The sequence below is a fragment of the Nannocystis sp. genome, from assembly GCF_016714285.1.
Lineage (GTDB): Bacteria > Myxococcota_A > Polyangia > Nannocystales > Nannocystaceae > Nannocystis.
The window spans coordinates 287,044-344,714 of the sequence record NZ_JADJNN010000004.1; the positions used below are offsets into that span (position 1 = coordinate 287,044).

The 57,671-nt window shown below is 70.7% G+C and carries 45 protein-coding genes (1 of these 45 running past the window's edge); 30 read left to right on the plus strand and 15 right to left on the minus strand.

Translation table 11 applies throughout. The features are described from left to right. Positions 1-95, minus strand: the start of a protein-coding gene (locus IPJ59_RS12165; protein ID WP_293255730.1) for a hypothetical protein. It extends 547 nt beyond the left edge of the window; the window shows 95 of its 642 coding nt (coding positions 1-95); its start codon is at positions 93-95; its stop codon lies off the left edge, out of view. Further along, entirely contained in the window at positions 85-1,650 is a 1,566-nt protein-coding gene (locus IPJ59_RS12170; RefSeq protein WP_293271699.1) for a protein kinase domain-containing protein, read from the minus strand. The genes IPJ59_RS12165 and IPJ59_RS12170 overlap by 11 nt, the downstream gene beginning before the upstream one ends. Positions 1,651-1,811: 161 nt before the next feature. On the opposite strand from IPJ59_RS12170, the gene IPJ59_RS12175 reads away from it, so the two are divergent. The 3 genes from IPJ59_RS12175 (at position 1,812) to IPJ59_RS12185 (ending at position 4,857) form a co-directional block, all read left to right on the plus strand. Then, on the plus strand, positions 1,812-2,588 hold the full coding sequence (locus tag IPJ59_RS12175; RefSeq protein ID WP_293255724.1) for an NADH dehydrogenase [ubiquinone] iron-sulfur protein 5: 777 nt from the start codon (positions 1,812-1,814) through the stop codon (positions 2,586-2,588). A 344-nt stretch (positions 2,589-2,932) separates the two neighbouring features. Continuing rightward, positions 2,933-3,304 carry a histidine kinase dimerization/phospho-acceptor domain-containing protein gene (locus IPJ59_RS12180; RefSeq protein ID WP_293255721.1) on the plus strand — a complete coding sequence of 124 codons (372 nt, stop codon included), beginning with the start codon at positions 2,933-2,935 and terminating at the stop codon, positions 3,302-3,304. Positions 3,305-3,456: 152 nt separating this feature from the next. Further along, positions 3,457-4,857, plus strand: coding sequence for a YihY/virulence factor BrkB family protein (locus IPJ59_RS12185; protein WP_293271701.1), 1,401 nt, complete (start codon positions 3,457-3,459; stop codon positions 4,855-4,857). A gap of 60 nt (positions 4,858-4,917) precedes the next feature. Here the strand turns inward: IPJ59_RS12185 and IPJ59_RS12190 are convergent, their stop codons facing one another. Continuing rightward, positions 4,918-5,508: a hypothetical protein gene (locus tag IPJ59_RS12190; RefSeq protein WP_293255715.1), complete on the minus strand. Its 591-nt coding sequence runs from the start codon at positions 5,506-5,508 to the stop codon at positions 4,918-4,920. Between the two features lie 162 nt (positions 5,509-5,670). On the opposite strand from IPJ59_RS12190, the gene IPJ59_RS12195 reads away from it, so the two are divergent. The 10 genes from IPJ59_RS12195 to IPJ59_RS12240 all read left to right on the plus strand — a co-directional run bounded on the left by IPJ59_RS12195 (position 5,671) and on the right by IPJ59_RS12240 (position 17,766). Next, a complete protein-coding gene (locus tag IPJ59_RS12195) occupies positions 5,671-6,243 on the plus strand; it encodes a hypothetical protein (protein ID WP_293271703.1) in 573 nt (190 codons plus the stop codon). A gap of 405 nt (positions 6,244-6,648) precedes the next feature. After that, positions 6,649-7,353, plus strand: coding sequence for a hypothetical protein (locus IPJ59_RS12200; protein WP_293271705.1), 705 nt, complete (start codon positions 6,649-6,651; stop codon positions 7,351-7,353). Positions 7,354-7,369: 16 nt separating this feature from the next. Further along, positions 7,370-8,011 carry a hypothetical protein gene (locus IPJ59_RS12205; RefSeq protein ID WP_293271708.1) on the plus strand — a complete coding sequence of 214 codons (642 nt, stop codon included), beginning with the start codon at positions 7,370-7,372 and terminating at the stop codon, positions 8,009-8,011. A 572-nt stretch (positions 8,012-8,583) separates the two neighbouring features. Next, positions 8,584-9,402 (plus strand): hypothetical protein, encoded by an 819-nt coding sequence (locus IPJ59_RS12210; RefSeq protein WP_293271710.1) that lies wholly within the window; start codon positions 8,584-8,586, stop codon positions 9,400-9,402. After that, on the plus strand, positions 9,399-10,475 hold the full coding sequence (locus IPJ59_RS12215) for a hypothetical protein (protein ID WP_293271712.1): 1,077 nt from the start codon (positions 9,399-9,401) through the stop codon (positions 10,473-10,475). Before IPJ59_RS12210 ends, IPJ59_RS12215 begins: the two co-directional genes overlap by 4 nt. A gap of 77 nt (positions 10,476-10,552) precedes the next feature. After that, a complete protein-coding gene (locus IPJ59_RS12220; protein WP_293271714.1) occupies positions 10,553-10,888 on the plus strand; it encodes a hypothetical protein in 336 nt (111 codons plus the stop codon). Next, positions 10,860-12,257 carry a hypothetical protein gene (locus tag IPJ59_RS12225; RefSeq protein ID WP_293271715.1) on the plus strand — a complete coding sequence of 466 codons (1,398 nt, stop codon included), beginning with the start codon at positions 10,860-10,862 and terminating at the stop codon, positions 12,255-12,257. The genes IPJ59_RS12220 and IPJ59_RS12225 overlap by 29 nt, the downstream gene beginning before the upstream one ends. A gap of 108 nt (positions 12,258-12,365) precedes the next feature. Beyond that, a complete protein-coding gene (locus tag IPJ59_RS12230; protein ID WP_293271717.1) occupies positions 12,366-13,835 on the plus strand; it encodes an OmpP1/FadL family transporter in 1,470 nt (489 codons plus the stop codon). A 258-nt stretch (positions 13,836-14,093) separates the two neighbouring features. After that, entirely contained in the window at positions 14,094-15,848 is a 1,755-nt protein-coding gene (locus tag IPJ59_RS12235; RefSeq protein WP_293271719.1) for a PAS domain-containing sensor histidine kinase, read from the plus strand. 115 nt (positions 15,849-15,963) lie between these two features. Further along, the gene (locus tag IPJ59_RS12240; RefSeq protein ID WP_293271721.1) at positions 15,964-17,766 is read left to right on the plus strand and encodes a PAS domain-containing sensor histidine kinase; all 1,803 of its coding nucleotides are present in this window, start codon (positions 15,964-15,966) and stop codon (positions 17,764-17,766) included. A 12-nt stretch (positions 17,767-17,778) separates the two neighbouring features. Here the strand turns inward: IPJ59_RS12240 and IPJ59_RS12245 are convergent, their stop codons facing one another. The 3 genes from IPJ59_RS12245 to IPJ59_RS12255 all read right to left on the minus strand — a co-directional run bounded on the left by IPJ59_RS12245 (position 17,779) and on the right by IPJ59_RS12255 (position 20,789). Then, positions 17,779-18,708: an NAD(P)-binding domain-containing protein gene (locus IPJ59_RS12245; RefSeq protein ID WP_293255688.1), complete on the minus strand. Its 930-nt coding sequence runs from the start codon at positions 18,706-18,708 to the stop codon at positions 17,779-17,781. After that, positions 18,705-20,411, minus strand: a complete 1,707-nt coding sequence (locus tag IPJ59_RS12250) for a 1-acyl-sn-glycerol-3-phosphate acyltransferase (protein WP_293255685.1) — start codon at positions 20,409-20,411, stop codon at positions 18,705-18,707. Before IPJ59_RS12250 ends, IPJ59_RS12245 begins: the two co-directional genes overlap by 4 nt. 75 nt (positions 20,412-20,486) lie before the next feature. After that, positions 20,487-20,789 (minus strand): hypothetical protein, encoded by a 303-nt coding sequence (locus tag IPJ59_RS12255; protein WP_293255682.1) that lies wholly within the window; start codon positions 20,787-20,789, stop codon positions 20,487-20,489. 351 nt (positions 20,790-21,140) lie between these two features. On the opposite strand from IPJ59_RS12255, the gene IPJ59_RS12260 reads away from it, so the two are divergent. The 3 genes from IPJ59_RS12260 to IPJ59_RS12270 all read left to right on the plus strand — a co-directional run bounded on the left by IPJ59_RS12260 (position 21,141) and on the right by IPJ59_RS12270 (position 23,503). Continuing rightward, positions 21,141-22,103, plus strand: coding sequence for a hypothetical protein (locus tag IPJ59_RS12260; RefSeq protein ID WP_293271723.1), 963 nt, complete (start codon positions 21,141-21,143; stop codon positions 22,101-22,103). Positions 22,104-22,200: 97 nt separating this feature from the next. After that, the gene (locus IPJ59_RS12265; RefSeq protein ID WP_293255676.1) at positions 22,201-22,593 is read left to right on the plus strand and encodes a hypothetical protein; all 393 of its coding nucleotides are present in this window, start codon (positions 22,201-22,203) and stop codon (positions 22,591-22,593) included. Positions 22,594-22,675: 82 nt separating this feature from the next. Then, positions 22,676-23,503 (plus strand): Uma2 family endonuclease, encoded by an 828-nt coding sequence (locus tag IPJ59_RS12270; protein ID WP_293271725.1) that lies wholly within the window; start codon positions 22,676-22,678, stop codon positions 23,501-23,503. Positions 23,504-23,587: 84 nt separating this feature from the next. Here IPJ59_RS12270 and IPJ59_RS12275 read toward each other — a convergent pair whose 3' ends face one another. Continuing rightward, positions 23,588-25,003 (minus strand): Ig-like domain-containing protein, encoded by a 1,416-nt coding sequence (locus tag IPJ59_RS12275; protein ID WP_293271727.1) that lies wholly within the window; start codon positions 25,001-25,003, stop codon positions 23,588-23,590. Positions 25,004-25,217: 214 nt separating this feature from the next. Between IPJ59_RS12275 and IPJ59_RS12280 the strand changes: the two genes are divergently transcribed. The 4 genes from IPJ59_RS12280 (at position 25,218) to IPJ59_RS12295 (ending at position 30,101) form a co-directional block, all read left to right on the plus strand. Then, entirely contained in the window at positions 25,218-26,174 is a 957-nt protein-coding gene (locus tag IPJ59_RS12280) for an FAD-dependent oxidoreductase (RefSeq protein WP_293255667.1), read from the plus strand. Beyond that, positions 26,171-27,082, plus strand: a complete 912-nt coding sequence (gene cysD, locus IPJ59_RS12285) for a sulfate adenylyltransferase subunit CysD (RefSeq protein ID WP_293271729.1) — start codon at positions 26,171-26,173, stop codon at positions 27,080-27,082. The genes IPJ59_RS12280 and cysD overlap by 4 nt, the downstream gene beginning before the upstream one ends. Before the next feature lie 70 nt (positions 27,083-27,152). Beyond that, positions 27,153-29,036, plus strand: a complete 1,884-nt coding sequence (gene cysN, locus IPJ59_RS12290; RefSeq protein ID WP_293271946.1) for a sulfate adenylyltransferase subunit CysN — start codon at positions 27,153-27,155, stop codon at positions 29,034-29,036. Positions 29,037-29,087: 51 nt separating this feature from the next. Beyond that, a complete protein-coding gene (locus tag IPJ59_RS12295) occupies positions 29,088-30,101 on the plus strand; it encodes a DUF4003 family protein (protein WP_293271731.1) in 1,014 nt (337 codons plus the stop codon). A gap of 3 nt (positions 30,102-30,104) precedes the next feature. Here the strand turns inward: IPJ59_RS12295 and IPJ59_RS12300 are convergent, their stop codons facing one another. The 7 genes from IPJ59_RS12300 to IPJ59_RS12330 form a co-directional block, all read right to left on the minus strand. Continuing rightward, entirely contained in the window at positions 30,105-31,460 is a 1,356-nt protein-coding gene (locus tag IPJ59_RS12300) for a M1 aminopeptidase family protein (RefSeq protein WP_293271733.1), read from the minus strand. Between the two features lie 178 nt (positions 31,461-31,638). Beyond that, positions 31,639-31,986 carry a slr1659 superfamily regulator gene (locus tag IPJ59_RS12305; protein ID WP_293271735.1) on the minus strand — a complete coding sequence of 116 codons (348 nt, stop codon included), beginning with the start codon at positions 31,984-31,986 and terminating at the stop codon, positions 31,639-31,641. Between the two features lie 3 nt (positions 31,987-31,989). Next, the gene (locus tag IPJ59_RS12310; protein ID WP_293255647.1) at positions 31,990-32,565 is read right to left on the minus strand and encodes a slr1658 superfamily regulator; all 576 of its coding nucleotides are present in this window, start codon (positions 32,563-32,565) and stop codon (positions 31,990-31,992) included. 8 nt (positions 32,566-32,573) lie between these two features. Next, on the minus strand, positions 32,574-34,166 hold the full coding sequence (locus IPJ59_RS12315; protein WP_293255644.1) for a PP2C family protein-serine/threonine phosphatase: 1,593 nt from the start codon (positions 34,164-34,166) through the stop codon (positions 32,574-32,576). A 9-nt stretch (positions 34,167-34,175) separates the two neighbouring features. Next, complete coding sequence (locus tag IPJ59_RS12320; protein ID WP_293255641.1) at positions 34,176-35,699, minus strand: class I SAM-dependent methyltransferase; 1,524 nt, start codon at positions 35,697-35,699, stop codon at positions 34,176-34,178. A gap of 328 nt (positions 35,700-36,027) precedes the next feature. After that, entirely contained in the window at positions 36,028-38,136 is a 2,109-nt protein-coding gene (locus IPJ59_RS12325) for a hypothetical protein (protein ID WP_293271737.1), read from the minus strand. A gap of 25 nt (positions 38,137-38,161) precedes the next feature. Then, positions 38,162-38,698, minus strand: coding sequence for a 2'-5' RNA ligase family protein (locus IPJ59_RS12330; RefSeq protein WP_293255635.1), 537 nt, complete (start codon positions 38,696-38,698; stop codon positions 38,162-38,164). Positions 38,699-38,879: 181 nt separating this feature from the next. Here IPJ59_RS12330 and IPJ59_RS12335 point away from each other — a divergent pair, with 181 nt between their 5' ends. The 7 genes from IPJ59_RS12335 to IPJ59_RS12365 all read left to right on the plus strand — a co-directional run bounded on the left by IPJ59_RS12335 (position 38,880) and on the right by IPJ59_RS12365 (position 48,719). Continuing rightward, entirely contained in the window at positions 38,880-40,628 is a 1,749-nt protein-coding gene (locus tag IPJ59_RS12335) for a DUF1592 domain-containing protein (protein WP_293271739.1), read from the plus strand. A gap of 49 nt (positions 40,629-40,677) precedes the next feature. Then, positions 40,678-42,018 (plus strand): DUF1552 domain-containing protein, encoded by a 1,341-nt coding sequence (locus IPJ59_RS12340; protein WP_293271741.1) that lies wholly within the window; start codon positions 40,678-40,680, stop codon positions 42,016-42,018. Positions 42,019-42,141: 123 nt separating this feature from the next. Beyond that, positions 42,142-43,878: a DUF4215 domain-containing protein gene (locus tag IPJ59_RS12345; protein WP_293271743.1), complete on the plus strand. Its 1,737-nt coding sequence runs from the start codon at positions 42,142-42,144 to the stop codon at positions 43,876-43,878. 29 nt (positions 43,879-43,907) lie between these two features. Beyond that, on the plus strand, positions 43,908-45,140 hold the full coding sequence (locus tag IPJ59_RS12350) for an OmpA family protein (protein ID WP_293271746.1): 1,233 nt from the start codon (positions 43,908-43,910) through the stop codon (positions 45,138-45,140). A gap of 109 nt (positions 45,141-45,249) precedes the next feature. Further along, a complete protein-coding gene (locus IPJ59_RS12355) occupies positions 45,250-46,302 on the plus strand; it encodes a tetratricopeptide repeat protein (protein ID WP_293255620.1) in 1,053 nt (350 codons plus the stop codon). An 86-nt stretch (positions 46,303-46,388) separates the two neighbouring features. Further along, positions 46,389-47,510 (plus strand): hypothetical protein, encoded by a 1,122-nt coding sequence (locus tag IPJ59_RS12360; RefSeq protein WP_293255617.1) that lies wholly within the window; start codon positions 46,389-46,391, stop codon positions 47,508-47,510. Between the two features lie 171 nt (positions 47,511-47,681). After that, positions 47,682-48,719 (plus strand): hypothetical protein, encoded by a 1,038-nt coding sequence (locus IPJ59_RS12365; RefSeq protein WP_293255614.1) that lies wholly within the window; start codon positions 47,682-47,684, stop codon positions 48,717-48,719. Between the two features lie 877 nt (positions 48,720-49,596). Here the strand turns inward: IPJ59_RS12365 and IPJ59_RS12370 are convergent. Further along, positions 49,597-49,923 (minus strand): hypothetical protein, encoded by a 327-nt coding sequence (locus IPJ59_RS12370; RefSeq protein ID WP_293271748.1) that lies wholly within the window; start codon positions 49,921-49,923, stop codon positions 49,597-49,599. Positions 49,924-49,987: 64 nt separating this feature from the next. Here IPJ59_RS12370 and IPJ59_RS12375 point away from each other — a divergent pair, with 64 nt between their 5' ends. The 3 genes from IPJ59_RS12375 (at position 49,988) to IPJ59_RS12385 (ending at position 57,579) form a co-directional block, all read left to right on the plus strand. Next, the gene (locus IPJ59_RS12375) at positions 49,988-55,651 is read left to right on the plus strand and encodes an alpha-2-macroglobulin (RefSeq protein ID WP_293271948.1); all 5,664 of its coding nucleotides are present in this window, start codon (positions 49,988-49,990) and stop codon (positions 55,649-55,651) included. 304 nt (positions 55,652-55,955) lie between these two features. Then, complete coding sequence (locus tag IPJ59_RS12380) at positions 55,956-57,140, plus strand: ThuA domain-containing protein (RefSeq protein WP_293271750.1); 1,185 nt, start codon at positions 55,956-55,958, stop codon at positions 57,138-57,140. A 55-nt stretch (positions 57,141-57,195) separates the two neighbouring features. Beyond that, entirely contained in the window at positions 57,196-57,579 is a 384-nt protein-coding gene (locus IPJ59_RS12385) for a hypothetical protein (protein ID WP_293271752.1), read from the plus strand. Positions 57,580-57,671 lie beyond the last annotated feature (92 nt).

The following is a 57,671-nucleotide window of genomic DNA, read 5'->3' on the forward strand; positions in this document are numbered from 1 at the left end:
GGCTCTGCCTCGCCCGTCGGCGCCGCCGCTCGCAGCGTGACCGGGCTGAACGCGAGGGCGAGGCAGACGACGAACGAACACGGCTTAGAGGTCATAGACATCCGGCTTGAGCGGCGGATCGCCGCCGGTGCTCGGCGGTGGAGTCCGCTTTGTACCACCCTCGCGCGGCTTTTTCTTGCCCGGCCTCGGCCTCGTCGCGGGCGCCCCGACGACCTCCTGCACCCCGCTCGCCGCCCCCGCCGAACCGACGTCCTTCGCCGGGCCGTCCCCCGCGATCTCCCCGGCGCCGTCCTTCGCCGCGCTGTTCCCGACCCTCGCAACCCCAGCCTCGGGCGTCGCGGCCCCCGACCGCGGCCCGGCCCGCGGCCCGCCCTCCGCTGGCGAAGCCGCCTGCGTCACGGCCTCGCCTGTCGGAGCGGGGCCCGAGCTCCCAGCCTCGGTCGCGCCCCGCATCGTCCGCGCCGCGGTCCAGCCGATCCCGGCGACGATCACGACCACCACCGCCGCGAGCCCCAGCCCCCGCCGAACCGGCCGCGTCGCCGCACCTGTCCCTCCGGACAGCCCAGCGTCGATCGGCCGCGTCGCCGCACCTGTCCCTCCGGACAGCCCAGCGTCAATCTGCTGCGTCGCCGCGCCTGTCCCTTCAGCCAGCCCGATCGTCGCCACCCCGATCGTCGCCGCACCTGTCCCTGCGGACAGGCTCCCGCCCCCGATCACGACCCGCCGCAGCGCCGCCCCCTCCGCGATCATCAGCGCCGTCAGCTCGTCGGCCAGCGCGTCCCCGTCGCGCGCCCGCAGCTGCGGGTCCTTGCTCAGCAGGCGCATCGTCAGCTGCGCGACCCCGTCGGGGATCCCCCGCTCCGGCGCCGCCTGCCGCGGATCCAGCGGCACATTGTGCAGGTGCTGGGCGAGGATCGCCATGAAGCTCTCGCCCAGGAACGGCAGCGTCCCGGTCAGCGTCTCGTAGAGGATCACCCCCAGCGAATACAGGTCCGCCCGCCCGTCGATCGTCCCGCTGCGCGCCTGCTCGGGCGCCAGGTAGTAGGGCGTCCCGAGCACCGCCCCCGCCTGCGTGCGCACCGACGCCTCCGCCGACATCTCCGCCCCCGGCAGCAGCTTGGCCACCCCGAAGTCCAGCAGCTTCGCCTGCACCCCCGCCTCGCTGCTCGCCAAAAAAACGTTCGCCGGCTTGATGTCGCGATGCACCACCCCGACCCGGTGCACCGCCGCCAGCCCGCGCGCCAGCTCGGCCAGCAGCGGCACCACCTCCGCCGCGTCGCCCGGCCGCCGCAGCCGCTGCTCGAGGCTCTCGCCGCGCAGCAGCTCCATCGCCAGGTACACCTGCCCGTCCGCCAGCACCGCGCAGTCGAACACCCGCACGACCGCGGGATGCGGCACCTGCCCCACCAGCGTCGCCTCCTGGATCAGCCGCGCCGTCGCCTCCGGCGCGGTCGCCAGCCCGCGGCGCAGCAGCTTGAGCGCCATCGGTCGCTTCAGGAACATGTGCTCCGCCGCGTACACCCGGCCCATCCCCCCGGCCCCGAGCTCCGCGATCACCTTGTAGCGCCCGTCGATGACCGTCCCCGGCGCCAGCGGGGGATCGCCGGCCGGCAGACTCGGCGCCAGCTTCACGGTCGTCGCCGGAGCCATCGTCACCGTGACAAACGGGGGATCGCCGTCCGGCAAATTCGCAGGCGTCGTCGAAGCCAACCTCACCGCTGCGGCCGTGCCCGCGATCTCGCCGCCTTGCCCCGCCATGACCGCGTCGGCCACGGTATCATCCGGCGCGCGCCGGTGCTATATCGCGGCCCGTGGCCACGGGAACCAAGAAGATCGACGAGCTCGCCGCGCTCCTGGAGAAGACCGGCGGCGACGCCCAGCGCCTCGAGGTCGTGCGGCGGACCCAGAAGTTCAAGCGCTCCTGGATCGAGCTCGCCGAGGCCCTGACCAAGGTCCGCGCCAGCAAGGGCTACGCGCGCTGGGGCTTCGAGGACTTCTACGACTACTGCAGCCGCGAGCTCACGCTCAAGCGCGCCACCGTCGACAAGCTCACCATCAGCTACAACACCATCCAGACCCACGCCCCCGAGGTCCTCGAGTGGGACGGCGTGGCCAAGGCGATCCCAAGCTACGACGCCGTCGACTACTTCTCCCGCGCCGTCGGTCCGCCCGCCAACGAGCTCGACGAGCTCGACGGCGACGCCGACGGCAAGCCGAAGGGCAAGCCCAGGGGCGCCCCCGCACCCCGCGACCCCGAGCTCGTCCGCGAGATGAAGGCCGCCGTGTTCGATGAGGGCCAGCCCGTCGCCGAGCTGCGCAAGCGCTTCGACTCCGTCCTGCACCCGCGACCCAAGGGCGCCGAGCACCTCGAGCTGCTCACCAAGGCATCCGCCTGCGCCCGCAAGCTCGCCGAGCTGCTGCCCGACATCGACGGCCTCCCGGAGAAGCGCGTGCGCAAGCTCGAGGAGGAGCTCGGCGCCCTGCGTGAGAACCTCGAGAGCCTCGCCGAGCCGCTGCGTGAGCAGGTCGCCCGGGCCCAGAAGCGCATGCAGAAGCCGCCCAAGATGCCCGCGGCGCAGGCGGTCTAGCCGGCCCCCGATCGCCTCGCCATCGCCGATCGCCTCGCCATCGCCGCTCGATCGCCGCCTGATCGCCTCGCCGCTCGATCGCTCCCCGGGGAGCGTCGCCTGACGACCTCACCGCGGCGAACACCGTGCGAACGCTGCTCCTTCGCGTGCCCGTCCTGGTTACCGCCACACGGGCTCGCTTGCGCGCACGCTGCCGCCTCGCCGCGCGACAGCCCGAGCTGATAGGATGCCGCCTCGGGCGAGGGTCGGAGCGTGACACAGAACGCGAACAGCGAGTCGAGCACCTCGCCGGCCGCCCGGGACCAGCACCGGGTCGCGCCTCGCTCGCGCGCGGGCGGTGCGGCGTGAGCGGCCCGCACGAGCCCGAGGGTCTGCCGCCGAGCCCCGCCGCGATGGCGGCCGAGCTCTCGCAGCTGCGCGCCGCCAACCGCGAGCTCGTCCGGATCAACGAGCGCCTCGCCGCCGCCGTCGAGCAGCGCACCAGCGAGATGCTGCGAGCCCGCGACGCCCGGGCCCAGCTGCTCGCCGACGTCAACCGCGAGGTCCGCAGCCCGCTCGACGCCATCATCGGCTACGGCGAGCTGCTGGCCGAGGACCTCGAGGCCCTCGAGCTCTACGACCTCGCCCACGACGTCGCCAACATCCGCACCGCCGGCGAGGCCCTGCTCGCGCTGCTCGACGACCTCGTCGACCCGCACAAGCTCGGGCCGCGCTAGAGCGCCGTCCCGCCACAGCGCCGCACCCCAACGCCGCCAGAGCGCCGCGCCCCGCGATGTTGCCACTGCGCCGTCCCACCACAGCGCCGCGCCCGCCAGAGCGCACCGCCAGAGCGCACCGCCCCGCGATGGTTTAGAGTCGCGGCGCGGCCATGTCCGACCCCGACCCGCCACGTCCCCCGGCCCTCGCGCACCCGCCCCGGCACTCCGCCGTGCGCGACCGCCTGCGCCGGCTGCCGCGCTTCCTGGTCCCGCGGGTCGCCCAGGTCGAGGTCAGCCGCGCGCGCGAGGCCTGGCTGGTCCTCGTCTACGCCGCCCGCCGGTGGATCCAGGTCGACCGCTCCGCCACCCTCGCCTCGAGCCTCGCGCTCCAGACCGTCCTCTCGATCGTCCCCTTCGCCGGCCTCGTGCTCACCCTGCTCGGCCTGCTCGGCAAGGACCAGGCCCGCGACTTCCTCAACCGCATCGCCGGCATGTTGATCCCCGAGCCCGAGCGCGCCGGCACGATCACCGAGGGCATCTACGAGCTCGCCCGCAACGTCACCCTACAGAACCTCGGCATCGTCGGCTTCCTCGGCTCGCTCGCCGGCGCCTCGCTGCTCTTCCTCACCATCGAGAGCACCGTCAACGACATCTGGCGCGTCAAGTTTCGCCGCAGCGCGGTCGCCAAGTTCACGATGTTCTACACCCTGGCCACGCTCGCCCCGCTGGTCATCTTCTTCAGCCTCGGTCGCCCCTTCGTCGCCACCATCACCGAGCAGCACGGCTTTAGCCTGCTGCCGATCCTCAGCACCAGCCTCGCCTTCATCCTCCTCAACCGCCTCATGCCGGCCACCCGCGTCCGCTGGCACGCCGCCCTCATCGGCGGCTTCGCCGGCGCCGCCCTGTTCGAGCTCGGCAAGCGGGGCTTCGCCCTCTTTCTCGCCAACATCACCAGCTACGAGGGCACCTACGGGGCCCTCGCCGCGCTGCCCGTGTTCTGCGTGTGGGCCTACGTCTCGTGGCTCATCGTCCTCTTCTCCGTCGAGCTCGCCTGCGTCGTCCAGCTGCTCCCGCTGGTCCGCCGCGAGGGCTACGTCCCGCCCAACCTGCGCGAGGACGCCGACGAGGGCGTCGGCGCGGCCCGCCTCGCCTGCCGCCTCGTCCTCGCCATCTGCGATTATTACGACCGCGTCGGCGCCGGCCTGTCCGCGCGCACCCTCGGCGCCCGCTTCCAGGTCGACGCCCCGCGCCTCTCGAGCGTCGTCAACCGCCTCGAGCAGGTCGGCATCCTGCTCCACGTCGAGGCCCCCGAGGCCGCCTACCTGCCCGGCCGTCCGCTCGACCAGCTCACGGTCCTCGAGATCATGCGCCTGTTCGCCAGCCGCGACGTCGACGTCTCGCGCCACGACCACCTCACCGCCCTGTTCACCCGCCTCGACAGCAGCGTCCGCGAGATCTTCGGCGCCATCACCTTCATGGACCTCATCCACGAGGAGCGTCGCCGCCGCGCCGACCGCCCGATCGCCGACAACCACGACGAGCACCACGAGCACGCGCCAGCGCCCGTGTGAGCCCTCAAAACCACGAGCACGCGAGCCCCGGCGAGCACGCGCCAGCGCCCGTGTGAGTCCTCAAAACCACGAGAACGCGAGCCCGAGCGTCCCCGACGCGCGCACCCCGAAGCCGCCCGCGCTGCCGTCGGCGCGCAGCCACAGCCCGAGGTTGAAGCGGCGCGCCAGCCAGAAGTCGTGGCCGACCCCGAGCCCGAAGGCCGCGCCGAACTTGGTCTGCTTGTCGATCAGCATCCCGTCGTTGCCTGGCACACGCACCCACGCCGACGACAACCCGAGCCCCAGCGACAGCCCGAGCCCGCGGCCCTTGATCGGGAAGAACAGCCCCTCCGCCAGCAGGTTCGAGAAGCCCACCAGCGCCGTCTTGTCGCCGCCGAAGCTCGTCACCCCGAGCCCCCCGAGCGCTATCTTGTCGCTCAGGCGCCCGCCGGCGCGCAGCAGCCCGGTCAGCGCCACGCCCGGGCCCGTGCCCGTCCCCTTCGCACGCAGGTTGCCGCCGCCGAGCCCGAACGCGAAGCCCAGGTACCAGTCGTGTCGCACCTTCTTCGCCGTCACCACCTCGACCGCCGGTGCCCGCGCCCCTGTGCTCGGCACCACCGGCCCCTCCGGTGCGGCGATGGTCGCCGCGGCCACCTCGCCGCTCGCATTCATCGGCGCCGCTTCGACGCCAGCGCCCTGCGCGGACGCGACGTCCGCGCACCCCAGCCACATCGCAAGAGCCACAGGCACGCCTCAGCATAACGGCTGCGCGCCCGGTCCGACAATCCCCGGCAACGGCTTGCCAAGCTGCGCACCCATTGGTCAAATCGGGGCATGCGCTCCGCAACTCGCATCCGTCCTCGCCTGCTCCTCGCCCTCGCGGTTGTCCTCGCCGCGCCCGGCGTGCAGGCGGCACCGTCGGTGAGTTCCACGCTCTCCGCAACGCCGACGCCTCCGCCGTCGCCACCGATCGGACCGTCCCCGCGCGCCAGCGCCGACGTCAAGCGCATGTACGCCGTCACCTTCACCAACATGGTCGTCTGGGAGAACGGCGCCGGCTACCTCCACGCCTTCTGGCGCACGCTCGGCACCAACGGCCCCGACAGTCCGGCCCGCGTGCAGTGGGGTCGCGGCTGCCCCGAGATCAGCGACCGCACCTTCGCCGCCCTGCACACCGCGTTCAGCAACCCCGGCGGCTTCTTCCTCATCCTCGACAAGTCACCCGACGCGCGCCAGCCCGGCGCCTACTGCGTCACCAACGTCGAAGTCGAGCGCATCACCCCGGTCCAGGATCCACCCTCTCGCCTCGCCCCGTCACCAGCCCCACCGGCCCCGCCGCCCGGCCCGTCTCCTGGTGGCCCTGGCACGCCGCCGCCAGTGTTCAGCCCGAAGAACCCGAACAAGTAGGCACCCCCGCGTTCGCAGCGACCTGTTCCGAGGGCCAGGTCCTGGGGCCCTCGGCACCCAGAGCCTCTGCCAGGGCCAACGCCGGGGACAGCGTTCCGGTCGCCCATCGCCCTTGCCTGTCAGCCGCGCGAAGCCCCGATCACGCCGCCGTCCACCGGCCGTCGCTGAGCTTTGGGCTCGCACGCCTCGCGCTCGCTGTGCGATACTGGCGGCGAGCCGCCATGATCTCGAGCACCCGCCCCCTCTCCCTCGCCGCGCTGGTCCTGCTCGCGGGCGCCTGCGCAGGCCGCTCGGCGATCCATCGCCAGCAGCGACAGTGACAGCACCGGCACCGGCAGCACCGGCGACACCGAAGCCAACCCGACCAGCGCCGGCCCCACCAGCGTCAGCAGCGACGACACCGGCGTGCCCGCCGAGGGCGAGGCCCGCTACTTCCTGCGCATCGACGACAGCCCCGTCCCACCCGTCAAGCTGGAGATGGACAAGGCCAAGGTGCTCGAGGTCTTCGGCATCGAGGCGGCCAAGAAGATCAAGCTGCTCGACGTCGAGACCGACAAGCTGCTCACCACCGTGCTCGGCCAGATCCAGAACGCCTGCGGCGACTGGTGGAACGGCGCCACCTGGGTGGCCGACACCAACGACAAGGACAAGGACGGCGACAAGCTCGAGAAGATCGTCAAACAACCCGCGCCGCCCGACTGCACCAAGGGCAACGACCTCGGCAAGAGCTTCGGCCCCAACTGGAAGACCACGCCGCAGTTCGCCATGGTCCGCCTGCTCAGCATGACCCCCGGCACCGTCGACGTCGACGGCACCGACCTGCAGACGACCAAGGAGTACCTGGCGATCAATCCCGCGGTGCCCTTCACGCTCGAGGGTCTGCTCGCCGACAGCCTCGGCATCAAGATCAACGCCGGCTTCATCCCGCTCGAGCAGCTCATGCTGGCCCTCCAGCAGACCCTAATCGCCTCGCACCCCGGGCCCACCCGCTCGGATCCGACGACCCCAGCTCGATGGCGATCCCAAGGGCAAGCTGCCTGTCACGCTCTACGACGCCGTCATGGACATGCAACCGTTGGCCGAAAAGTTCAGCAAGGCAAAGAATGGTGACCATCCTGGCATTTTGGTGCCCGACGACTCCGACGGTGATGGCAAACCCGAGTTCACTACCCACAGCGACGCACTCACCCCAGCGTTTCTCATGCGCGCGGAGGCCAAGTCCAACCTCCGCCTCGTCGAGGGCGTCGACGCCTCCATCGGCGCCGGCTCGATGTTCATCAGCAGCGACCCCGACGCGCCGCTCGCGTTCGACTTCAACGACCCCGAGAAGGTCCAGATGCTCGGCATCGCCGACGCCCCCACCGTCGACATGCGCATGGCGATCCACGAGCTCGACACCTTCGTGCCGTCCTGCGAAAACGACGACAAGTGTCAGGCCAACTACCCCGACACCCCGGTCGACGGCGACTACATCTGGACCACCCCGGCGTGGTCGCTCGAGCGCATCATCGGCACCGCGGGTTACTTCGCTTACGGCAAGGTAGCCCACGAAGATTGCCTCATCTTCGGCCTGCCCAAACCCAAGTGCGATGCCGGCGTATGGATTGGCCCGCACAAGATCCCGTCGCCACCGCCATCCGGCAAGGGCGGCCCGCTCGGCTGGACGCAGTTCAAGGTGCTCGACTACCACGTCCCCGGGCGCCCAGTTCCTGTGGGAAATGTTCCTCGGCATTGCTCAGGTCGCCATTCACGACCCGGCCGGCGATGACGATTTCGAAAACAAGCTCGCCAACAAAGGTAACAACATCGCAGAAGGTGACGCAGCACCTATTTACGCGCTCAAGGGCGTGCCCATCGGCCTCACCGCCGAGGAGATGATCGCCCAGATCCGCCCGAACCTGCAGGACCAGGCCGAGTACATCGCCAACGTCATCCTCGGCAAGTTCTGGAAGCACAACGCTCGCCTCGATTTTTACTACCAGCCTCGCGGCCACGCGGGCAAGCCCAGCCAGCGCCCCCACTGCTGGTATTCGTCCGCAGCCGTCGACCCGACCGACCGTTGGACGGCAGCCGGCAGGCCCTCCTCGCTTACGCCTACGACCGAAACCCGGATTCTTCGCGGACGCCGCCCTCAACACCAAGGTCTCCTCGACCCAGATCGACGGCGTCCCCGAGGCCGACCACGAGAAGCTCCGCCTGCCCGAAGGCGAGACCGTGCTGTACATGCAAGACGACGAGCAGCAGCGCTACCGCCTCCGCTTCTTCGTCCCCGAGTCCAGCGACCCCACCGAGATCGTCGTCCACGTGCACGCCCTCTGAGCCGCCCCCCCTCCCCGCGCCATGCGCCACTCGCACCCCCTCTCTCCCTGGCATCACCTCCCGAGGCGTCCCGGGTACCTCGGGCCGCGCCCTCGCTTCGTCACCACGCTGGCCTGCGTCCCCGCGCTCTCCGAACCCGACGACACCGCCCCCGAGGAGCTCGCCCGCGAGGAGACCCGCAGCGTCGAGCTGCGCTTCCTCCGGCTCGACGCCAAGAACTTCGTCCAGGTCCTCACCAAGGAGGACCTCAAGACCAAGTTCCCCGAGCGAGTCCTGCGCGAGACCTGGCTGCTCGACATGGACCTCGAGCCGCTCATCGGCAACGCCCTCGACATCCTCGTCAACACCCCGGCCGAGGAGGCCTACGCGCTGCCGCAGCCGTCGCTGAACATGTGGAAGCTGCTCAACATGACGCCGGCCAACACCGTGCTCGACGGCACCAGCCTCGCGCCGCTGCTCGGCGTCGGCAAGGCCGTCGGCCTCGCCCCCACGCTCATCCTCTCGGACCTCGTCGACCTCGATCCCAACGCGAATATCATCACGATCCCGCTCACCAAGACGGCCGTGCTCGCCGACGTGATCGCCACCCACCCGAACGCCCTGTGGCGCCGCGGACCAGTCACCACCGAGGCCCCAGACGGCCTCTACCCGGTCAGCAAGAACAGCATGCCGGTCAGCCTCTACGACGTCCTCACCGACTTCGCCGACCTGCCCAAGAACTTCGGCCCCGCCTCGGAAGCACGATCCGCTACGACGGCGAGGAATACACCACCTCCGACCACCCCGGCTTCGTCGCCAGCGCCTCTCCGATCGTCGCTGCCACCGACGACTTCTCAATGACCGTCCAGGTCAACCTCAACGCCCTCCCCTACAAGGGCGTCGACCTCACCAACGTCGCCGTCGCCAGCATCAACAGCACCTCGAGCCAGATCGGCGGCGTGTTCGACTTCTCGAACGACAAGTGGCTCGAGATCAAGGGCCTCATCCCCGAGCTCACCATCGACGAGATGACGATGGCGATCCACGAGAACCCGGTCTTCATCGCCGGCGGTACCAAGCAGGAGCCCGAGCAGCAGGGCGACTCCCAGGCCTGGAATCTGCCCCTCTACGAATTCGAGGCCCTCATCGCCGACGTCGCCCGACGCAAGTCCGCCGACATCCCCGACCACTGCACCATCTACTCGCCCGAGGGCAACGTCAAGTGCCCACCGCCCAAGGGCGAGGTCAAGATGCCGCTGGAGGCCGTCAAGGTGTGCACCGGCGACAACGGCGTCGCCGACGACGGCAACGAGCCCTCACACTGGACCACCATCGCCGTCGACGAGAGCGTCCTCCTCGACAGCCCGCCGCCCGCGCCCGCCTACTTCTGGGACATCCTCCTCGAGGTCGCCCAAGTCCGCCTCCACGACGGCGGCCTCGCCGAGGGCGAGGGCAACATCGCCTTCACCCTGCGCGACATCCCGGCCGGCATCACCACCGCCGCCCTGGAGCAGCAGATCCGCAAGAACATCCAAAACAACCCCGCCGCCCTCGCCGCCCTCGCCGAGCTGCTCAACGAGAACACCGACGGCGCCGCCGACTTCTACTACTACGTCGCCGGCCCCGACGCCCCGAAGTCCCAGCAGGGCGACTGGCTGTACTTCATCACCCCCGACGACATCGCCAACAACACCAGCGGCGACGCCGTCCGCAAGTACAGCTACGACCACCCCGGCTTCTATACGGACCCCGGGCTCGCCACCAAGGTCTCGTCGCTGACCGCCGTCGACGGCGATACCACCCACGAGAAGGTCCAGGTCCACCCCGGCGACGTGCTCTACATCGAGGACGACGCCGGCAGCGTGTTCAAGATCGAGGTCGAGGAGAAGCCCGGGCGCCACAAGGTCGCGCTCGCGGTCACCCGCGTCGATTGAGGCGGGATTTTCGAGGAGGTCGTCCCGTGCCCTGTCTGTCCCTCACGTACCGCTGGTCCCCACTCCGCTGCCTACTCTTGGGCCTCGCGCTCGCGCTGCCGGCCGTGCAAACCGGCTGCGTCGAGGACATCACCGTCCCCGACGAAGCCCCGCCCACGCTCCTGGCGATCGGCCAGCCCCAGACCGTCGAGCTTCGCTTCCTCCGCCTCGACGTCAAGAATTACGAACAGGTACTCACCCAGACAGACCTACAAGCCAGGCAGCCCCAGACCCTCGAGGATGTGTGGCTCCTGGACTTCGCTGACGGACTCGGTCAGCAGGTCCTCCAGCACTGCCGACCTGCCACCAAGCGAAGCAGACAAGCTGCCTGTCGCCGCTCAAAACATGCGTCGCCTGCTCAACATGACGGCTGACAACGTCAACCTCGAGGGCACCAAGCTCGAGAAAATGATCGGCCTCGCCGGTTCGGTCGGCATCCCACCGGCAAAAGTCCTGGCTGCCTTGATGTGTGTGCAAGTCTCCGAGCGTTCTATCCCGTTCGCGCTCGGCGCGGAGGTCCTCCTCGATCTCGTACTCGGCTCCACCCCAACGCCAAAGCGGCTTGGCCCGGTCACAAAAGAGCACCCCGATGGGCAGTATCCCATCGCCGCACGGTCCCTCCCGATCACCATGTGGGACGTAGTTTCGGACTTCAAGGACCTCAGCGAACGCTTCGGCCCTTCCGGCGACCACCCTGGCTTCATCAGCAAGATCGAAGGCATCGAGGTCGGCAGCGCCATGGCGCTGCACATCCGGGCCAATCTGAATGCCCTCCCCTACAAGGGTATCGACCTCGGCAGCGGCTACGTCGCCAGCGTCAATAGTACTTCCTCCCAGATCGACACGCTCTTCGACTTTGATAGCCCGGACTGGCTGACCGTGACGGGCCTCTCGGACATTGTCAAGATTGGCGCGATCACGGTGACGATCGTCGAACACAAGACCTTTGTCCCCGGAGGAGACAGCAAGAGCCCTTCGCCGAACGGCAACTCGGCGATCTGGGACCTCCCCGAGTGGGAATTCGAGCATGTATTGATCGAGATGGCAAGGCGGCGAACCGATACGGTCGATCCCCACTGCGATACGTACAAGCTGGCTACCCAGGTTACGGCCTTTGAAGCCTGCATCGACGATACCGGCTGGACGACCATGGAGACCTTCACCGATATCGGCAACCCTCCACCGCCGGCCTACTTCTGGGACATCCTCGCCGAGGTCGCGCAGGTGCGCTTGCACGACGGCGGACTCGCCGAGGGAGACGGTAACGTTGAGTTCACGTTGCGCGACGTAGAAGTCTCGTTGGATCAAGAGGGGATCATCGCAACCGTCAAGGAAAACATCCGCGCCAATCCGAAGGCCCTGGCGAAGCTGGCCGAGCTGCTCAACAACAACGCCGACGGCGACGCCGACTTCTATTACTACCGCCCCGACGCCAGCAACCCCGCCGATCTCCAGGGCGACTACCTCTACTTCATCACCGAGGACGACCTGCGCACCGACGCCGACGGCGCCCCGGTCCGCCCCTACGCCTACAAGCACCCCGGCTTCTTCGCCGACGCCGGCCTCACGAACAAGCTCTCGAAGACCAGCAAGATCGACGACGACGACACCCACGAGAAGCTCAAGGTCAGCCCCGGCCAGGTCATCTTCGCCGAGGACGACGCCGGCCACGTCTACCAGGTCGCCGTGGGCGATAAGCCGACCCGCAGCGCCCTCTCGCTGACCCTCACCCGCGTCAAGTAGCCCTCCGTCTCCGCCGCTCGCTCCCTCGCGGGCCTCCCTGCTCGCAGCTCCCGCCTCCGCCGCGCCCCCGCCTCCACTGCGCCCCACCTCCCGCACCGCACGCTCCTCATGCTCCGCCACTCACGCTCCTCCCCATCCTCCGCATCGGGCCTGCTCGCCCCCTCGCTGGCCGCCCTCGCCGTCCTGTCCGCCGCCGCATCGGCGCGGGCCTCCGGCCTCGACGCGCCGATGGTCGGCAGCGGCCAGTCGGGCCCGACCACCCGCGACGGCGCCGCCGTGCACTGGAACCCGGCCAACCTCGCCTTCATGAAGCGCGGCGAGTTCTTCGGCGGCCTCATGCTGGTCGCCGGCGACATCCGTTACCAGCGCAACTACACCGGCACCTACCAGACCCCGGACACCCTCGAGTTCAAGACCCCGATCTCGGCCGGCAACATCGACATGACCAAGAGCGGCTACGCCGACCAGGTCAAGGCCAACCCGCTCGCCCCGCTCGGCAACATCTTCGTCGTCCTCCCGCCGATCAAGAACCGCCTGGTCTTCGGCGTCGGCGTCTACGTGCCCTACGGCGCCCCGCTCAAGTTCGACAAGAACGGACCCCAGGCGCTGCAGCTGCAGCAGGCCTTCATCGTCGCCTCCAACGTCACCGCCAGCGCCGCCGTGCGCCTGCACGACATCATCTCGATCGGCGCCGGCGTCAGCTACGTGCTCGGCTTCGCCGAGCTGGCCAAGCTGCAGGACTTCGGCTCGGTCAAGGAGTTCGGCGCCGGCCTCAACAAGCTCGGCCAGACCAACGACTTCGGCCCCAACGCCCCCACCGATGTCCGCGAGCTCGGCACCCTCTCGCGCCCGATCGCCCTCAAGAAGGCCTTCTCGCACGGCGTCACCTTCAACATCGGCGTCACGATCAACCCCACCAAAAAGCTCACCCTGGCCCTGACCTACCAGCACGGCGCCAAGATGAACTACAAGGGCAAGTTCGCGATCGACATGAACGACCCCTTCTTCACCCAGGACCTCGCCGCCCAGGGCCTCAAGTACAAGCCCCTGGTCCAGGGCGACGCCAGCCTGCAATTCAACCTGCCCAAACGCATCACCCTCGGCGCGGCCTACGACATCAACGAGAAGTGGCGCGTCGACGGCTTCTTCCAGTTCGTCACCTACTCCGAGCTCAACAGCTTCGTCGTCACCACCAGCTCCCCCGACCTCGCCCAGAAGGCCCTCGGCATCGGCGAGACCCTCAAGGTCACCCTCCCGCGCAACTGGAAGAACACCGTGTGGGTCGAGGGCAGCGTCCGCTTTCGCCCCACCACCCGCCTCCTGACCTCCGCGACCCTCGGCTACCAGTCCGCCGCCTCGCCCGACAAGACCATCGACACCGCCTCGCCCGACGGCCACCGCATCATCGGCGGCGTCGGTGGCGGCTACGAGGTCAGCCAGCGCGTCGTCCTCTACGCCGACGCCCGCTTCCAGGGGATCGTCCCCCGCACCGTCACCACCTCCGACCACGACCTCGGTAACGGCCAGTACAAGCTCTTCATCGCGACCATCGCCGGCCACCTCAAGGTCCGCTTCTAAGCGGGGCCACCCAGGCTGTCCCAAAGCACAGGCTGACGCCCGGGCCCACGCACGGCCACGCACAGCACGCACGGCAGCGGCCGAGGTTTGCAAGCGCGCACCTGCGAGCACATCCTGCGGCGCCGCGCGCCTTGACACCCAGGCGCCAGGACCGTAGCGTCGAAACCAGGCCGGATGTTGGACGCTCTCCGCAGACTCCTGGCTGCGCCCACGTTCGCGGATGAGGAAGAGACGAGGGTCGCGGCGATCCTCCACACGATGCTGCTGGGTTGCGCCGGCATGAGCGTCGTCGCCTTGCTCGTCCAGGTCATCGCGCTCGAACACACCCAGCTCGCGCTCCTCATCTACCCCGCCGCCTTCCTGTGCAGCGTCAGCCTGCTGGCGCTGGTCCGCCGCCGCCGGCTCCAGCTCGCCGGCAGCGTCTTCCTGATCTTCCTGTGGGCCGCGATCACCCTCGGCGCCCTGACCTACGGCGGCATCCGCAGCCCCAGCGCCGGCGGCCACATCCTCATCGTCATCATCGCCACCCTGCTGTTTAGCGGCCGCCTGGTGCTGATGTTCGTCGCCCTCAGCCTCGCCACCCTCGCCGGCATCCTCGCCGTCGAGGAGCTCGGCTACCTGCCCGAGCGCCTCACCCCGGACACCCCCGAGGTCGCGTTCATCGCCCACTTCATCCACCTCTTCAGCGCCGGCTTCTTCCTCTACCTCGCCGTCAAGAACCTCCAGGACGCCCGCCAGCGCGCCCGCGAGGGCGCCAGCAAGGCCGCCGAGCTGCTGCGCGAGGCGACCGCCGCCAAGAACTACGCCGACAACATCCTCGCCTCGATGGCCGAGTCGCTGATCGTCCTCGACCCCCGCGGCACCATCGTCACCGTCAACAAGGCCAGCCTCGACCTGCTCGGGTACACCCCGGAGCTCCTGCTCGGCAAGAACTTCACGCTCGTCCTGCCCGACTTCGGCGCCCTCGCCACCGACGCCGAACCACCGGTCGGCGCGCACGAGCCCGTCGAGCGCAGCTATCGCAACGCCGAGGGCCGCCCCGTCCCGGTCCTGTTCTCCCACGCGCGCCTGCCCGAGGCCCAGGGCGAGCGCGGCGGCTCGGTGTGCGTCGCCTCGGACATCACCCAGCTCAAGCACGCCGAGAACAGCCTGCGCGAGGCCAAGCAGATCGCCGAGGAGGCCTCGCTCGCCAAGAGCCGCTTCCTCGCCAACATGAGCCACGAGCTGCGCACCCCGCTCAACGCCGTCATCGGCTACGCCGAGATGCTGCTCGAGGAGGCCGAGGAGCGCCAGATCGCGTCCTCGGCCGACGAGGTCCGCAAGATCCAGTTCGCCGGCAAGCACCTCCTCGGCCTCATCTCCGACATCCTCGACCTGTCCAAGATCGAGGCCGGCCGCATGGACATCCACCTCGAGACCTTCGACGTCGCCGACATGATCGACACCGTGCTCGGCACCGTCGGCCCGATGATCGCCAAGAACGGCAACCAGATCTCGATCTCCTGCCCACCCTCGATCGGCTTCGTCCACGCCGACCTGACCAAGATCCGCCAGATCTTGCTGAACCTGCTGTCCAACGCCGCCAAGTTCACCGACAAGGGATCGATCCGCCTCTCGGTCTCCCGGCTGCTCCAGGGCGGCACCCAGACCATCCAATTCCTCATCGCCGACACCGGCATCGGCATGACCCAGGGCCAGGTCACGCAGCTGTTTCAGGCCTTCTCCCAGGGCGACTCCTCGACCTCCCGCCGCTACGGCGGCACCGGCCTCGGCCTCGCCATCACCAAGGCCTTCGCCGACATGCTCGGCGGCACCATCGAGGTCCAGAGCAAGCTCGGCGCCGGCACCGTGTTCGTCGTCCGCCTGCCCTTCGTGAACCCGCGCGACCTGTCCGGCAGCAAGCGATCCACCGCCCTCCCGCCCGAGATCGCTGACGCCGCGCGCGCGGCAGCGGCCCGCGCCGGACTCATCGCCGCACGGCCCGGCGGTGAGGGCCCCCCGCGCGGCGCATGACAGCGACGCGAACGCGACATGTCCTGAGAGACAGCGAGCAGATGCGCGCCACACCGCTCGCCAGGCCCGCGCTGACTCGCCTTGACACCCCCACGCGTGCTCCGTAGCGTCGAGTGTGGCCGAGGCTCCGAGCCCGACGCAGCCCGCCCTGCGCTGGCTTGCACCGCCGATCGTCGCCGACGAGGACGAGCAACGGACCGCTCGCCTGTTGCACGCCGTCCTGCTGGGCATCTGTGGCATCTCGGTGGTCGCCGGCGTCCTCCACCTGCTCGCGTTCGCAGGCGCAGGCGCGACGCGCCACGCCTACCTGCCCGTCTTCTTGACCTCGGCAGTGCTGCTCCTGACGCTGCGGCGCGGGCACACGCGGCGAGTCGCGCTCGCGCTGCCGGTGATGCTGTGGTTGCTGACGGTGTTCCTCTCCCTCAGCGACGGCGGCCTCCTCGGACCGAGCCTCGGCGGCCAGGGCGTGCTCGTCCTGATGGCCACCCTGCTGCTCTCGCGGTGGCTGTTGCTCGCCCTGTTCGGCCTCTGCCTGTCGACCGTGCTCGCCTTCCTCGCGCTCGAGTGGAGCGGCTCGATGCCCGCGCGGACGACCCCCGATCTGCCTGAACTGGCGCTGCTCGCCCGCTCGGTCCAGCTCGGCGCCGCTGGCCTGTTCCTCCACCTCGCCGTGCGCACCTTGCAGGACGTGCGCCGCCAGGCCCGCGCCGGCGAAGCCCGGGCCGACATCCTCCTGCGCGAGGCCAACGCGGCCCGCGAGTACGCCAACAACGTCCTCTCCTCGATGGCCGAGTCGCTGGTCGTGCTCGACGCCCGCGGCGTGATCCAGACCGTCAACAAGGCCGCGAGCGAGCTGCTCGGCCAGGACGCCGCGGCCCTGGTCGGCCGCCCCTTCACCGCGATCCTGCCCGACTACGGGGCCCAACTCCTCGACCACCGACCGCAGCACGACTCGATCGAGCGCAGCTATCGCCACCACGACGGCCGGGCCGTCCCGGTGCTGCTGACCCGCTCACCCCTGCGCGACGAGAACGGCCGACTGATCGGCTCGGTGTGCGTCGCCTCGGACATCAGCCAGCTCAAGGAGGCCGAGCGCAGCCTGCGTGAGGCCAAGCAGATCGCCGAGGAGGCCTCGCTCGCCAAGAGCCGCTTCCTCGCCAACATGAGCCACGAGCTCCGCACCCCGCTCAACGCCGTCATCGGCTACGCCGAGATGCTGCTCGAGGAGTCCGAGGAGCGCGGCCTCCGGAGCTCGCACGACGAGCTGCGCAAGGTCCAGTTCGCCGGCAAGCACCTCCTCGGCCTCATCTCCGACATCCTCGACCTGTCCAAGATCGAGGCCGGCCGCATGGACATCCACCTCGAGACCTTCGACGTCGCCGATATGGTCGAGACCGTCCTCGGCACCGTGCGGCCGATGCTGGCCCGCAACAACAACCAGCTGGTCGTCCACTGCCCGCCCGCGATCGGCTTCATCCACGCCGACCTGACCAAGATCCGGCAGATCTTGCTGAACCTGCTCTCCAACGCCGCCAAGTTCACCGAGCGCGGCACCGTGCGTCTCAGCGTCGCTCGCCACAACGCCAACGGCCCGCGCCTCGTCTTCACCATCGCCGACACCGGCATCGGCATGACCCAGGGCCAGGTCACCCAGCTGTTCCAGGCCTTCTCCCAGGCCGACCCCTCGACCTCGCGCCGCTTCGGCGGCACCGGCCTCGGCCTGGCGATCAGCAAGGCCTTCACCGACATGCTCGGCGGCAACATCGAGGTCCAGAGCAAGCTCGGCGCCGGCACGATCTTCACCGTTCGCCTGCCCTACGTCGACCCGCTCGAGCTCTCGCTCAGCAAGCGCCCGCCCGGGCTGGTCCACGCGCTCGCGCAGGCCGAGGCTCGCCGCCAGCCCGGCAGCTCGCGCTGAGCCTCGCGCCAGCTACTCGCCGCCGACCGCCCGACTCATCAACAGCTCGACCACCTCGGCGCTGCCGATCTTGCGGTCGAACACGTCGGCGCACATCGAGACCAGCGGCGCCCGGGCCCCGGTCCGCTGCGCGTACGCGGCGATCCGCCGCGCGCTCTCGATGCCCTCGACGTAGGCCCCGCCCTGGCGACGAATGTCGGCCAGCAGCGTCCCCGCGGCCAGCTCTCGCCCGACCGCCAGCTCCGGCCGACCGTCGCCCGCGACCGCTGCCAGCAGGTCCCCGTGGCCCGCGAGCCCGGCGAAGGTCTCGACGCGCCCGCCGAGCTGCACGCCGATGCGCGTGCACTCGGCCATCCCGCGCGAGGCCATCACCGCCAGCGTCGCCGGCCCGAGCCCGATCCCCTGCACGTAGCCGACCGCCATCGCCAGCAGCCCCACCGCGGTCGAGGCGAACTCGGCCCCGATGACATCCTCGCTGCTGTAGATCCGCAGCCGCTTGCCGCCGATCGCCTCGCGCACCGCCGCGTGCACCTCGGGGAAGCGGCTGGCGATCACGCCGCCCCCGGGCGCCCCGCTCTCGAGCGCCGCCGCCACCAGCGGCCCCGCCAGCGCGCCGACCCGCCGACACGGCGTGACGCTGCGCAGCACCTGCGACAGCGTCATCAGCCCGTCGCCGACGATCCCGCGGCTCACGTGCACGAGGTAGTGCCCACCGTCGAGGTGTTGGCCCAGCTCGCGCGCCAGCTCCGGCAGCACCGGTGAGGGCACCGCGAAGAAGATGAGCTCCGCGGCCGCGAGCGCCGGCAGGGCCACCAGCGAGATGCCAGCCCCGGCCTCCCGCTGCGGCCGCCGGCTCCACATCAGCACCTCGCTGCCCGTGCGCCGGACCGCGTGGGCCAGGGCCCAGGCGAACGCGCCGCCGCCGACCACCCCGATCTTCATGTCCGACCTCCCAGCGCCGCGATCGTGCGCGCAGCGGTCAGCGTCTCGGGCGTGGCGAGCTCCTCGGCGAAGGGCACCAGCCGGTTCTGATAAAACAGCAGCAAGTTGGGATCTTCGATCACGATGTCCCCGCCCTTGGCGCTGGCCGCCGGGCGGGTGTGGTAGCCGCTCCACGCGGTCAGGGCCTCCGCGACGATCTTCTCCGGCGACTGCGACTGCAGCACCGGTCCGACGTGCACGAGCCCCGCCGCGGCGAACGCGAGCAGGCGGTCGCGGGCCTCACCGACCTCGGCCTCGAGCTGCGACCGCGGCATCGTCGCCCCGCGGACCCGCTGCCGCCCGAACAGGTCGAGCTCCGGCGTCTGCGCGACCAGCTGACGGTAGAGGATGTGGGCCACCAGCTGCGTCCACAGGATCACCGTCGATCGCTGATACTCGCGGGCGATCGCGTCGCCGAGCTCACGCGTGTAGCCGGCGTCGCGAGCCGCGTCGACCGTGGCCACCCCGCGGAACTTCACGTAGCTCGCCGGGTCCACCGTCCGCCCCGACGGCGACAGCGAGCGCCCCTCGTCGTCGATCGGGTTGCAGAACGGGTCGAGCGGCTCGCCGAAGCGCAGCACCATCGCCGAGCGCAGCTGGCTCAGCTTGGTGAAGAACCGAAACCAGCGCTCGGCCTGCCCCGACTCGTCGTCGTCGATGATGTAGCGGCTCTGCCCCGCGCCCTTCAGGTGGTCGTCGATCAGCGTCTCGGCCTCGAGCACCAGCGCGTAGTTCAGCGTCGCCGGCACGAAGTACACCGGCCGGCTGATCCCGCGGGCCTGGTTGCGCGCGAAGGCCTCGACCCCGGTGCCCGCCAGCCCGAGCTTGAGCCGGCGCTCGACCAGCCCCGAGCGCGAGCGCGTCCCGCCCGGGAAGAACAGCGAGTGGTACCCGCGCTCGATCATCATGCACGAGTAGGTCTTGAGCGTCTCCTTGTACAGCTGCGCCGAGATGCGGCGGTCGACCCGATAGGCGCCGAGGTTGTGCATGAAGAAGCTGAGCAGCGGGTTCGAGAACAGGTTCTTGCCGGCGCCGTAGACCACCGGCGGCAGCTGCTCGCGCATCAACACGTAGCCGAGCGCGACCGAGTCGAGGTTCGACGAGTGGGTCGGCACCAGCACCAGCGTCCCGACCTTGGCCAGCCGCCGCAGCTTGTCGATCGGCCCCTCCGCGATGATGCGCTCGTCGAGCGCGCGAAACCCCGAGAGCAGCTGCCGCGGCAGGTCGCCGGGGCTCATGATCGCGGTCAGCAGGCCGGGGATGATCTTCGTCGCCAGGCCGTAGACCCGCACGTCGAAGTTGCCGGCGATGTCGCCGGTCATGCGCGCGACGATCTCCCGCAGCTCGGCCCGCCGCTCCTCCTCGCTCATCTTCCCGACCCGCTTGATCAGCCGGCGCCAGGCCCCGAGCGCGTCGCTCGCCTCGAGGTCACCCTGGCTGGCCAGGCGTCGGACCTCGGCGTTGCCCGCCTCGTTGAGCAGGTACAGCAGCCGGTCCGGCTGGCCCGCATAGTGCTGGGCCACCCGGCGCACGACGTCACTTATGATCGTCCCCCGCTCGCTGTTGAAGCGGAAGATCTGTGGGTCGTCCGGCCGCGGCGCCGGACCGAGGAAGGCCGGCAAGCGCAGCGGCTGGGACAACAGGCGAAACATCAGCGAGCGCATGGGCGCCGCGAGCATAACGAAAGCCCGGCCCCACAGCGAGCGGCGCGACCGGCCACCGGCGACCCGCTCACACGCTCACAGGGGCTCACAGTACAGCGCGTACTGGATGTTCACGTAGCCCGGCTCACAGGTGCACACCGGCAGCTCCGTCGCCTTGTCCTTGCTGCACGTGCCATGACCCCCGCACAGCACACCGCGGCACACGTCCGCCGAGTCGTAGCAGAAGCGGCCAACCGGGTCGCAGAGCCAGAAGCCCGCGTCACAGGTGCCCTCGGGCTCGTGGCACAGCCCCCCAGGCACCCCCGGCTCCGGCTCGAGCGGCCCGGGCCCGTCGTAGCAGGACCCCGCCAGGGCGAGCAGCAGTCCACAGGCCAGCATACGCGCCAGCCCCCATACAGCCCCCCCGCTCGCAGGAGTCGAGGACCAGGCCAGCGTTCGAGGGCCGCGCGGTTGCACCGGCCCACTGTAAGACAAAGGCCCGCGACGTGGAAGCAGGACGCGCTGAGGCACCGAGGCCACAACGCGTCCTCGCATGAAATCCTTGTTATCCAGTTCACGGAAAAATCCGGTACTGATCACCTTCGACGCGAACGCGGGCATGGCCGTCGTGCTGGCCCATGCCCCCGTGGCCCTGGTAGTGTGGGCCTGATGTCCGCCACGCAGCTCTCGCGCCCGTCCTCTCCGTCGCCATCGGCCGGGCACGCCTGGTCCACCCGGGCCGCGGGACCCGTGCACACGCGCCTCCTGGCCGCCGCGATCGCCGTGGCGCTGCCGCTGGCGCCGGTACCAGCGGCCGCGGCCCCGATCGCGGCCTCCCTCACCGCCCCCCTCGTGGCCCCCCTCTCGCTGCTCGCCGACGCCGGCACGGTCACGCCGGCCCAGGCCAGCGGCGCCCGCAAGCCGGTGCAGGACCGGGCCCAGGGGCTGCTCAAGGCCGGCAACCCCGACTCCGCCGCCGAGCTGCTCGCCGAGGAGGCCAGCAAGCGCAGCGATCCAGTGCTCCACCTCGACGCGGCCGACGCCTACAAGACCGCCGGCGTGAAGAACAAGTCGAAGGCGGACCTCACGAGCGGCATCGAGGAGGCGAAGATCGGCCTCGACATCCTCTACTTCCTGCAAGACCCCCGCTGCGACCCCGACTGGCAGCTCGTCGACAGCAGCGAAGTCAGCGCGGAGATCCGCCGCGGCGAGAAGCTCGTCGAGGACAGCGAGAAGGCGATCACCGACCTCGACACCAAGGTCGAGGCTCCGCCGCCGGTCGAGGAGGACAAGGGCCGCAAGAAGGCCCCCCGCGACGGCCGCGGCTACATCGCCGTCGGCTCGCTGCTCACCCTGGTCGGCGTCGGCGGCCTCGGCATCATGGGCGCCGGCCTGGCCACCGGCGCCAGCGCCCAGAAGGACATCGACACCCTCGCTGACAGCCTCAAGAACGGCACCATCATGCAGGCACAATTTGATGCCGAAAAGACCGCGATCGACGACAAGGGCAAGCGGGGCAACGTCCTCACCTACGCCGGCATCGGCGTCGGCGCCGTCGGCCTCGCCGCGGGCATCGCCCTCCTGGTGGTCGGCATCAAGAAGCGCAAGCAGTACCGCGCCGAGCACGGCGGCGCGTCTGACAGCCCGAGCGCCATGCTGCTCCCCGCCCTCGGCCGCGACTCGGCCGGCCTGGTCCTGAGCGGCCGCTTCTAGCCTACCTGGCCTTTCCTACCTGGCCCTTCCTACCTCCTTCCTACCTGGCCCTTCCTACCTGGCCCTTCCTACCTGGCCCTCGAAGCAGGATCTCCCCATGTCGCTGCGCACCTTGCCCCTCTGCCTCGCCTCCGCCCTCGCCGCCGCGGTGCTCGCCCCGAGCCCGGCCCACGCCGGCTGCACCGACCTGAGCGGGCTGTGCCTCGAGCCGATCAAGGGCGGCAAGTGGGAGCCCGACGCCTCGCTCTCGGGCAAGCAGCTCAAGGCCAAGCGCAAGGGCGCCCCGGGCAAGCTCAGCGTGACGATCGAGGACGGCCGCGGCAGCGTCTTCGTCGACGGTCGCCTCGCCGGCACCGCCCCGGTCGCCAACCTCACGCTCGGGCCTGGCAAGCACGACCTGCAGGTGCGCGACGGCCAGAAGATCCTGGCCGAGGGCGTCCTGACGATCCCCAAGGGCGCGAGCGTCCGCGTCGTCGTGCGGCATCCCTAAACACTCGGGTTCGGCGCTCGACACTGGGTTGGCGCTCGGCTGGCCGCTGGCTCCCCGCCCCCTCGCGCAGTATCCTGGGCCCATGACCCGCCCCTGGAGCGACCCCGTGGGCCCCTTCCGGGCCGACCAGATCCACGAAGGCTCGCACTACGAGCTGTCCCAGGGCCACGCGATCCACTGCATGACCGCCGGGGGACGCCACGGCAGCGCCCACGTGCTCGGCAGCGGGGTCCTCGACAGCGATCCCGGCGTCACCCAGCAGGTCGGCGTCGACGTCGGCATCGAGTGGAACAACGGCAAGAACCTCCGCGCCCCTGACATCGTCGTCGGCATGGACCTGCGCGCCCCCGGGTGGGCGAAGCAGGCCCCGCCGCTGGCGGTCGAGTACGCCGACGCTGGCCAGGATGAGGCCGAGCTCCGCGAGAAGATCGCCGAGCTCCTCGAATTCGGCACCCGCATCATCTGGGTCGTCCGCCTCACCGGCCCCCTCCGCGTCGAGGTCCACGAGCCCGGCATGGCCCTCCGCATCGTCCACGGCGACGGCGAACTGCACGCCCCCGGCATCCTACAAAACCCAGTCCCCGTGCGCGCCCTCATCGACCGCAACGCCGCCCACGAGGCCACGCTGCGCAACCTCCTCGCCCGCGAGGGCTACACCAGCCTCGACGCCGTCCGCAGCGAAGCCCGCGAGGAAGGCCAACTGGAAGGTCGTCAGGAAGGTCGCCAGGAGGGCCTCGAGCGCGCCCTCGCCACCGCCCGCGCCGCTCTGCAAGCCCAGCTCGACGCCCGCGGCTTCACCCTCACGCCGAGCCTCACGGCGCGGCTGCAAGGCTGCGACGACCTGACCACGCTGATGCGCTGGCTGACGCGCGCCGTCACCAGCCCCAGCGCCGCGGCCGCGCTCGACTGAGCCGCGCCTGCCCGCGTGGCCCATCTCGACTGAGCTGCGCCTGCGTCCGCAGCCGCTCGATTGAGCTGCGACTGCCTGCGCGCCTCAGTCGCGCGCTCGTCGGCGCAACCCGAGCCCCGCCAGCGCGAGCATCAACAAGCTGGCCGTCGGGCCAGTTCGCAGGCCAGATCGCGGCGCCACGCTGCACGCGCCCTCGCCGTCCTGGCCGTAGCCCGGCGGCAGCGCCTGCCCGGACTCGAGGCCCGATTCGAAGCCGCCGGTGTCCAGTCCGCTGTCCCCCGCGCTGGCGCTCGCGCTGCCCCCACCCTCGGTCGGCGTGCTGCTGTTGCTGTCGCTGCCTCCGGTGCCGCTCGGATCGGTCGTCGCCGTCGGATCGGTCGTCGCCGTCGGATCGGTCGTCGCCGTCGGATCGGGGTTGTCATTGCCGCCCACCGTGAAGTGCACCTCGGTGCTCTTCGTGACGTTCTGCGAGGTATCGGTGGCGACGGCCCAGACCGTGTAATCACCGGCTGGCACGCCATTGAGGGGCTGATCGTACGGGGCGGACGGGTCGACCTTGATCGACATGCCGTCGAGGAAGAACTCGACGCTCGCCACCCCGACGTTGTCGTTGGCCTCCGCCAGCAGACTGAACTTCGGCAGGGCCGGGAACATCTGTCCCTCGGTGGGAAAGGTGATCGCCACGGTGGGTGGCGTCGGGTCGGGCTCGGCCAGGCCGAACAGCCACACCGCCTCGGCGTGCGAGTTCTGTCCGTTACCGCCGCAGAACATGCTGTGCTGACCGTTGCAGAGGATGCCGCCGCCACCACCATCCAGCGCGAGGCACTTGTCGAGGAACGCCGGATCGCCGCCCGCGTTGTACGGGTTCATGATGTCGTTCGGCTCCGAGACGTGCTCCATCCCGTACGCGTGCGCGATCTCCTGGCTCATCGTCGTCGCCTGCGTCGCCGCCGGGAACTGGTCGTTCGCGTCGTGGTAGGCGAACACGATGTTGCGCCCCTGTTGATCGTTACAGTCGAGCGGGGCGATGCCCAGCACGCCCCCGCCGAACGGGTTGGTCGGCGTATTGACGCACATCGTATAGTTGCCGGAATTGGGCCGAGCGTCGGTGATCACCACCTTGTACTTCGCCCAGTCGGCCTTCACCGCCTGCATGCTGGCCGCCCGCTTGGCCCCCTGACCGTAGGGCTGGTACGCCATCGCGAAGTCGGGGAACTGGCTGATGTTCTGCGACGAGTCGTCCTCCTGCCCCGTGAACTTGATCGTGACGCCGTCATAGTTGAGATAGAAGACGTTGCTCATCGCGCTCGCCGGCACCTCGTCGGGCAGCTTGCTCGTCAGCAGCCCCGGCGGCACCGGCCGCGGGTCGGCCCGCACGCCGTAGGGCACCAGCTGCTGGCTCGCCTCCGAAGCCGGGGCGGCCCAGGCCACCTGTCCGAAGAGCCAGGTACCCAGAGCCAGGTACAGCGGAGCAACAAGATCCTTGCGTTGCATGAGCATCGAAGCGCACCTCCCGGAAGGTCCGGTCAGTTTCAACCTAGACAAATTGTCGCAGGCACCACAAGCACAAAGTGGACACCCCTACGATTCCCGTGATGCACCACACGCACATCACGCGCCATGAAAGCCACTGCGAACGCTTGGTGCCTTGCGACCCCAAGCCGACGACGAGGCCGCATCAACCTGCGCTCACCGTGATACAAACCCCGGCACCGTGGCGCGCGAGGTCCTCATCATCGGCGGCGGCGTCGCGGGCCTGAGCACCGCGGTCATCCTGCTGGAGGCGGGCTACGACGTTCTGGTGGCCGCACGCGAGCTCGGCGAAGGAACCACCTCCGCGGTCGCGGCGGCGTTCTGGTACCCCTACCGCGCCTATCCCGAGGACCAGATCACCCGCCTCGCCGCCGTCAGCCTGCGCAGGTTCAGCACCCTCCTCGATGATCCCCTCGCGGGCGTGCTCCAACGCGACGCGCTCGAGATCTACCCCGAGGCCGTGGCCGCGCCGGCCTGGGCGAGCGCCGCCACCGACTTCCGCGACGCCGAGCCGGAGCTGCTCCCGCCCGGCTACGGCTTCGGCCACCGCTTCCGCACCGTCGTCATCGAGACCCCGATCTACCTCCCCTGGCTCGCCGACCGCGTGCGCGCCCTCGGCGGACGGATCGCCCTGCGATCGATCGCCAGCCTCGACGCCGCCCTCCGCGAGCGCCCCGTCGTGATCAACTGCGCCGGCCTCGGCGCCCGCACCCTGCTCGACGACCCGCTCCTTCACCCCGTCCGCGGCCAGGTCGTGCGCGTCGAGAACCCCGGCCTCACCCGCGTGTGGATCGACGAGCACAGCGGCCCCAACATCACGTACATCGTCCCGCGCAGCCGCGACGTGGTCCTCGGCGGCAGCTCGCAGGACCATCAGGAGGACACCAGCCCCGACCCCGAGCTCGCCCGCGAGATCGTGCTCCGCTGCGCCGCCCTCGAGCCGGCCCTCGCATCCGCCCGAGTCCTCTCGATCGCCGTCGGCCTCCGCCCCGCCCGCTCCCCGCTGCGCCTCACCAGCGAGCCGCGCCCCGGCGGCCTCGTCGTCCACAACTACGGCCACGGCGGCGCCGGCGTCACCCTCTCGTGGGGCAGCGCCGAGGCCGTCCGCGACCTCCTGCATACCAGCGTGCCCGCATGACCATCCCCCGCTCGCTGTCCCACCTGCGCCAGCTCGAGGCCGAGAGCATCCACATCATCCGCGAGGTCGTCGCCGAGTTCGAACGCCCCGTGCTCCTGTTCTCCGGCGGCAAGGACTCCGCCTGCATGCTGCACGTCGCGCGCAAGGCCTTCTACCCCGCGCGCCCCCCGTTCCCGCTGCTCCACATCAACACCACCTGGGACTTCCGCGACCTCCTCGACTACCGCGACCGCTTCTGCCGCGAGCACGGCCTCGAGCTCGTCGTCTACACCAACGAGCGCGCGCTCGCCGAGGGCATGAACCCCTTCGACTTCCCGACCCCGCAGTACAGCGCCGCGATGCAGACCCAGGCGCTGGTCCAGGCGCTCAAGGCCGGGGGCCACGACGCCGCCTTCGGCGGGGCCCGCCGCGACGAGGAGAAGGCCCGCGCCAAGGAGCGCGTGTACTCGTTCCGCAACAAGCAGATGCAGTGGGACCCGAAGAACCAGAGGCCCGAGCTGTGGAACCTCTACAACGGCAAGGTCAACCCCGGCGAGAGCATCCGCGTGTTCCCGCTGAGCAACTGGACCGAGCTCGACGTGTGGCTGTACATCCACCGCGAGCAGATCCCGCTGACCCCGCTCTACTTCGCCAGCCCGCGGCGATCGATCATCCGCGACGGCGCCCTCATCGTCGTCGACGACGATCGCATGCCGCTGCGCCCCGGCGAGACCCCCGTGCTGCGCACCGTCCGCTTCCGCACCCTCGGCTGCTACCCGCTCACCGGCGCCATCGAGAGCCCCGCCGCCACCGTCCCCGCGATCATCGAGGAGATGCTGGTCGCCACCCACTCCGAGCGCCAGGGCCGACTCATCGACCACGACGAGGCCGGCAGCATGGAGCAGAAGAAGAAGGAGGGCTACTTCTGATGCCCACCGACAGCGCTACTCCAGGGGGCCCAGGCGGCCCAGGCGGCCCGATCCCCTCGGCGGCCTCGACATCGAGCGCTACCTCGAGCGCCACCAGCAGAAGGAGCTGCTGCGCCTGCTCACCTGCGGCAGCGTCGACGACGGCAAGAGCACCCTCATCGGCCGCCTGCTCCACGACACCCGCCAGATCTACGAGGACCAGCTGGCCGCCCTCCAGCGCGACTCGGTCAAGCAAGGCACCACCGGCGGCGGCGTCGACCTCGCCCTCCTCACCGACGGCCTGCGCGCCGAGCGAGAGCAGGGCATCACCATCGACGTCGCCTACCGCTACTTCAGCACCGAGCGCCGCAAGTTCATCATCGCCGACTGCCCCGGCCACGAGCAGTACACCCGCAACATGGCCACCGGGGCCAGCAACTGCCACCTGGCGATCATCCTGATCGACGCCCGCCACGGCGTCATGCCGCAGACCCGCCGCCACAGCTTCATCTGCGCCCTCCTCGGCATCAAGCACCTGGTCGTGGCGATCAACAAGATGGACCTCGTCGCGTTCCGCCAGGACGTGTTCGACCAGATCCGCCGCGACTACAGCGACTTCATCGCCAGGCTCGAGATCCCCGACCTGCGCTTCGTCCCGATGTCCGCCCTCACCGGCGAGAACGTCGTCCGCCCGGCGCCGAACATGCCCTGGTACCCCGGCCCGCCGCTCCTGACCCAGCTCGAGACCGTCGCCATCGCCGGCGACGAGGACCAGGGCGAGCTCCGCTTCCCGGTCCAGCTGGTCTCGCGCCCGAGCCACGACTTCCGCGGCTTCGCCGGCACCATCGCCTCCGGCGAGCTGCACCGCGGCGACGAGGTGATGCTCCTGCCCTCGCGCGCGCGCACCCGCGTCGAGCGCATCGTCAGCTTCGACGGCGACCGCGAGCACGCCCACGCGCCCATGGCCGTGACCCTCACCCTCGCCGACGAGGTCGACGTCAGCCGCGGCGACATGATCGTCCACCCGCACAGCCTCCCGCAGCAGTCCGACGAGGTCGATGCCACCGTCGTGTGGATGGCCGAGCGCCCGCTGGTGCCCGGCCGCAGCTACCTGCTCAAACAGACCACCCGGGTCGTCCCCGCCGAGCTCGCCGCGCTGCACCACAAGATCGACGTGAACACCCTCGAGCAGCGCCCCGCCGACAGCCTGGCGATGAACGAGGTCGGCCGCGTCACCCTCGCCCTCCACCGACCGATCTTCCACGACCCCTACACCCGCAACCGCAGCACCGGCGCCTTCATCCTCATCGACCGCAGCAGCAACGGCACCGTCGGCGCCGGCATGCTCCTGGCCCGCGAGGACGCCTGGAGCGCCCCCGGCGTCGACGAGGGCCCGCGCGACCCCGGCAGCCAGATCCCGCAGGCCGAACGCGAGGCCCGCCTCGGCCAGCGCGGACTCACCGTCCTGCTCACTGGCCTCCCAGGCGCCGGCAAGTCCACCCTCGCCTACGCGCTCGAACGCCGCCTGTTCGACGCCGGCCGCGCCGTCACCGTCCTCCACGGCCAGGCGATGCGCCAGAGCCTCTCGCGCGACCTCGGCTACTCCGCCGACGACCGCAGCGAGAACCTCCGCCGCAGCGCCGAGGTCGCCCGCCTCTTCAACCAGATCGGCGTCGTGTGCATCTGCGCCTTCGTGGCCCCACACGCCGCCGTCCGCGAGCGCGTGCGCCAGCTGATCGGCGCCGACCGCCTGCTGGAGGTCCACCTCTCCGCCCCCCTCGCCGTCTGCCGCGCGCGCGACCAGACCGGCATGTACGCCCGCGCCGAGCGCGGCGAGCTCAAGGCCTTCCCCGGCGTCAGCGCCCCCTACGAGCCCCCGATCCGCGCCGACCTCGTGCTCCCCAGCGACCTCCTCGGCCCCGACGAGTGCGTCGAGCGAGTGCTCGCCCTCCTGCGCGAGCGCGGCGTCGCCTGAGCCCGGCCCCGGTGGCTTGGGCATCCCTCGCGCGAGGGCTATCCTCGCCGCATGCCGTTTCGCAGCGACGCCGACCCTGGCCCGGACCTGTTCGTCCCGCCCGACCCGCTCGAGCGCTTCCAGGCGCTCTACGCCGCCCTCGCCGCGAACAGCTCCTGGCTCACCGACAAGATCCCGCTGCGCCTCGCCGCCGCCTCGCTCATCACCAGCCCCGGCGACCCCGCCCTGCTCGTGTCGGCCACCCACCGCCGCGACGCCGAGCTGCGCGCCCGCCTCGGTTGGCTCACCGACATCGCGCCGGCCCTGCGCGTGCTCCTGGCCGCGCAGATGGTCAAGTACGGCGACGACGCCAACGCCTTCATCGACGAGGCCGAACGCGTGCGCGTGATGTTCCGCGCCGCCCATCTCCGCCGCGACACCGCCTACGAGGCCCTCGCCGTGCTCGTGCTGCGCCGCGTCCTCGCCGGCCGCCCGGTCGAACAGGCCGAGGTCCTGCGCCTGCGCGACATCTACGAGGCCATGAAGCGCCACCACTGGTTCCTCACCGGACCGGAGGACCTCCCGGTCTGCGCCATGCTGGTCACCCACCCCGGGACCCCCGGCGAGATCGGCGCCGGCACCGATGCCCTCTACCGGGCCCTCCACAAGCGGGCCGATCTGTGGCGCGGCGACTCGCTGCAGACCGCCGCCAACCTGCTCTACCTCACCGGCGTCGAGCCAGGCGTCATCGTCGAGCGCTACGCCACGATCCTCGCCGGCTTCCGCGAGACCGGCACCCGCATCGGCGAGGATGAGTACGACGAGCTGGCGATCCTCTGTTTTATCGCCTGGCCGGTCGAGAAGATCGTCGCCACCGTCAGCGAGTTCCGCGACCGCCTCAAGACGACCTTCGCCGGGCTGTCACGCACCGCCGCCCTGAACCTCGCCGCCAGCCTCGCCTTCACCCGCCTCCTCCCGGAGACCGAGGCCGGCCAGGCCGGCCCCGCCCTCGCCCGGCTCGCCGACGCCAAGCTGCTGCTCGACATGCAGGCGATCGTGGCCGCCCGCGCCTCCACCACCGCCTGACGCTCACCGGCAATACCCGTCCGGCGCCGGCTCCGGGTCCCCCGCGAGTCCGTACACAAAGCGATGAAACAACCAGCGCACCGTCGGCGCCGCCAGCGAACAAACGAGGTGCTGCTCCAACTCCTCCGTCGTCATCTGGCCCAGCGCGTGTGCCTCGTAGAAGTCGCGCATGCCGTCGCGCAGCGGCTGCACACCGACCTCCGCCGCGACCGCCGCGAATAACAACTTCCCGTCGTCGTAGGCCGCGAGCGGCGTCGTGCGCCCCCAGGGATTGCCGTCGTGCAGGCGCACCACCGGATCGTCGATGCCGAGCGCCACCACCGGGAACATCGGATCGCCGGTGTTGTACTCGTCCCACGCCTCGTCGATCCACCCGTCGCGCGCGTGCATCGGCCGGGCCCCGCGCCCGTACCAGCTGTGGAACAGCTCGTGCGGCAGCGCGAACACAGCCGCGGTCGTCCCCCCGTCGTACTCCATCCCCTTGTTGATCGCGACATACGCCGTGAAGCGAGGATATGCATAGTCCCCGGTCGACATGCTGAAGCTCTGAAACGCGTCCGCCAGCAGCGCGTGCAGCTGCGCCGAGCTCTCCGGCGTCGCGAGCGTGCGGTGCAGCTCGACCGCGATCGCCGGCGCGTCCCCGGCCATCAGCATCTGGCTGCTCGACTCGACCCGACTCGCCGGGACCACCACCAGCATCGTCGACTGCGCCGTCGAGTACGCCGGAAAATCGATCGCCCAGCGGTCCGGCCCCAGCTCGCTGATCTCCCCATTGCTGATCACCCGCTGCTCCGCCGGCGCCCCCACGATCTCGAGCGTCAGCGCGATCGGATGCCGGTCGTGGATGAGGTTCGCCGGCAGCCACTGCTCGAGGAACATGCGCGGCGCCAGGTCGCTGAAGCCGAAGTCCCAGGTCACCCCGTCGACGGCGAAGTCGGGCGGCGCCGCGGCGAAGCCCGCCAGCTTGGTCACCGGGTAGCGCAGCTCGAGCGTGTGCTCCGTGCAGGCCGGCAGCTCGACCCCCAGCACCCGCATCTCCGCCCCCGGCCCGCCCCCGAGGTCGCGCTCCGGCATCGCCTCGGCATCGATCGCCTCCCCGTCGAGGATCGCCTCCGTCACCGTCCCCTGCCGAAGATCAAAGATCGGCCGCCCCGCCTCGGCGATCGCGAAGCGCAGGCGCGCGTAGGCCTCGGTCGTCTGCGCCGCGACGTCGAGGCGAAATTCCCCGCGCAGCTCGAGCACGTCGATCGGCACCGCCAGCGCCCCGTCGACCATCACCGGCAGCGGCGCGACCAGCAGATCGCCGGCCCGACAATCGTCGGCCTCGCCCGTGCTCGCCGTGCCCGTGCTCCCCTCCACCTCGCCGGTGCTCGCCCCGCCCGACGTTCCAGACGTGCTCGCCTCGTCCCCCGTCGTCGGCGCCGCCTCCGAGCTCCCACCCGCGCCCGAGCTCGAGCCCGGGCCAGACCCATCTCCATCACCCGCCCCGCCGCCCTCGCAGGCGACCAGCGCGAGCCCCAGACACCACGCGCGGCGCTCACTCGATGACGAGCGGCACCTCTTTCCACAGCATCTGAAAGTTGGCCAGTGACTTCTGCTGCCACGCCGTCGCCTTCGAGCCGACCAGCTTCAGCTGCGGCTTCCCGGCCTTGCGCGCCCCGACCACGAACAGGCTGAGCGCCGTGATCCCCGAGCTGTTGAGGAACTTGAGCTCCTTGAAGTCCAGCACCAGCGGCTGCTCCCCGACCTGCGCCGCGGCGGCGTGCAGCAGCTTGGCGACGTTGTCGTAGGCCTTCACGTTGGCCAGGCGCAGCGCCCCGCTGAAATAGACGGTCGCGGTCTCCGGGGAGAAACGCACCACGGCTTCGGTCTCGCGGACTTCCATGCTCTACACCCCTTCCAAGGTCTGAAACGCGCGGACCGTGACGGTCGGGCGGCCCTGCTCGTCCTCGCTGAAGCGAACCCCGACGCGGACCGCGTGGTCCTTGCGGAGCACCAGCAGCCCGATGCCCGAGCGCTGGGCCGCGGCGGCGTTCTCGATCTTGGCCTCGAGGATCTGCAGGTACACCGCGTCGAGATCGGCGCGCTCCTGCATCGCCCGCAGATACTCCTCGAAGCGCTGGGCGAAGGCCGGCGTCGTCCCGTTCTCCACCTCGAGCATGAGCACCCGGCTAAAGTGCTTGATGCGCACGTTGATCTGCGCCTCGCGCTTGCGCGAGAACTTGGCCGCGTTCTCGATCAGCTCCTGAAACACCGTCGAGATCGCGGTGTCGATCGAGCTCATCGCGTCGCGATGGTCGCCCGAGTACACCGTGGAGATGTAGCCGGCCACGAAGTCCGAGAGCAGCCCGCAGCGCTGCCAGTGCGCCGTCAGCTCGCTGGGCGACAGCGTGAGCGCGAGCTGGGCCTCGGGCACCAGCACGTCGGGGACGAAGTCGAAATCGCCGTAGATCTTGTTGCTCATGACAGCCTCTACGCGGTCCTCCGGACCAGGACCAGGGTGATGTCGTCGTGGACGATGCCGCCGGCGATCCAGCGGTAGATGTCCGCGAAGACGCCGCGCACGATCTCGTCGCAGGGCAAGCTGCGCCGGCTCGCCACCGACTCCTTCAGGCGCCCGGTCCCGAACTCGGCCTTCGCCGGGCTCTCGGCCTCGGTCACGCCGTCGGTGTAGAGCACCATCAGGTCGCCCAGCGCCAGCGTGAAGCGGCTCTCGACCATCATGTCGTCGACCTCCGGCAGCAGCCCGACGTTGATGCCGAGCGGCAGCGTGTCGATCTCCTCGACCTCGCCGCTGACGCGGACGATGATCACGCTCTCGTGCTGCCCCGCCACCCGCACCTCGCCGTCGTGGTAGCGCAGCAGCGCCAGGGTCAGGTTGCGGGCGTCGCCCATCCGCTCCGAGACGTTCTTGTAGATCACCGAGTTGACCCGCACCAGCGAGGGCACCAGGTCGCCCGCGGTCTGCTCGAGCGCGGTGCGCAGCGCCGCCTGGGCCATCAGCATCACCACCCCTGACGCCAGACCATGGTCGGTCACGTCGCCGATCACCAGACAGGTCGACCCGTCCGGCCCCTCGAGCACGTCGTAGATGTCGCCGCCGATCTCCGACGCCGGCACCATGTGCGCCGCGATCTCGAGGCCCGCGTGGCGCTGCAGCTCCGCCCCGCGCGGCAGGATCATCGCCTGCAGCCGCTGCGCGACGTCCAGCTCCAGGCCCATGCGCAGGTTCTCCTGCGCCAGCCGCTGCTTCTCGCGCGCCGCGATCTGGATCTTCTGCACCGCCACCGGCATCGCCGCCGTGACCCGACCGATCAGGCCCGCCTCGAAGTACGTCGCCGCCAGCGTCAGTCCGGTGTACACGAGCGAGATGATGGCGAACAGCGCCAGCGGCAGCGGCGTCAGGCCCTCGGCCGTCGCCGCCGCCTCGCGGGCCTGCGCCGCCGCCGGGGCCAGCCCGTGCATCGCCGCCAGCTCGCTGCGGGTCATCAGCACGTACTCGAACTCCACGCCCCGCGTCTGCACCGCGAACACGAAGCTGGCGATCGTCACCGCGAACCACGCGATCGCGGCGCCGCGACCGATGATGATCCCCGTGAGGAACACGGTGAGGATGCTGAGCGTCTGGTCGAACAGCACGCTGGTCGCCGTGTTCGGGTTCAGGTGCACGAACACCAGGCAGGCCAGCTGGATCAGCCCGATCGAGACCCAGCGCGTCAGGCGATCGAGGCGCGGCCGCTCGCGGTGCTCGCCGCGCAGCACCCACAGGTTGTAGGCCGCCGATCCCAGGTTCACCGCGATGATCAGCGGCAGCACCACGTTGTCGCGGGCCGGCGCCGGCAGGTGGCCCTGCGTCGCCAGCTGGATCACCACGTGCAGCAGCACCACCGACCCGACGATCAAGTTGATCGAGATCAAGATCTTGCGCTTGATGTTCTTCGACGGCTCCTCGAGGATCTCCGTCGCCTCCTCGAGCGCATCGCGGCCGCCGATCGTCAGGCCGCGCTGCGAGGCGCCGCGCTCCCCGGAGAGCTGAAGGTCGCTGCTGGTGTCGATCGGTGTCATCGCCCGGGCTCACCTCGCAGCGCGGGTCGACGGCGGCTTTTGAAACACCTGGGTCTCCACGTCGAGGCTGATCTCGCAGTCGCTGCCGAGGTAGAGCTCCTGCGCGACCTGGAAGGCCTCGTCGATCTCCTCGCGGTGACCCATGAACGACAGCATGCCCCACATGCCCATGCGCCCGAGCCGGACCTCATTCGGCGCGAAGCTCGGCTCGACCCCGCCGGTGTTGCGCACCGTCGTCCGGTAGTGACACACCGGCGTAAATCCGAACTCCGCGGCCCGCCGCGGCAAACTGGCCAGCACCGTGCGGTCGCCCTCGTGGTGCCGGTGGTGCGCCTCGACCATCGCCCGGATCTCGTCCGGCCCGGTGAAGGTCGTGTCGTTCACGTCGACCACGTAGAGCAGCCCGCCCGGCTTCAAGATCCGCCGCAGCTCGAGCAGCGCGAGGTCCGGGTTGCGCAGGTGGATGAACACGAAATTCGCGGTGACGACGTCGTAGGCCTCGTCGGGCTCGCCGGTCGCGTAGGCGCTGCCCTCCGTGAACTCGAGGTCCGGGTAGGCGAAGCGGGCGTACGCGATCAGCTGCGGCGAGGGCTCGACCCCCTTCACGCGGTAGCCCGCGAGCGCCGGCTCCTTGGCGATCAGCGCCAGGTACACGCCGGTGCCCGTGCCGACGTCGAGCAAGGTCCGCCCACCGGCCGCGCCCACTGCGTCCGGCGCGTCTACCGTGGGGGCCGTGTCTGTCGTGTGTGGCGCGTCCGACCGCGGGAACGGCGTCGCCGCCAGGCGCGGCCGCTGCTCCGCGAACAGCAGCCGGTTCTGCGCCGCCAGGCGCGGCAGCTCGTCGGCCAGCGACAGCGGCGTCGCGTACAGGTTCTCGGCCGCCAGCCGGGCCCGCGGGAACAGCTCGCCCCGCCCCTCGTCGGCCAGGAAGCGCACCAGCGAGGGCACCAGCACCGGACAGCGCCGCAGGGCGCTCTCCGCCATCTCGCGCGCCTTCAGGTACAGCGCGCGCAGCTTGGCCTCGCCCTCCAGCTGCATCACGACCATCGCCTCGCCGTCGTGCATCACCTCGGCGTGGAACTCGGCGTTGAACAGGCGGCTGTAGTGCGCCTGCAGGTTGCGGTGCACGTCGCGCAGCACGATGAACAGCCGGCCCGGCCGCAGGCTCTCGTAGACGTAGCGCAGCAGCCCCGCGACCAGCACCTCGGTGATGCCGTGTCCGCGATGGCTGCGGAGCTCGAGCCGCTTGCCGAACTGCACCGTCAGCCCGTCGATCGGCGCCAGCCCCCACTCGGCCAGCTCGGGCTCCCCTGGCGCCCCTCCCGAGAAGATCCACAGCGACACGCAGGCCACCAGCTCGCCGTCGACCGCCGCCGCCAGGTGCAGCCCCTTCGGGTCGCGCGGGTGGGTCACGATGTCGGCAGCGATGCCCTGCTCCTCGACATAGACCTTGCGTCGCAGCTCGAGGATCGCCTCGCTGGCGTCCTCCCAACGCAGCCACCGCACCTCGATCCCCGGCGTTCGGTCCGTCAACCTTGTCTGCCTCTCGTTCACGCTGGACTGATGTCGCTGGCCGGCCCAGCCGCGCAGCGGAGCCCCCGCACGCGTGGGCGAGACACTAGCAAGCGGCGCAAACGAGTGTCAACGCGGCCTCCCCGGCGACTCGCCGCGCGCGTGGCTCACAGCGCCGCGATCACGGCCCGGCCAGCGCGCTTTTGACCGGCCCTGCGAGCCCGCGCGAGCGTCGATCGTCATCTGTCTCATGGGACAGGCGACCACCGTGTCGCCCGACCAGCCTCCGAGCGCCTCCAGGCGGGAGATCCCCTCGCACCATCAGCCCCCCACCATCAGCCCCCCACCATCAGCCAGGGTCGCACGCCCCGTCGCACAGGTTCTCGGCGAAGCCCTTGAAGATGAAGCGCTCGATGATCTCGAGCAACGCCGGGTCGTCGACCGCGGAGCCGTGCGCCCCGTTGTCGCCGTCCGGCGGCGGCAGGTTCTGCGTCGGCGGCAGCGGCAGCTTCTTGGTGTCGACGATCAGCAGCGCCGGGCCGGTCTGGAGCGGCTCGGCCGACTCCTCGAGGCCCCACACCGGCTTCGGGCTCGGGGTCAGCAGCGGCATCTTGAAGCTGCGGGCCATCGCCTCGCTGGCGATGTTCGGCACCTGCGAGTCGCCGATCGACTCGATCAAGAACAGCCGCTTGGGGTCACCACCGCCGATCGGGTTCGTGATCAGCTCGGCGAGGATGCCCGGGTCGGCGCGGTCGAACGCCGACTGCACGAGCGCGAACAGGAACTCGCGCTCCTGCGGGTCCCTGTGGTTCACCGCCCACGCGTCCGACAGCGCCGAGAAGGCGCTGGAGCGCCAGATCATCAGCGAGTAGTTCGACGCGCCGACCACCAGGATCCCGCGCGGCAGGTTCGGCGCCATCGCCACCACGGTCCCGCCCATGATCCCGCCCTGCGAGCCGCCGAGGTACTGCACCGAGGTCGGGTCGATCAGGCTCGTCATCACCCCGTCGACCTCGACCTGCATCTCCGCCTCGTCCAGGAAGTCGCCCTGCCCGAGGTAGGCCAGCGTCGTGAAGTTGACGGCCGACTGCAGCAGGCGGTCCGGCACCGTGTTGCCGCCGATGAAGTTCTCGCCGAAGGCCTGCAAGATCCGCGGCACGTCCTCCTGCGCCATGCCCCAGAAGTCCGTCCCCGCCACGATCACGCTGGTCGCTCGCTCGGCGATGCTGATCGCCTCCTCGCCGCTCCCGAGCAGGCCGTGGCCATAGACGATGAACGGCACTGGCGTGCCCTTGTCCCACACCGCCTGCGGCACGCCGATGTAGAACTTCGCCTCCGCGCTGCCCGAGCAGTCCGGCGTCCCGTCGGCGGTCCGCTGCATCACCGTGCCCGGACCCGAGTCGTCGGTCAGGCAGCTAGGCACGTTGAAGTGCCCGCGGATCACCCGCGCCAGTTCCGGCGAGGGCTGCACCTGGACCTCGTCGATCACGTAGCCGAGGTCGCCCTTGCCCGCGAACTCCTCCACCTGCGGCGAGATCGCGACCAGGTCGCTCTGCATCCGCTCCGCGCTCGCGGTGTGAAAGCCCCACGCCAGCTGCAGCGACTCGCGCTCGACCCCCGCGGCCTTGAGCGCCGCGAACACGTCCTCCTGATCCTTGCGCAGCGCCTCCAGCTGCGGCACGTCCGTGCTCAGGTGGTCGCGCAGCGCCCGGAACAGCGGCGACGGCGCGAGCTCCTGCCCCTTCGCGTCGTGCAGCCCGCGCAGCCCGACGACGTAGTGACGCTCGTAGTTCAGCCGCCGCATCGGCCGCACGAACACCGTCACCGGCTCGCCCTTCTGCGCGGTCGCGTCGAGCTCCGCGAAGTACGGCCAGCGCTCCCCGCTCTCGACCTCGATCAGCACGATCGGGGCGTCGTCCGCGAGCGAGCGGCCGATGTCGTCGATCGGCGGCAGGTCGGCGCCGTCGACCCCCGCCTTGAACGCGAAGCGGATCTGCGAGTTCGGCGAGAAGCCGTCGACGTCGTTGGTGATGTCGTCGACCGCGAAGGGCTGCATCTTGTTGTTCTTCGGCAGCAGCTCCGGGTCGTAGTTCACCCGTCGGCCCGTCTTGGTCCCCGCGTCGGCCACCAGCGTCAGGTCCGAGGGCCACGGATACAGGCACTGCCCGCGCCCCCCCGGATCGCCCAGCGGGTGACAGCCCTTCTCCACGTCCGCGCGCCCGATGTCCTCGCAGGTCCCGCCCACGCACGCCTCCTCGGCCGCGCACGCGTCGCAGACCCCGTCGGTCTCGCCGCTGCTGGTCGTCGGCGTCGCGGTCGTGCTCGCCTCGCCCGTGCTCGCCTCGCCCGTGCCGCTCGCCTCGCTCGCCGGTGTATCGCTCGCGTCGCCGCCCCCGGTGGGCGAGAGACAGGCCGGCAACAACAGCGAGGACGCGAGGGTCAGGACACGAGAGCGCATCCACCTTCACTACACCAATTGCCCGCTAGCTTGCAGCACCGGCGAGGGGCGCCGACCACACCTTCTCGATCGCGTCGTCCGGGGTGCGCTGGTACAGGGCCAGCGACCCCAGCATGAAGCGACCCGGCAGGCGCAGCGCGAACAGCTCGCTCACCGCGGCCGCGGACAACGGCCCCGCCATGCGCAGGGTGCAGTGCGGGAAGAACGGGAAGCGGCTGGCTTCGAAGCGCAGCCCGGTCTGCTTGAGCCCGTCGTGGATCGCCTCGAAGGGGATCGGGTCGGCCAGGCTGAGCACGAAGATGTCGGTGCCGGGGAACCGCACCACCGCCCCGAACTCCGCGCAGATCGGCGGCGTCCGGGCGCAGAATTGGCTCAGACGCGCCGCCACATCCTCGGGATCGAGCTGCGCCCGGATCGCCCCCACCCCGCTCGAGCCCGCGATCGTCAGCTCGACCGGAAAGCTGTGCAGCCGCTCGCAGTGTCGCCGACGCAGCTCGAGCACCTGCGAGGCCTGCGGTTCGGGCACATCCAGGCAGATGTACGTCGGATTGAGCAGCTGCATCGGCGCCTGTGTCTGCCGTTTGTAGCGGATCGGCGGCCCCGGTCGACGAAAAAGTCTGCCCCGTGCGAAAAGCCACCGCCCGCGTCCACCGCCCACGTCCCCCACGGTGTGGGGGCTACCGGAGACCGTAGACCCGCGTCGCCACCAGCGGCTATGGTGCCGTCTCGTGGAGGTTCTCGGCATGGAAATCACCTCGTTCTGGCCCCGCCGGCGCACTCTGGGCCCCGCCGCGCTGGTCCTCCTCACCCTCGGCGGCGCCTGTTACTCCGGCGCCGACGGCAACACCGACAGCAACTCCGGCCCCACCGCCGGCCCCGCCAGCGCCACCGCCGATGACGGCGCCCCCACCACCAGCGCCGGCGACGACACCAGCAGCGACGACACCGGCGCCACCCCGGCGGAGTTCGACCCGGCCCCCGTCCGCCTGCGCCTGTTGCTCGCGCGCCACTACCAAAACGCCGTCCGAGACCTCCTCGGCGAGGCCGCCGCGGCCGCTGCCACCCCACCGGTGGACACCGCCCTCAACGGCTTCGAGGCCATCGCCGCCGCCCAGGTCGCGCTCACCGACGCCGCCGTCGACCTCTACGAGAAGTCCGCCCGGGCCGTCGCCGCCGAGGCCATGAAGGACCCCGTGCGCATCGCTGGCCTGCTCGGCTGCCAGCCCACCGGCCCCGACGACGCCGCCTGCCACCGCAGCTTCGTCACCACCTTCGGCCGCCTGGTCTGGCGCCGCCCGCTGACCAGCGACGAGCAGGACCGATATACCGCCGTCGCCCAGGACGCCGCCCTCCAGCTCGGCAACTTCGACGCCGGCGTCGAGGCTGCGATCTTCACCTTCCTGCAGTCGCCGTACTTCCTCTACCAGGTCGAGGTCGGCGAGCCCGACCCGAACGACCCCGAGGAGCGCGGCCTCACCTCGATCGAGATGGCCACCCGCCTCTCCTTCTTCCTCCTCGACACCACCCCCACCGCCGAGATCCTCACCCTCGCCGAGAGCGGCGGCCTGGACAGCCCCGCCGAGGTGCGCGCCGTCGCCGAGGTCATGGTCGAGGCCCCCGGGGCCCGCCTCGCCCTCGGCAACTTCTACGCCGAGGTGCTCAAGCTGCGGACCATCGAGACCCTCGCCAAGGATCCCAACACCTACCCGCAGTTCTCGCCGACCCTCGCCGCCGCGATGCGCCAGGAGACCCTCGCCCTCGTCGACGACGTCGCCTTCACGGCGGACACCGACTTCCGCGCCATCCTCGACGCCCCCTACACCTTCGTCAACGGCCCGCTCGCCGCGCTCTACGGCCTCATCCCCGATCCCAACCAGCTCGGCGACACCTGGCAGCGCTTCGACCTCCCCGCCGAGAGCAAGCGCGGCGGGATCCTCGGCCAGGCCGCCTTCCTCTCGGCCTACGCCCACGTCTCCTCGACCTCGCCGACCCTGCGCGGCAAGTTCGTGCGCGAGGCCCTGATGTGCATCGGCATGCCCCCGCCGCCGCCCGATGTCGTCACCAAGCTGCCCGAGGGCGCCGAATACAAGACCATGCGCGAGCGCCTGGCCCAGCACAAGAGCGAGCCCTGCGTCGGCTGCCACTCGCTCATGGACCCGATCGGCCTCGGCCTCGAGAACTTCGACGGCATCGGCATCTTCCGCGCCGTCGAGAACGGCGTCGTCCTCGACACCTCCGAGACCATCGAGGGCCTCGGCGACTTCGACGGCGCCCGCGAGCTCGGCACCCTCCTGCGCGACAGCCCCGAGGTCACCGAGTGCATGGTCCGCAACCTGTTCCGCCACGCCACCGGCCACCTCGAGATCAAGGGCGAATACCCCGCCCTCACCAACCTCGACCTCGCCTTCGAGGACGCCGGCTACCGCATGAAAGACCTGCTCGTCGAGCTGGTCGCCAGCCCCGCCTTCCTCCGCGTCGGCACCCCCGAATAAAGAAAGGAGCAAACAGCCAATGTCACGCTTTCACCTCAGCCGTCGCACGATGCTCCGGGGCGCCATCGGCGGGACCTCGGTCGCCCTCGCCCTGCCCATGCTCGACGCCATGCTCAACAGCAACGGCACCGCCCTCGCCGCCGGTGAGCCGCTGCCGCGCCGCCTCGTCACCTGGTTCTTCGGCAACGGCGTCGCCCTCGTCGACGCGACCAACCCCGGCGCCGGCCTGCGCTGGGGCCCCGCCGAGCAGGGCCCGGGGTACCCGCTCACGCCCCAGCTCGCCGGCCTCGCCGGCGTCGAGGAGTACTGCTCGCTCCTCACCGGCTTCGACATCAAGGCCGCCGCCATGCACCGCCGCGGCCACCACGACGGCGTCGCCGGCTTCTTCTCCGGCCACCCCTTCATCGAGCTGCCCCACGCCGACAACAGCTATTCGTCCAAGTCCGGCGGACCCACGATCGACCAGGTCGCCGCCGACGCGATCGGCGGCCAGACCTTCCTCCCCTCGGTCCAGATCGCCGCGTCCAAGCGCGTGATCACCAGCGAGGGCCCCACCCTGCAATTCCTGTCGCACAAGAGCCCGGATGTCTCCCTGCCGCAGATCTTCAGCCCCCTCGATCTCTACACAAAGCTGTTCGACAGCTTCGTCCCCCAGGACGACCCCACCAAGCCCCTGCGTCTGAACGCCCTCGACGCCGTCGCCGAGGACGTGAAACGCCTCAAGCTGCGCGTCGGCAAGGCCGACCAGATCCGCCTCGACGCCCACCTCAGCTCGGTCGCCCAGATCCGCAAGCAGATCGAGGCCCTCGCCCCTGAATGCATGCAACCCATGCAGCCGGTCAACACCAACGAGGACACCGACGGCAAGGAGCCGCTCGACGAGGTCAACCAGATCATGTGCGACCTGCTCGTCGAGGCCTTCCGCTGCGACATCACCCGCGTCGCCAGCTTCCAGTACACCGGCTCGGTCGGCTACACCGTGTTCCATATGCTCGGCCAGACCCTCGGCCACCACGACCTCACCCACGACACCAACTACAACGATAGCGTCGACGCCGCGACCGCACATACCATCGAGGCCTTCGGCTACCTGCTCAAGCGCCTCAAGGCCACCCCCGAGGCCGACGGCAACCTGCTCGACCAGAGCTGCATCATCCTCGGCAGCGACGCCTCCTCCGGCTACACCCACGACGTGTTCAATCAACCCTGCATCATCGCCGGCCGCGGCGGCGGCGCGCTCAAACACCCGGGTATCCACTACGAATCTCCGAGTCAGGAGAACACCTCGGATATCCTGCTCGCCTGCCTACAAACCGTCGTCCCCGAGGCGACCCAGGTCGGCTCCGACATCGGCCTCTCGACCACGCCCCTGTCCGCGATCCAGGCCTGACGCCGGCTCAACCGAGCAATACGCGTGCACATGCGCGCGCTGTCCAGATCGCCACTGATGCAACATTCGTGGTCGGACGCCGCGGCCGTCGACGCCGACACGCCCGCGGGTTATCGTCCGGCCATGGTTCGCTCTGGCTTATTCCTCGCGTCGCTGGCCTGCGCCGGTTGTTCGATACAAAACCCGCTCTTCGAGCTCGCGCCCGAGACCAGCACGGGCACCGGCGCCATGACCGAGGCCACCAGCGGGCCCACCGGCGGCCCCACCACCGCCGCGACCACCGATCTCACCAGCGGCGGCCCCACCACCCCGACCGAGGCCACCACCGACCCTCCGCCCCCCGTTTGCGGCGACGGCGTGCAGGACCCCGGGGAGGGCTGCGACGACGGCAACGCGGTCGACGAGGACGCCTGCCTCAACAACTGTGAGCCGGCGAGCTGCGGCGACAACCTGCTGTGGGTCGGCGTCGAGGCCTGCGACGACGGCAACCACAACGACGCCGACGGCTGCGCGGCCGCCTGCATCTCGCCGACCTGCGGCGACGGCGTCGTCGACATGCAAAATGGCGAGAAGTGCGACGACGAGAACCAGGTCGACGACGACAGCTGCAACAACCTCTGCCTCGGCCCCTACTGCGGCGACGGCATCGTCCAGGACGGCGAGGAATGCGACGACAAGAACCCCGATGACACCGACGCCTGCCTGACGAACTGCCACGCGGCGAAGTGCGGCGACGGCTTCGTCCAGATGGGCGTCGAGCCCTGCGACGACGGCAACAACAACCCGGACGACGGCTGTGACATGTGCATGTCCGAGAAGTGCGGCGATGGCCTGCTCGACCCGGGCGAGGAGTGCGACGACGGCAACACGGACAACACCGACGACTGCACCATGCTGTGCCAGAAACCCCAGTGCGGCGACGGCTTCGAGCAGCTCGGCGAGGAGTGCGACGACGGCAACGGCGTCGACGCCGACGTGTGCACGAACCAGTGCAAGCAGGCCGTCTGCGGCGACGGCATCGTGTTTCAGAACGTCGAACCGTGCGACGACGGCAACATGGTGGACACCGACGCCTGCCTCACCGGCTGCATCAAGGCGACGTGCGGCGACAAGATCGTGTGGGAAAACAAGGAGACCTGCGACGACGGCAACATGCTCCCAGCCGACGGCTGCGAGGAGTGCCAGACCGTCAAGTGCGGCAACGGAGAGAAGGACGCGGACGAGGAGTGCGACCCCACCGTCGAGCCCTTCAAGAGCCTCGACGCCCCCGTGTGCGGCGAGAAGTGCCTCCTCAAGACCTGCTTCAAGGTCCACAACGAGGCCAACGCGGAGGAGCCGCCCCTCATGAACAACACCTGGCTCAACGCCTGCGCCGGCGCCCCCGGAAAGATCGTCGTCGTCACCCTCCTCGATGACAGCAAGAACGTCGTGTACATGGCCAAGGGCAACAAAGAAATGGCCGTCTGGATGACCAGCGACCTGACGATCGGCCAGCCCAAGCCCAGCCTCGAGTTCGATCTCTTGAGCCACAAGCGCATCGTCCAGATGGCGCACATCGTCCCCAAGGACGCGAAGTACGACTATTTGATGCTCCCCAGCCAGGTCGCGCTCCCGGGTCAGCTCACCTGCCACACCTCGCTCGGCGACGGCTACGGCGTGGTCCTCTTCTCCGACCTCAAGGTCCCGATGGCGCCGAAGCTCCTCGTGATGGGCGTGAAGGGCGGCAAGAGCGGCACGAATCGCGCGATCGCCAAATTCAGTGCGTCCACCGAGATCAGCTACAACCAGGGCTCCCTCATGGAGGTGTGCGTCAGCGGCGTGACCGGCTTCACCGGAACCTTCGCGCTGAGCGTGCTGTGAGCCCGACAGGACTCCGGTACCCTCAGCCCATGCTCCGCGCCGGCCCCCTCGCCGCCCTCGCCGCCCTCACCACGCTCACCCTCGGCGCGTGCAAGGTCTCGGGCGAGCTCAAGCTCGGCGGCAGCGCCGACACCACCAGCACCGCCACGCCATCCGACACCCCGGCCGAGCCGGCCCCGCCACAAACCGCCGTCCACATCGTCCGCCGCGGCGACAAGCTCATCTACGAGAACGGCGAGATCGAGTTCGCCACCAACTCTGACAACCTCCGCGGCGCCGGCACCGAAGCCGTGCTCGACGAGTTCGCCGGCGTGCTCGCCCGCTTCCCCGGGCTCGCCGTGCGCATCGAGGGTCACACCGACAGCCGCGGCAGCACGGCCTCCAACAAGAAGCTCTCCGACGACCGCGCCCGCGCCATCCAAAGCGCCCTGGTCCGCCGCGGCGTCGCCAGCGAGCGCCTCAGCACCATCGGTTACGGCGAGAACAAGCCCACCCGCCCCGAGCCCGCCTTCTGCCGCAACCACTCCGAGGACACTGTCCCCGTCGATCGCCTGAGCGAATGCCACACCACCTGGCAACATAACCGCCGCGCCGTGTTCGTCGTCACCGCCGGCGCCGACACCCTCCCCTCCGAGGGCGCCTCCGTCAGCCACCCCACCGCCGCCCCCACCGTCGATCCTCCGCCGTCCGTCGCCACCACGACCGCGAAGAAGCACCGTCCGGACTGGGCCCTGCGCCTGTTCGGCGGCTACTCCACCCTCCCCCAAGGCGGCTTCCACGGCGGCCACTTAGGCGTCGGCCTCCACGCCTCGCAGCGCTTCGGCAAGCGCGACCGCGGCTACATCGGCGGCGGCCCACGCCTGCACTACCGCGGCCTGCGTCACCACGAGACCGACGGCACCGACTCGAACGAGACGACCCTCGCAATCCACCAGTTCGGACCCGAGGGCAACCTCCTGATAGGCGGCGGCTCGCAGCGCGTCGTCGGCCTGCTCTCCGCCCGCCTCGGCCTCGGCCTCCACGCCGCCCGCGGCAGCGTCCGCGTCGGCACCACCACCACCGACCTCACCAGCAACGCGCTCGCCGGCTGGGCCCTCGGCGGCCTCGTGGTGCTCGCCAAGCTGACCCCACGGTGGAGCCTCGGCGGCCACGCCGAGGTCGGCGCGCTCGGCAGCACCGGCGGCGGCTCGCTCGTCCTCCTGGCCGAGATCGGCCTGAACGTCGCCTGGCACTTCGGCCGCGGCCGCCGCGACGGAATCTGATCCCGCCGAGGTGGCGCGCAAGCGCGCCCGCCGGGCCCGTTGAGTTGTCGACCCGAACCGGCCTACGATACCGCTGCAACGGCGTACACCCGGCCTTTGCACTCCCCGCTTGCCCGAGCCTCGCCACACCGCGATCGCCCTCCACGCCGTCGGCCAGGCGCTGCACCGTCGCGGTCAGCACGCCCAGGCCCTCGCGCACTACCGCCGCGCCCTCGCCTTGCAGCGCCGACTCGCCGGCAGCGTGCACCCCCACACCGCCAGCACCCTCACCGCGATCGGCCAGATCCTCCACGCCCAGGGCAACCACAGCGAGGCCCTCGAGCACCACCGCCAGGCCCTCGCGCTCAAGCGCGAGTACCTCGGCCCGGGCCACATCTACACCGCCTTCACCCTCTTCGACCTCGGCCAGACCCTCCAGGCCCTCGAGCAAAAGACCGAAGCGCTCGCCTCGTTCGCGCGCGCCCTCACCGTGCAACAGAAGCTGCTCGGCCCGCAGCACCCGCGCACCATCGCGACCCAGCGGGCGATCGCCGAGATCCTCCAGAGCCAGGGCCACTTCGCCGAGGCCCTCACCTACGCGCGCAGCGCCCTCGCGGGCCTCCAACAATTGCACGGCGAGCACAGCCCGCGGCAGGGCCCGCTGCTCGCCAGCATCGGCCAGATCCTCTACCAGCAGGGCCAACACGGCGAATCGGTCGCGACCCTGCGCCGCGCCCTCGAGCACCTCGCCAACCTGCGCGGCCCGCTGCACGACGACACCCTCGCGGTCCAGCTCGACCTCGGCCGCGCCCTCCACCGCCAAGGCGACGCCCGGGCCGCCCTCGTCGCCTTCCAGGACAACCTCGACGGCCTGCGCAGCAGCGCCGGCAGCGATCACCCCCGCGTCGCCGGCACCCTCAACGCGATCGGCCAGGTCCACTACAGCGAGGGCAACTTCAAGGCCGCCCTCGAGCACTACCACCAGGCCCTCGAGATCCGCCAGCGCACCCTCGGCCCCGACCACTGGCAGACCGCCACCTCCCGCTTCAATTGTGGCACCGCGATGCGCGAGCTCGGCGACCCCTGGGGCCTCAACGAAATGCAGAGCGCCGCCGATACCCTCGAGCGCCTGCTCGGCCCGACCCACCCCCACGTGCTTGCGACCCGCTCCTGGCTGCGCTGACGCGAGAGAATATTCCCCGCACCCCGCGAACACCGGACCCCTCCGACGTTTGCGCTGGCAAAAGATCCGCCGTATACCCGCCCCTCATGCGCACGATCACCCTCGCCCTCCTGATCGCCGCCAGCGTCGCGTGTAACAAGCCCGACCCGGCCGCCGATGCAACGAAATCAGGCACTGTGCCCGGCACCGCATCGGACGCCAAGCCCGGCACCGAGGCCCTCCGCGGCCAGCCCGGCGAGGCGGACGCGCCCCCGCCAGCGCTGATCAAGCCCCCGCCCGTGATCTCCGGCGGCGCCGCCGATCGCCTGGTCCCCGGCGACGCCGCCCTGCTCGCCCACATCGATATGCAGGGCCTCGCCGGCTCGCCGCTGTGGGCCGCCAACAAGGCCATCCTCGACGCCGACCCCGAGTTCACCAAACAGATGAATTCGTTCGCGGCCTGCAACATGCCCTTCTCCGGCCTCCGCGGCCTCGACATCGGCGTCGGCAGCGACGGCCAGGAGCTGGTCCTCGTGGTCTCCGGCGGCGGCGTCGGCAAGCCCGACAACCTCCGCTGCCTGCAAGCCAGGCTCAACACCGGCGACATGAAGCTCGAGGAGCAAGACGGCACCACCCGCGTCGTGTTCGCCGGCGGCGAACGCTTCGGTCACCCGGCCGGCGACGACGCCATCGTCATCACCACCCGCGCGTGGAGCGACGCCGTCCTCGGCCTCATCGCCGGTAAGGGCAGCTCGGTCCGCGACGGCGGCCTCAAGGACATCCTCGCCGCGGCCGACCAGAGCAAGCACATCTGGTTCGCCGGCCGACTCCCACCCGAGCTCGCCGCGCTGGCCTCCGCCGGCGTCGCCAGCATGGCCGGCCTCAGATCCGTCGCCGGCTCGCTCGACCTCAGCGCCGGCCTCGGCCTGACCCTCGCCTTCGGCATGGACAGCCCCGACAAGGCCAAGGCCACCCTCGGCGAGGTCCAGACCCAATTCGACACCGTCAAGCCGCTGGCCGGCCTGTTCGGCGTCCCACAGAGCGCCGTCGACAAGGTGAAGTTCTCCAGCAAGGACGCCAGCGTCGTGATGACCGCCGCCCTCACGATGGACGAGATCAACGCCCTCTCGGCCGCCCTCAACCAGCTCAACGCCGCCGGCAGCGAAGCAGCCCAGCCGCCCCAGCCGCCCCAGCCGCCCAAGCAGCCGATCGCCCCGCCGCCGACCTGATCGCCGACCTGCTCCGCCCCGCGACCCAGGATCTCCAGACCGCCGATCGCCCCCGACCCGCAGCGCACGATCTGCGAGACACCCAGCGGACCCGGTCTGCGCCGAGACTCACGCCCGCAGCGACGCGCGCGCCCGTGCTCGCGCGCCCGATCCTGCGCCATACTGCCCGCCGTGCGCCTCGCCCCTCCGCTCGCCCTCCTCGCCCTCCTGAGCGCCTGCAACCCCGCAGATCCAGCCGGCGCCACCACGGCCGACCCCAGCGGCCCCGGCACCACCAGCAGCGGCGGCATCGTCATCCCCACCAGCGCCGGCACCACCAGCGAGGCCGCCAGCACCGGCGACCCGCAGAAGCTCGACCTCCCGCCCGAGGCCGACCTCGGCGTCCTCACCCCCGGCTGCGGCGCCGTCGACATCCTCTTCGTCGTCGACAACTCCAAGTCGATGGGCCAGTACCAGGCCGCCCTCGCCGACGCCTTCCCGCAGTTCGTCGACGCCATGTTCGCCAACCTCCCGGCGGACATCAGCCTCCACGTCGGCATCACCACCACCGACTTCTCCTGCACCCAGCCCGGCGACCCCTGCTGCCCCGACGCCTGCCCGGTCGGCAACACCCAGTGTCAGATCGGCAGCACCCCGGAGGAGGTCGAGCTGCTCATGAGCTTCTATCACCCGCCGACCGCCGGCAACAACGGCGTCAACGGCGGGCAGGGCCGCCTCTTCAACCACGACGGCAAACCCTTCTTCGACGGCAACACCTCCGACGACCCCGCGCCGCTCAAACAATGGTTCACCGGCGCAGCGATCGCCGCCGGCGAGCAGGGCTCCTCGCTCGAGATGCCCGTCGCCGCCTCCGCCTACGCCCTCGACCCCGTCAACGACGCCAGCAACGCCGGCTTCGTCCGCGACACCGACGCGATCCTCCTCATCGTCTTCCTCACCAACGACCCCGACGGCTCGCTCGAACCGCTCAAGAGCTACGAGCAGCAGGTCCTCGCCGCCAAGCAAAACTGCCCCGAATGCGTGCTCACGGCCGGCCTCCTGCGCGCCTGCGTCCCGGCCGAGAACCAGCGCCTGTGGCAGTTCATGACCGCCTTCGGCGACGACCCGATCTGGCGCGACATCGAGGCCAAGGAAAAATACCCCGAGGTCGTCGGCGCCGCCCTCGCGTCCGCGCTCGTCGAGGCTTGCGAGAACATCCCGATCGGGTGACCCGGGGCTCGTCTGGCGAGCGCGGGGCGAGGATATCTGGGCCGGGGAGCGGGGGCCGGCGGACGGTGGGTCCCTGCGACGCGGGTCCTCCCAGAGCACGTGCTCGCCGCCCCATCTGTCCCGATAATCATCGCACTTTCACCAACCCTGGATCGCAACCCCGCAGGCCCGAGGGGGCGCCTGCGCGCGAGCCCTGGGTCCTCCCGCTGCTTCCCACGTCCTCCGGCCCCTGCTCCCCGGACGAGCACCGTCGGCGCCCCGCTCGTGGTGAATGTGCACACTGCCTCCCGCCTGGGAAATATGAACATAACAACATATCGTGTCCGCAAACCAAGGCTCGACCACAACGCCTCGCTCGCTCGCACCGACCCCTGGGCGCTGACAGCATATCGTGTCCGCGAACCAAGGCTCGGCCCGACGCCCGCTGACAACATATCGTACCCAGGCGACAATCTCGGCAATGCCCGGCCGCGCGACGTCCCGCGAGCCGCGACCAGCGGGGCGCCGACGGTGTCCGCCCGGGGAGCAAGGGGCCGATGGCGAGGGCGCAGCGGGAGGACCCGGGGCTCGCGCGCAGCCGCCCCTCGGCCCTCCACCGTCGATAACAAGGGTCGGTGAAACCACCCGAGAGATCACGACAGATGGGCGGCGAGCACGTGCCCCGGGAGGACCCGCGTCGCAGGGCCCCACAGCCATCGGCCCCCGCTCCCCGGCCCAGATATCCTCGCCCCGCGCTCTCCGCTCCCGCCACGAACCCGCAACAACGTTCACCGCGCCCGAACAAGGCGCGCCCGCGAGCAACATGCGCGGCCGCGGGGCTTGTATTCGCCGCGCCCGCAGACTATGGCTCGCAGCGATGGCCACTCGTCGCACCCCGCTAGTCGTCTCCGGCGTCGCTCTCCTGCTCGCCAGCTGCCCCGCCAAGCAGAACCCGGTGCAAGGGCCGGACCCCGGCGACGACCTCGACCTCGGCGACAACGCCCAGCTCGCCACCCCCGACGAGGGCCTCGAGTTCACGCTCCACGAGGGCAAGCCCGCCGCCGACGCCTCGCAGCGCCTCCCGCCCGCGCCCGCGACGGTGCTCCCCGACCGCGACATCAAGGCCCTGCTCGCCCGCCTCCCCCGCGCTCACCCCCGAGGTCGGCGACGTCGCCGACTTCGCCCTGCGCCCCGCCTCGCAGCCGCCGCCGAAGACCGGCACCACCGTCCTCGCCAGCTTCCCCACCCGCGGTCAGCCGCCGGCCGTCGCCGCCGCCCCGCTCAGCGTCCTGCGCCACAGCCCCGACGGCGAGGTCCCGGTCGCCGCCGACCTGTCCGTCACCTTCTCGCAGCCGATGGTCGCCGTCACCTCGCTCGCCCAGCTCGCCGCCGCCGAGGTCCCGGTCCGCCTCAGCCCCGCGACCCCCGGCAGCTGGCAGTGGCTCGGCACCCGCACCCTCGTGTTCCGCCCGACCACCCGCTTCCCGATGGCGACCGAGTTCCGCGTCGAGGTCCCGGCCGGCGTCGCCGCGGCCGACGGCAGCAAGCTGTCCCAAGGGACAGCCTTCACCTTCGCCACGCCGCCGGCGCGCCTCCTCAGCAGCTACCCGCGCGACACCACCACCACCCGCGCCCCGCGGATCTTCCTCGCCTTCGACCAGCGCATCGACCCCGCCGCCGTCCTCCCCTCGATCCAGGTCACCCCCGCCGGCGGCAGCCCGGCCGCCCTGCGCCTGGTCCCGCGCGACGAGGCCGTCAAGGATCGCGAGCTGCGCGGCCTGATCGAGTCCGCCGAGGACGGCCGCTGGCTGATCGTGCAACCGACCGCCGCGCTCCCCGGCGACGTCGACGTCCGCGTCACCCTCGCCGTCGGCCTGCCCTCCGCCGAGGGCCCGCGCAAGACCGTCACCGCCCAGGACTTCAGCTTTCACACCTACGGCCCCTTGAACCTCACCCTCGCCGAGTGCGGCTGGGGCAGCGAGTGCGACCCCGGCGTGCCCTTCCGCCTCGGCTTCAGCAACCCGCTCGACGACCGCCGCTTCAAGAAGGAGTGGGTAAAGGTCGAGCCCGAAGTCCCGGGCCTGACCGTCTCCGTCAGCGGCAACGAGCTCTACATCCAGGGCGCGACCAAGGCCCGCACCAAGTACACGGTCACCGTCGACCCCGCCCTGCGCGACGCCTACGGCCAGCGCCTCGGCCGCAGCGAGACCCGCAGCTTCACCGTCGGCCCGGCCCCCGACAATCTCTACGCCCCGCTCGAGATGCTCACGGTCCTCGACCCCGCGGCCGCCGGCAAGGTCTCCGTCTTTACCACCGGCCACAAGTCGCTGCGCGTCCGCATCTACGCCGTCACCCCGAGCGACTGGGACGCCTACCTCGCCTTCCAGCGCGCCCACAACGAGGACCGCCTCACCAAGGTCGCCCCGCCCGGCAAGCAGGTCTTCAACGACAAGGTCAAGATCGACGGCGACCCCGACATCCTCACCGAGACGGCGATCGATCTGCGCAGCGCCCTGCCCGGCGGCCTCGGCCACGCGATCGTCCTCGTCGAGCCGACCAAGGAGCCCAAGGAGCCGTGGATGCGCCGCGAGGTCATCACCTGGGCCCAGTCGACCCGCATCGGCCTCGACGCCTTCGTCGACGGCGAGAAGATGGTCGCCTTCGCCACCCGCCTCGTCGACGGCGCCCCCCAGGCCAACGTCGCCCTCGAGCTCTCCCCCAGCGGCGCCAAGGCCAGCAGCGGCGCCGACGGCCTCGCCAGCTTTGCCCTGCCCGCGAAGAGCAACCGCGTCCTGCTCGCGACCCAGGGCGAGGACCGGGCCTTCCTCCCACAGGCGGTCGGCTGGTGGTACGGCGACAACGACGACGCCGGTTGGAAGCCCTACAAGCGCGGCGACACCCTCCACTGGTTCGTGTTCGACGACCGCCAGATGTACCGCCCCGGCGAGACCATCAAGATCAAGGGCTGGCTGCGCACCCGCAGCCCCGGCCTGCGCGGCGGCCTCGGCCTGCCCGCCGGCGCCGCCTCGGAGCTGCGCTACAGCCTGGTCGACAGCCAGGGCAACAAGCTGCTCGCCGGCACCGTCAAGCCCAACGCGCTCGGCGGCTTCGACCTCGGCCTCACCCTCCCGAAGACCCCGAACCTCGGCGACGCCTACCTCAACCTCGAGGTCGCGTCCGGCACGATGAAAGATCAGAGCTACAGCCACCACCTCCAGATCCAGGAGTTTCGCCGCCCCGAGTACGAGGTCAAGGCCAGCGCCGGCGAGGGCCCGCACCTCGTCGGCGGCCACGCCGACCTCACCGTCTCCGCCCAGTACTTCGCCGGCGGCCCGCTCGCCAACGCCGAGGTCCACTGGTCGGTCACCAGCAGCCCCGGCAGCTACCACCCGCCCGGCCACGACGACTTCACCTTCGGCCGCTGGGTCCCGTGGTGGGACTTCTTCTCCCGCTTCGACGGCGGCCACTCGTCCAACTACCGCCCCCCGCAGGAATTCACCGCGCACACCGACGCCGCCGGCGAGCACCACCTGCGCGCCGACTTCATCAAGGTCACACCGATCCAGGCCACCAGCCTCCACGCCGAGGCCAGCGTCGTCGACGTCAACCGCCAGTCCTGGACGTCCAGCACCGACCTCCTGGTCCACCCCGCCAACCTCTACGTCGGCATGAAGAGCCAGCGCCTGTTCGTTCAGAAGGGCGAGCCCCTCGACGTCGACAGCATCATCACCGACCTCGACGGCAAGCTGCAGCCCGGCCGCGACATCAACGTCCGCGCCGTCCGCGTCGCCTACGAGCAAGAAGCCGGCGAGTGGAAGGAGACCGAGAAGGACCCCCAGGACTGCAAGAAGGGCTCCGCCGCGACCCCCGTGCGCTGCAGCTTCATCCCCAAGGAGGGCGGCACCTACCGCGTCACCGCCAGCATCGCCGACGACCAGGGCCGCCGCAACGAGAGTCAGCTGACCCTGTGGGTCGCCGGCGGCGATCAACCCCCGAGCCGCGGCGTCGAGCAGGAGCAGGTCCAGCTCATCCCCGACAAGAAGGAGTACGCCACCGGCGAGTCCGCCAAGCTGCTCGTGCTCGCCCCCTTCGCCCCCTCCGAGGGCGTGCTCACCCTGCGCCGCGAGGGCATCGTCGAGACTCGCCGCGTCAGCCTCGCTGCCACCTCGACCACCATCGAGGTCCCGATCGACGACGCCCACGCCCCGGCCCTCGAGCTCCAGCTCGACCTCGTCGGCAGCGCCCCGCGCAACCAGGACAACGGCCAGCCCGACCCCAAGCTCCCGCGCCGCCCCGCCTTCGCCGCCGGCCACATCACCCTCGCCGTCCCGCCGCGCAGCCGCACCCTGAACCTGTCCCTCAAGCCAGGTGTAGACAAGCTCGAGCCCGGCGGCAGCACCTCGCTCGAGGTGCTCGTGCTCGACGCCAAGAACCAGCCCGTCCGCGGCAGCGAGGTCGCCGTCGTCGTCGTCGACGAGGCCGTCCTCGCCCTCAGCAACTACCAGCTCGCCGACCCCCTCGCCGCCTTCTTCCCCGCCCTCGACGCCGGCGTCTCCGACCACCACAGCCGCGCCAGCATCGTCCTCGCCAACCCCGAGGACGCCGCGCAGGACAAGTCCGGCGCCGGCACCCTCGACGCGAAGAACGCCCCCGGCGGCGGCGCTGCGACCACGGGCGTCCCGATGCCCGAGAGCGCACCAGCCCCCGCGCCACCGCCCGCACCGCCGTCCGAGCCGATGGCCGACAACGCCTCCATGACCCGGGCCTCCGCCGGTGCCAAGCACGCCACCGCCCCCGGCCCCGCGATCGCCCTGCGCAGCAACTTCGACGCCCTCGCCCTGTTCGCCGCGGCCCTCCCCACCGACGCCCAGGGCCGCGCCCGCGTCGACATCAAGCTCCCCGACAACCTGACCCGCTACCGCATCATGGCCGTCGCCGTCGCCGGCGCCGACCGCTTCGGCAAGGCCGAGTCCGCGATCACCGCCCGCCTGCCGCTGATGGTCCGCCCCTCGGCCCCACGCTTCCTCAACTTCGGCGACCGCTTCGAGCTCCCGATCGTCCTCCAAAACCAGACCGACGCGCCGCTCACCGTCGACCTCGCCGCCCGCACCGCCAACCTCGACCTGACCCAAGGGGCAGGTCGCAAGGTCACCGTCCCCGCCAACGACCGCGTCGAGGTCCGCCTCCCCGCCGCCGCCGTCAAGGCCGGCACCGCCCGCTTCCAGGTCGTCGCCGCCTCCGGCAAGTGGAGCGACGCCGCCTCCGGCGCGCTCCCGGTGTGGACCCCGGCCACCACCGAGGCCTTCGCCACCTATGGCCAGATCGACAATGGCGCGATCAGCCAGCCCGTGCTCCCGCCGCAAGACGCCGTCCCCAGCTTCGGCGGCCTCGAGCTCAGCACCTCCTCTACGGCCCTCGCCGAGCTCACCGACGCCGTCCTCTACCTCGTCCGCTACCCCTTCGAATGCAGCGAGCAGCTGAGCTCGCGCATGATCACGATCGCGGCACTCAAGGACGTCCTCTCGGCATTCAAGGCCGAGAGCATGCCGTCCCAGGCCGAACTCCTCGCATTCGTCCAGACCGACATCGAACGCCTCAGCCGCCTGCAAAACCCCGACGGCGGGTGGTCGTTCTGGCGCCGCGGCGAGCCGTCCTGGCCCTACCTCACCATCCACGTCGCCCACGCCCTCGAGCGCGCCCGCAGCAAGGGCTTCCCTGTCCCCCCGGCGACCCTCGACCGGGCCCAGGACTACCTCAAGGACATCGAATCCAAGTTCGAATCCTGGTACATGCCGGAGATCAAGCGCCCGATCATCGCCTATGCGCTTTACACCCGCGCCCGCCTCGGCGTCCGCGACACCGCCCGCGCCCGCACCCTCTATTCCGAGGTCGCCCTCGACAAGCACTCATTGGAGACCCTCGGCTGGCTGCTCCCCGTCCTCGGCGACGGCGGCGAGTCCAAGGCGATCCTCCGCCACCTGCAGAACCAGGTCCGCGAGACCGCCGGCGCCGCCCACTTCACCACCAGCTACAGCGACGGCGCCCACCTCATCCTCCACTCCGAACGCCGCGTCGACGGCGTCCTGTTGGAGGCCCTCATCGGCGCCGACCCCAATTCCGACCTCATCCCCAAGCTGGTCCGTGGCCTGCTCGCCCACCGCGTCGCCGGTCGCTGGAATAACACCCAGGAGAACGCCTTCGTCCTCCTCGCCCTCGACCGCTACTTCAACACCTACGAAAAGGTCACCCCCGACTTCCTCGCCCGCGCCTGGCTCGGCCCCAAATCAGCCGGCGAACACCGCTTCAAGGGCCGCACCACCGAGCAATCGCGCACCTTCGTCGCCATGCCCGATCTGCTCAAGGCCGGCGCCGCCGACCTGGTGCTCAGCAAGGACGGCCCCGGCCGCCTCTACTACCGCCTCGGCCTCCGCTACGCGCCGAAGGACTTGAAGCTCCCCGCGCTCGAGCGCGGCTTCGTGGTCGAACGCAAATACGAGGCCCTCGACGACCCCAAGGACGTCCGCCGCGACCCCGACGGCACCTGGCACATCCGCGCCGGCGCCCGCGTCAAGGTGGCCCTCTCGATGGTCGCCCAGGACCGCCGTTACCACGTGGCATTGGTCGACCCCCTCCCCGCCGGCCTCGAGGCGATCAACCCCGCCCTCGCGACCACGGGGAATATGGACACCGCCGGCGCCAGCACCGGCGACGACGCCTCGCCGATGAAGCGCGGCTGGTGGTGGTGGTGGCGCCCCTGGTACGACCACCAGAACCTCCGCGACGAGCGCGTCGAGGCCTTCACCACCTTGCTGTGGGACGGCGTCCACGACTACAGCTACACCGCCCGCGCCACCACCCCGGGCACCTTCGTCGTGCCCCCGGCCAAGGCCGAGGAAATGTACGCACCCGAGACCTTCGGCCGCTCCGCGTCCGACCGCGTCATCGTCGAATAGCAGGGGGGGGGGGGGGGGGGGGGGGGCGGGGGGGGGGGGGGGGGGGGGGGGGGGGGGGGGGGGGGGGGGGGGGGGGGGGGGGGGGGGGGGCGGGGGGGGCGGGGGGGGGGGGGGGGGGGGGGGGGGGGGGGGGGGGGGGGGGGGGGGGGGGGGGGGGGGGGGGGGGGGGCGGGGGGGGGGGGGCGGGCGCGGCCCGGGGGGGCGCCCGGGGCGGCCGGGGGGGGGGGGGGGGGGGCGGGGGGGGGGGGGGGGCGGGGGGCGGGGGCCGGACCCGCCCCGCGGGCGATCGTGGTAGCACCCGCGAATGCTCCCACGACCGCCCGCCCGCGCTCTCTTCCCCGCCGGGCTGTGGCTCGCGCTCCCCCTCGCCGCGTGCACCCCGGCCAGCGGCGACGGCGAGACCGGCAGCACCACCACCGCGTCCTCGACACCCGCCAGCAGCAGCAGCGCCGGCGAGAGCGACCCGACGCCGACGAGCACCAGCGAGAGCACCAGCGACCCCGCCAGCACCAGCACGCCCACCAGCACGGCCAGCACGGCCAGCACCAGCACCACCGACGATTCCAGCACCACCGACAGCACCGGCCACACCTACCCCATCGACGCAATCTGCGCCCCCTGGCCCGCGCCCGCCAACCCCTTCGACCAATCGGTGGTCCCGATCGAGGTCCCGCCGCACGACCCGGCCGCCACCAAGATCGTGCTCGTCGCCGGCGCACCCAGCCTGGACCACCCCCCCGGCGCCCACGAGTTCTTCGCCGGCAGCGCCATCCTGGCCAAGCTGCTGTGCCAGACCCCCGGCGTCACCCCCGTCATCGTCAAGAACGGCTGGCCCACCGACGAGACGATCTTCGCCGGCGCCAGCTCGATCGTGTTTTACCTCGACGGCCGCGACACCCACCCGCTCGCCGACCCGGCCAAATACGCGGCCCTCAAGCCACACATCGAGGCCGGGGCCGGCTTCGTCAACCTGCATTACGCGGTCGACTACAACCCCCCGGTCGGCGCCCAGATCCTCCCCTGGCTCGGCGGCTACTACGAGGCCGGCTACTCGGTCAACCCGATCTGGAAGGCCACCTACGCCGCCCTCCCGGCGCACCCGATCGCCAACGGCGTGCCAGCATTCACCGTCAACGACGAATGGTACTACGATATGCGCTGGATCGACGGCATGGTCGGTGTCACCTCGATCCTGCAGTCCGTCCCCCCCGAGGAGACCCGCACCACCCCCGACACCCAGGCCCACCCGGGCCGCTCGGAGACCACCGCCTGGGCCTTCGACCGCCAGGACGGCGGCCGCGGCTTCGGCCTCACCGGCGGCCACTGGCACGGCAACTGGACCGACAGCGTCGACGCCCCCGACGCCGCGAAGCTGCGCCGCGTCGTCGTCAACGGCATCCTCTGGACCGCCGGGGTCGAGATACCGATCGACGGCGCACCCGTGGACTTCGACCCGGCCGACGGCGGTCACTGGCTCGACACCAAGTGATCCGGGCCGGCGACGACTCGTCCCGCACACGCGAATTTCAGGTTAGCGTCGCGGCATGTCTGACTGCTGCATGGTCCTGTTCCGGGGCCCCCACGATCTCACCGCCGCAGCCGCGGCCCTGACCGCCGAGGGTCTACGCGTCGAGCGTGACGACGACGAGCTCACGGTCACGTACGACGATTCCAGCCCCAGCTTCCGGGTCGTGCTGTCGCGCGCCGCCCACGTCGCCGAGGAGGCCGCCGAGATCGGCGAGGGCACCCCGCACGCCGCGATGCTCGCCAACTGCGACGCCCGCTTCGAGATCGCCATCGACGACCTCGACGAGGCGCTCGACGAGATCAACACGCTGATCCAGGTCCAGGCGGCCCTGCAGGGCCTCACCGGCGGGATCACCTTCACTGCCTGGAACGGCAACCTGCAAGCTCCCGATCAGGCCTGAGCCGCAGCGCTCCCCTTCACTTCACGCCCGTCCCTATTGGGTAGCAGCGGCTCATTCGCTCCCCGCACTCAGCCCGCGACACCTCACCCGGC

Bases quoted from the DNA above. Each gene is read 5' to 3' on its own strand.
- IPJ59_RS12170 (WP_293271699.1), bottom strand. From the start codon at position 1,650: ATGGCTCCGGCGACGACCGTGAAGCTGGCGCCGAGTCTGCCGGCCGGC.
- IPJ59_RS12185 (WP_293271701.1), top strand. From the start codon at position 3,457: ATGTCCGACCCCGACCCGCCACGTCCCCCGGCCCTCGCGCACCCGCCC.
- IPJ59_RS12190 (WP_293255715.1), bottom strand. From the start codon at position 5,508: ATGAATGCGAGCGGCGAGGTGGCCGCGGCGACCATCGCCGCACCGGAG.
- IPJ59_RS12195 (WP_293271703.1), top strand. From the start codon at position 5,671: ATGCGCTCCGCAACTCGCATCCGTCCTCGCCTGCTCCTCGCCCTCGCG.
- IPJ59_RS12210 (WP_293271710.1), top strand. From the start codon at position 8,584: ATGCGCCACTCGCACCCCCTCTCTCCCTGGCATCACCTCCCGAGGCGT.
- IPJ59_RS12215 (WP_293271712.1), top strand. From the start codon at position 9,399: ATGACCGTCCAGGTCAACCTCAACGCCCTCCCCTACAAGGGCGTCGAC.
- IPJ59_RS12225 (WP_293271715.1), top strand. From the start codon at position 10,860: ATGCGTCGCCTGCTCAACATGACGGCTGACAACGTCAACCTCGAGGGC.
- IPJ59_RS12230 (WP_293271717.1), top strand. From the start codon at position 12,366: ATGCTCCGCCACTCACGCTCCTCCCCATCCTCCGCATCGGGCCTGCTC.
- IPJ59_RS12235 (WP_293271719.1), top strand. From the start codon at position 14,094: ATGCTGCTGGGTTGCGCCGGCATGAGCGTCGTCGCCTTGCTCGTCCAG.
- IPJ59_RS12245 (WP_293255688.1), bottom strand. From the start codon at position 18,708: ATGAAGATCGGGGTGGTCGGCGGCGGCGCGTTCGCCTGGGCCCTGGCC.
- IPJ59_RS12250 (WP_293255685.1), bottom strand. From the start codon at position 20,411: ATGCGCTCGCTGATGTTTCGCCTGTTGTCCCAGCCGCTGCGCTTGCCG.
- IPJ59_RS12255 (WP_293255682.1), bottom strand. From the start codon at position 20,789: ATGCTGGCCTGTGGACTGCTGCTCGCCCTGGCGGGGTCCTGCTACGAC.
- IPJ59_RS12265 (WP_293255676.1), top strand. From the start codon at position 22,201: ATGTCGCTGCGCACCTTGCCCCTCTGCCTCGCCTCCGCCCTCGCCGCC.
- IPJ59_RS12270 (WP_293271725.1), top strand. From the start codon at position 22,676: ATGACCCGCCCCTGGAGCGACCCCGTGGGCCCCTTCCGGGCCGACCAG.
- IPJ59_RS12275 (WP_293271727.1), bottom strand. From the start codon at position 25,003: ATGCTCATGCAACGCAAGGATCTTGTTGCTCCGCTGTACCTGGCTCTG.
- cysD (WP_293271729.1), top strand. From the start codon at position 26,171: ATGACCATCCCCCGCTCGCTGTCCCACCTGCGCCAGCTCGAGGCCGAG.
- IPJ59_RS12295 (WP_293271731.1), top strand. From the start codon at position 29,088: ATGCCGTTTCGCAGCGACGCCGACCCTGGCCCGGACCTGTTCGTCCCG.
- IPJ59_RS12305 (WP_293271735.1), bottom strand. From the start codon at position 31,986: ATGGAAGTCCGCGAGACCGAAGCCGTGGTGCGTTTCTCCCCGGAGACC.
- IPJ59_RS12310 (WP_293255647.1), bottom strand. From the start codon at position 32,565: ATGAGCAACAAGATCTACGGCGATTTCGACTTCGTCCCCGACGTGCTG.
- IPJ59_RS12315 (WP_293255644.1), bottom strand. From the start codon at position 34,166: ATGACACCGATCGACACCAGCAGCGACCTTCAGCTCTCCGGGGAGCGC.
- IPJ59_RS12325 (WP_293271737.1), bottom strand. From the start codon at position 38,136: ATGCGCTCTCGTGTCCTGACCCTCGCGTCCTCGCTGTTGTTGCCGGCC.
- IPJ59_RS12330 (WP_293255635.1), bottom strand. From the start codon at position 38,698: ATGCAGCTGCTCAATCCGACGTACATCTGCCTGGATGTGCCCGAACCG.
- IPJ59_RS12335 (WP_293271739.1), top strand. From the start codon at position 38,880: ATGGAAATCACCTCGTTCTGGCCCCGCCGGCGCACTCTGGGCCCCGCC.
- IPJ59_RS12340 (WP_293271741.1), top strand. From the start codon at position 40,678: ATGCTCCGGGGCGCCATCGGCGGGACCTCGGTCGCCCTCGCCCTGCCC.
- IPJ59_RS12345 (WP_293271743.1), top strand. From the start codon at position 42,142: ATGGTTCGCTCTGGCTTATTCCTCGCGTCGCTGGCCTGCGCCGGTTGT.
- IPJ59_RS12350 (WP_293271746.1), top strand. From the start codon at position 43,908: ATGCTCCGCGCCGGCCCCCTCGCCGCCCTCGCCGCCCTCACCACGCTC.
- IPJ59_RS12360 (WP_293255617.1), top strand. From the start codon at position 46,389: ATGCGCACGATCACCCTCGCCCTCCTGATCGCCGCCAGCGTCGCGTGT.
- IPJ59_RS12380 (WP_293271750.1), top strand. From the start codon at position 55,956: ATGCTCCCACGACCGCCCGCCCGCGCTCTCTTCCCCGCCGGGCTGTGG.
- IPJ59_RS12385 (WP_293271752.1), top strand. From the start codon at position 57,196: ATGTCTGACTGCTGCATGGTCCTGTTCCGGGGCCCCCACGATCTCACC.